Source organism: Agrobacterium larrymoorei, assembly GCF_005145045.1.
GTDB lineage: Bacteria > Pseudomonadota > Alphaproteobacteria > Rhizobiales > Rhizobiaceae > Agrobacterium > Agrobacterium larrymoorei.
Genome location: NZ_CP039691.1, coordinates 1647167 through 1703483, shown reverse-complemented (window position 1 = coordinate 1703483; position 56317 = coordinate 1647167). Strand labels below are relative to the sequence as shown.

Sequence of the window (56317 nt, the reverse complement as noted above, 5' to 3'; positions counted from 1 at the left end):
CGTTGATCCAAAACTCAATCCTTCAGATTCGAACCCACTCAGTCCGGGGCATTCTGTTCAAGTTCTGCCAAAGTCAGCTTTGCCTGGGCAATGGTTGCCGCCGAATTCGCTATTGTTGCAAGGCTGCCTTCAATGATGACGTTATGCCCCTCCAGCAAAGGAGCAATACGGCCAAGAGTGCTATCCAGATCACGATTGTAAGCCTCAAGCAGGTCGCCGCGCGTGCGGCTGACATCGAACTGCGAAGCGAAGATGTAGCTGACGTTACCGGATGAGGAGGTCAGTTTCGACATGAAGAGAAGGTTGACGAAGGGCTGCCCATCCTTGCGGAAATTGATGATGGGCGTGCGAACGGTCGAGATCGTCTTTCTCTCCAGAAACGCATGGATTTTCTGCCGCGCCTCCTGATTATCCGCCCGGATGCCCTTGCTGCTTCTCTGCAACATACGGCAATTCTGGTCGATCACATCCTCGTCCGAATATCCCGTCAGCTTTCGGAACTGGCCGTTGACGAGACGCAGATGATTATCGCCATGCGCATCCGCCAGAGCGAGCGCCACAGTTGCGTTATCGAAGAACTCCTGAAGAGGAGGAAGGGGAAATGATTGGGGCATCTGGCTCGGCAATTATGTGTTTCGAATATGATAGTTAAGTGGAAAAGGTGTCTTTGGCAAAGGCTGATACGTCAGAAACGGTGTTCAGGTGCCGAAAACATGTAATTCTCCCAAATAGATGGCAGGAAAATGCCAGGCACCGTGCCGTCTCGCACAGCGATCAACCTCATGACTTTGACGTGGTTATGACACTGGGGCCGATTTTCGACAGGAATATTCACCTGTGGGAATTGCGACTGCCATGGCGCTCAACTTGTAGCATACTCACCTCAATTGTCTTTCACGGAGGTCGATCATGGCAGCACGCAAGTCTTCGAAAGGAACCCGCCAATCGGCGAAAGGCCCTGATATGGAGGCGTTGCGGCGGCACATTCGCGCCAAGGGAACGGAATATCTCTCGGACCCGAACATTACCTCTGTCGGTATCGGTCACAAGAACGGGGACGGCCCGATCTGCATCCAGTTCACCGTCAGCGCCAAGGGTGACTCCGTTATCGAAAGTCTTCTGACCAAGCGCATCCCCGAAACGATCGAGGTGGAAGGTCAGGAATTTCCGACGGATGTAATTCAGCGAACTTTCCATCCATCTTACAAAATGGTGGAAACGGAGCAACTGGATGACAGGCGCAAGCGCGTGGACCCCATCCGCCCCGGTGTCAGCGTCTCGCATATTGCAGAAACGGCAGGCACGCTTGGCCTCGTTGTGTTCGACCGTACCACCGGCGTCGCCTGCATTCTTTCCAACTGGCATGTGCTGCATGGAAATAACGGTCGCATCGGCGATACCATCGTTCAGCCCGGGCCTTTCGATGACAACAATGTCGCGCTGAACACTGCGGGCACGCTGCTCAGAAGTCATCTCGGTGCTGCTGGCGATTGCGCCTTGGCGCGCATCAGGCAGCGGGATTTCGACCGTTCCGTCTATGGCCTCGATGTCGTGCCGAAGCGCATGGCGCAGGTGGAGCTTGGCGATGCGGTGGTAAAATCCGGGCGAACGACCGCCGTCACCTATGGCATCGTGCGTCGCGTGGATGTCATGTCGAAGATCGATTACGGCAATTCCGCTGGCGTACAAGCCATTGGCGGTTTCGAGATCGGTCCTGATCCAGACAGGCCCGCAGAGGATGAGGAAATCAGCAAAGGCGGAGATTCCGGCTCTGCCTGGCTGATTGCCGATGGTGACAAGCCGACCGATATTTTTGCCGGGCTGCATTTTGCCGGAGAGGCGGGTGCAAATACGGATGAACATGCGCTGGCCTGCTATCCCGCGTCGATCCAGAAGAAGCTCGATTTCGTGCTGGAGCCTTCGCCTTCGGTTGCCGATACATTGCTGCCGGAAACGAACGCGCCGCGAAAAGGGTACGACGCAAACTTCCTTGGCGTCGCCACGCCTGAACCAAAGCTATCGGCTGCACTGAAGCGCGATGCGGTGAATTTCGGCGATGAGCAGACCATTCCCTACACGCATTTTTCCGTCTGCCTCAGCCAGTCGCGCAAGATGGCGCGCTACGTCGCATGGAACATCGATGGCGCCAGGATCGTGAAACTGCCACGCGTGAATTTCGCGCTCGATCCGCGCATCGATGCGAAATACCAGACGGGCAACGAGGCCTACGCCGCCAACAAGCTGGATCGCGGCCATATCGCACGGCGGGCCGATCTCTGCTGGGGCCCGGTAGAGGAAGCGCGTCAGGCAAACCGCGACTCCTTCTACTACACCAACATCGCGCCCCAGCATGAACGCTATAACCAGTCGGCACGCAAAGGCCTCTGGGGTGAGCTTGAAAACCTGATTTTCGAACAGGCGGATGTGCAGGATATCAAGCTATCCGTGATGGGCGGCCCGATTTTCGCCGATGACGATCTTGCCTATCGGGATGTGCTGGTTCCGCGCGCTTTCTGGAAGCTCATCGCCTATCGTGGCTCGGATGACCGGCAAAGGTGCTCGGCCTTTATTCTGTCCCAGTCGGACTTTCTCAATGATCTGGAAAGCCTCGATCTCGATCCATTCCGGCTTTATCAGGTCGATCTGGCGACGCTGTCGCAGAAGACGGAGCTTGATTTCAGCGTGCTAAAGCCTGCCGATGTGGCGATGAAGCCTGATCTGGTGACACGGGAATCCGTGCCGGAAAGCCTGATTGCACCTCGCGAAGGGCTGACTGAAATCAACTCCAGCCGCGAGTTGCTGTTCTGATTGATAAGGCTTGCGGCGCTCACCGCAAGCCTTATCATCTCATGCAAGACGCTCGGCGTGCCACTTCAAATGATCGTCCATGAAGGTGGAGATGAAGTAGTAGGAGTGGTCGTAGCGTTCGTGCAGGCGCAGGGTCAGGTCGATATCCGTACCCTTGATGGCATTTTCGAACAGCCATGGGCGCAGACCGTTTTCCAGAAAATTGTCTGCCTTGCCCTGATCTATCAGGAATTCCGGGAAGCGCGCGCCATCTTCCACCAGCGCGCAGGCATCATATTGCCGCCAGGCGGATTGATCTTCGCCCAGATATTTCTCCAGCGCCGGGCGCGACCAATCTGCGGAGGAGGGCGCCACGATCGGGGCGAAGGCAGAGCAGCTCTTGAAACGGTCGGGGTGCTTCAGCGCAATCGTCATCGCGCCGTGGCCACCCATGGAATGGCCGAAGATGCCCTGACGGCTCATGTCTGCGCGGAAGTGCTGCGCGATAAAGGCGGGTAGCTCCTCCGTAATGTAGGTGTACATCTGGTAGTGCTCGGCCCAGGGCTTTTCCGTCGCATCCAGATAGAAGCCTGCGCCCTTGCCCATTTGCCAGTTCGTCAGCTCATCCGGCACATCATTGCCGCGTGGGCTGGTATCGGGGCAGACGATGATGAGACCGAGTTCCGCGGCAAGGCGGCGATACTCACCCTTTTCCATGACGTTGGCATGCGTGCAGGTCAGGCCCGAGAGATACCAGAGAACGGGGCAGGGTTCCTTGATTGCCTGGGGCGGCACGAAAACGGCGAATGTCATCTCGCATTTGCAGGCCTCTGAATCATGGGCAAAGACGCCCTGCATGCCTCCAAAAGCCGTGTTTTGTGAAATGACCTTCATATGCTTTTCCTTTTGTATGTGAACATCAGCCCGCCAGCGAAACGGCGGCATTGACCGCCGCAGCCACGAGTACGGTTTTGAAGAAGAACGACACGATGGAATGCACAAGCGTAACCTTGCGCATGGCCGTGGTGGTAACGGAAACGTCGGATGTTTGTGCCGTCATGCCGATGACGACGGAGAAATAGAGAAATTCATAGATGCCCGGCGCTTCCGTGTCCGGGAAATCCATTCCGCCTTTGGGCTCCTTCTTCGCGCCATTGGAGGAAGGACGCCAGAAAAGATGGGCATAATGAACGGCGGCCATGGCATGGATCGTCAGCCAGCCGAGAATGACCGAAGAGAAGGCGAGCCCAAGCGACAGCACGGTTTCTCCGGCGTGGTTCAGCGCCAGAAATAGCGAGACGACGGCAACGCCGACAGCCATTAACGTGATCGCGATGATGGCAATTGCGGGCAGGTCGTCACTATCGGCATGGGCCTTGAGATGTGCAGCCGTCAGGCGTGGCAGGCGGCTGCCTAATATTGAGAGATAAGTGAGGAAGAAGACGATTGCGCCCGCTTCGACCGCAAGCGACGGCACGACCACCAGCGCCGCGATGACTGTCACCACGCCGAGAATTGCTGCGATTAAAAACGGTTGGTGCCGCCGGTAGCGGCTGATTTTCGGCTGCTGCTGCGCTGTCTTCATTCCGCCCACCATCCGTGATTATTTCTTGGTTCGGCGACAAAGCCGCTCAAGCGTTTCCAGAAATTGAGATCGATCACGCGCAGAAAAGGCTGCGTTATAGCCCTTGCTCTCGCCTGTTTCGCGCAGGTGCGCACCGAGATCGCGCATGGCCGTCGCCATGCCGATATTGGTCTGGTCGAACACGCGTCCTGTCGGCCCCGTTACCATGGAGCCATTTGCCACGCAGCGCCCGGCCAGAGGAACATCCGCCGTGATGACGATATCGCCCTCGGACGCATGTTCTGCAATCCAGTCATCCGCCGCATCGAAGCCGTTCGAGACGATGACGTTCTTCACCATCGGATCACGCGATGGCCGCAGGCCGGAATTGGCAACGAAGGTCACTTCAAGGCCATGCCGTTCCGCGACTTTCAAAATTTCCGGCTTCACCGGGCAGGCATCTGCGTCGACATAGATCTGCGACATATTGAGACTTCGTCTTCTTTCGTTCGGGCAACTATATGTTTCGAAGTCACATTTGAGCTTTTTTCCTGCATGGCGCAACATGTTTGCGATGTTTCGCGTTTCGGATGGCCGATGTCCGCCGAAAATTTGCCAAGCGATTGATAAAGAGAGTGATTGCGCCCATGAACGAAACCGATCAGCCCCCGAAAATCAATCGACTGGTATTGCAGCAGGTAATCGCGGGGTTGAGCGACGGTCTCATTCTGGTGGAGCAGGATGGCAGCATTTCCTGGGCCAACAAATCCGCGCTAGATATGCACCGGGTGGAGACACTGGAAGAGCTTGGCGAAAACGTTGCGGCCTATCGCCAGAATTTCACGCTGCGCTACCGAAACAACCATTTGCTGGATGAGGGCCAGTATCCTCTCGAGCGCATTCTGACGGGCGAAGAGGTGGATGACGTCACGGTGGAGATTTCCCCTGCCTCTGATCTCGAGCAGACATGGGTGCACACCGTGCGCGGGCTTGTGCTCGAAGATGCCGGTGCAAAGCCAGATGTCACCGTTCTGATCATTCGCGATGAAACGCCGCTTTATGAGGCCGAAGCCCGCTTCGAGAGCGCGTTCAACGCCAACCCCGCGCCGGGCCTGATTTGCCGGCTGGATGACAAGCGCTTCATCCGCGTCAATCAGGGCTTTATGGAAATGACTGGCTTTACGCGAGAAGACGTCATCGGCTGCAGCGTCGAGGAGCTTGGGCTTTTTTCCAATTGCGAGACCGGTCAGGATGCATTGAACAAGCTGGATGAAGGCAGGGTCATCCGCCACCGCGAGGCGCTGATCCCCATACCCGACGGCGACCGGCTCGTTATCGTCGCAGGCGAGACGATTGCAGTGGGCGAGGAGCCCTGCATGCTCTTCACCTTTGCCGATCTGGATGGACGGAGAAAGGCACAGAATGCTCTTCGTCAGAGCGAGGAACGTTTCTTCAAATCCTTCCGCCTTTCGCCCGCCCCGACCGCGATTTCGCGTCTTGAGGATTTCGTATTCACCGAAGTCAACGACGCCTTTCTGGAACTGTGTGGCCGGAAAGAACAGGAAATTCTCGGCAAGACGGCTGCCGAACTCAAGCTCTGGGACGATGTGGAAACGCGCCGCGATGTGGAGCGCCGCCTGAAGGGCAACATCCCGATCCGGGAGGAATCGCTGCGTATGAACCTCAAGGCTGGCGGTCACGCGGAGTGCTCGGTCTCGGCAGAGCGCGTTGAGATCAACGATCAGCAATGCGTCATCTGGGCCATGCAGGATGTCACCGAACGCAGACGTTCCGAGGACGAGTTGATCGAGGCCATTGAAACCGTGATGGCCGATACATCATGGTTCAGCCGCACCGTGGTAGAGCGTCTTGCTGGGTTACGACAGACCTCCAGAGGAACCACACCGACTGCCTCGCTCAGCGATCTGACCGAGCGCGAAGAGGAAATTCTGGCGCTGATCTGCAACGGCAGCAGCGACAAGGAGATGAGCGAGACACTCAATCTCTCTAAGCACACGATCAGAAATCATATTGCCTCGCTCTATGGAAAGATCGGCGTAAACCGCCGCGCCGCCGCCGTGATCTGGGCACGCGAGCGTGGCTTCAGTGGCCGGAAATCGCGCAAGGGCTAATGGTTTCTATCTGATTTTATTGAAAAAAGGCCAGTTTGTACCAGATTGATTAGTAGTTTCTGCTCTGCAAGACGCCTAATCCCGGAGCTACCTTCCCATCATGCCGCCAATCACGGCGACATGTTCCGAATGAATGGAAGGAGTTCAAATATGGATAACAACCGGATTGAAGGAGCAGTCCGTCAGGCCAAGGGCTCGATCAAGGAAGCAGCTGGCAAGATTACGGGCAATGTGCAGATGCAGGCAGAGGGCCGCGCGGAGAAGATTGCGGGTCAGCTGCAAGGCAAATACGGCCAGACCAACGACGCCTTTTCCCGGTCTCTCAAGTAACCCCACGGGTTTAAGCCAGGAGTTGATTGAGATGATGATCCCATCCGACGAGTCGCTGACCATTTGCGCAAATCCCCAGGAAAGCAGCCTTTGCGCCGCGCTTCAGGCAATCATTGCTTATGCGGACGGACTGGAAGGCAGCCGCATCACCGTTTCCATGGAAAACGGCAGGGTGATGCTGACGGGGGAGGTGGAGACACTCGCATCCTTTGAATGCGCCGTATTTATCGCGGAATGCTTCGCGTCGCGTCCCATCATCGCCGATCTCTCCATCCGCCCCGCCACCTATTCCATCGCCAGAGGCAAGGCGCCTCGGCGAAACTTTTTCCTAAATGACAACAAGAGTGCAATATGAAGAAGTTCATCCTCGCAACCGCCATCGCCTCTCTCGCAATCGCCCCAATGGCGTCTGCAGAAACGAAGCGCCATCACAAGAAGATGGAAACCGCGCAGAAAGAACGCGTCGGCACTCTCGCCTGTGAAATCGAAGGCGGTATCGGTCTGGTGATCGGCTCCAGCAAGGCTGTCACCTGTGAGTTCCGCCAGCGCTCCGGTCAGGTCGAACGCTACACGGGTAAGATCGGTAAGATCGGTCTCGATGTCGGTATCACCGGCAAGCAGTATATGAGCTGGATCGTCTTCAACACAGCCGCATCCCGCGTGGGTGACGGTGCCCTTAGCGGCAACTACGTCGGCGCCTCCGCCGGAGCCTCTGTCGGTATCGGCCTCGGCGCAAACGCCCTCATCGGCGGCAACGCCAAAAACTTCGCCCTCCAGCCGCTTAGCGCGCAGGCAGGGACAGGCGTGAACGTTGCAGTGGGTGTGTCTCAGTTGCAGTTGAAGGCTGCTGGCTGATTTTAGGAGGCGGGGCGGTGGCAATCCATCGTCCTGCTTCCGCTTTAGCAAGGGTCAATGCTGCGGAAATCAGTTTACGAAGACACGAATTGGCGAGCCAGAAAAATGGCAGATGGGGTGGGATTCGAACCCACGGTACGCTCTCACGCACGCCGGTTTTCAAGACCGGTTCCTTAAACCACTCGGACACCCATCCGTGGTAGTTGCGGCTTTATAAACGTTTGCGCAGAGCCGTCAATCGTCTCAAAAGCCTTATTTGCCAGTTGGTCCAGGCGTTGCCTCATTAGTAATCCATTAACCACGTTGATTACAATTTTAGCCAATTCCACCGTGCTGTTCGCAATTTCGCCATGTTGCGGGCAAGATTAAGCGTTCGTTAGGTGCTTCGATTTTAGGGGCATGAGCATCGAGGCGTGAGAGGGGTCGAGGGAAATCCGGCCCAAAGCAGCACGGGGCATAGGATTTGAAGTCTACCGTTACGAAACTTGGCGTAAGCGTCAAATGGGTCGGCATTGCCGTACTTTGCGCCGCTACAGCATCCTGTTCGACGACGTCGGAAACAAAAACAAAGCCGAAGCGCAGCAAGGAGTATTTCTCCGAGTCGGAATATGGCGTGAAGGCAAGCCCGCGGATTGCGGATGGCGCGAACATCCCCAAGGGTGGTGGTCGTTTTCTCGTCGGCAATTCCTACACGGTCAAGGGCCGTCGCTATGTTCCGAAGGAAGATCCGGGCTACGATAAGACCGGTCTTGCTTCCTGGTACGGTTCCGCCTTTCACGGTCGCATGACCGCCAATGGCGAAGCCTACGACAAGGAACATCTTTCCGCTGCGCACCCCACGTTCCCTCTGCCAAGCTATGCTCGCGTCACCAATCTCGAAAACGGTTCGTCCGTGGTCGTTCGCGTCAATGATCGCGGGCCTTTCCATGAAGGTCGCCTGATCGACGTTTCCAGCAAGACTGCTGACATGCTGGATATGAAGGGCACGGGCACGGCAAACGTCCGCGTGCAATATGTCGGTCGCGCGCCGCTGGATGGTCACGACATGCCGTTCCTGATGGCATCCTATGTTCCAAAGGGCTCTCGCATTCCGGGCATCAATCCTGAAGGCCAGATCGCAAGCGGCGTGATGGTGGCTTCCGCTTCCCGCAATATTCCTATCCCGTCCAGCCCGGCCTATGGCGGCTCCACGCAGACGGCGCTGGTTGGCACGAAGAAGAACAATGCGCTTCAGGCCATGCCGCTCGTCAATGGCCCGGCTCCGGCGCAGATGTCCGCGCAGGGCGGTGTCGAGTTCATCGCGCTGCCTGAGATCGGTCCCTTCATCAACGAGCGTCCGGAGGAAGGCCACTTCCTGCGCGTGCCTGGTCCATCGCCGCGCTATGCGTCCGCTTACTCCGAGGCTGCGCCCGTTTCCAAGGCCGCATCCGCCTTCGACAGCGTTCTCGTCGATCGCAGCGAGCTGACGGAACAGTCGATCCTCAACTACGTGAAAAATAAGCAGGGCAGGGCTCTTTGAGCTTTGCCCTCTGATGCCGCCTCGCGCATAATTGTCTCATTATGAGACGATTCTGTGCGAATGATGCGTCTCGGCGTTCATCCTCGTTGACGCCAGCAATAGACGGGCAACTACAGGCGGCGGGCTGGCGTTTGATGCGCAAGACAATCAAGACATATCTCCGGCTTATCGGCTTCGCCTCACTGGCAATCGCTTGCAGTTTCTCATCCGCGAACGCCCAGTCTGCAGGTCTGGCCGTGAAGGCACAGCAGGCCTATATGATCGATGCCGAGACCGGCACGGTCCTGCTCTCGCTCAATGAAAATGCGTCCTTCCCGCCCGCATCGCTGGCCAAGCTGATGACGGTGGAAGTGATGATGGATGCGTTGAAGAACGGGCAGGTGACGCCCGAAACCAGCTACCCCGTTTCCGAATATGCCTGGCGAACCGGCGGCGCGCCGTCGCGAACATCCACCATGTTCGCCGCGCTCAAATCCTCCGTCAGCATCAATGATCTTTTGACTGGCATCATCGTCCAGAACGCCAATGACGGCTGCATCGTCGCGGCGGAAGGCATGGCCGGTTCGGACGCCGCATTCGCCAAAAAGATGAACGACCGCGCGAAGGAACTGGGGCTCACGGGCAGCGCTTTCGCCAACTCCACCGGCCTGCCGGATGCCGCCAACAAGACGACGGCGAAGGACATGGTGATGCTGGCAAAGCACATTCATGACAGCTATTCGGATCGCTACCCGCTGTTCACCAAGCCGGATTTCGAGTGGAACCGCATTTTCCAGCGCAACAAGAATTCGCTTCTTTCGCTGGGTAACGGCATCGATGGCTTGGGTCTCGGTTTTGCCGAAGGTCACGGATTTTCAGCCGTCATCTCGGCAGAGCGCGATGGTCGTCGCATCTATCTGACGCTTGCCGGTATGGAAGACGACAAGACCCGGCAGGATGAAGCGAAGCGCGTTGTCGATTGGGGGCTGACGGCGTTCCAGAAGCGCAATCTTTACCAGAAGGACGAAACGGTCGGCAGCATCAGCGTCTATGGCGGGGCGTCGTCTTCCATCGATCTGGCGGTGCATGAAACGATCAGCGTTCTGGTGCCGCTCAACAACCCGGATCGTCTCTCGGGCCGCATCGTCTATAACTGGCCGCTGAATGCGCCTCTGGAGGCAGGCTATAATGCCGCGACTCTGAAAATATTTTCCGGCGAGCGGCTGCTGCGCGAGGTTCCGCTTTATACGACTGCTGCGGTCAGCGAAGGCACGCTTAGCCAGAATGCGGCTGGAGCTTTGAAAGAGCTGCTGTTTTTCTGGCTCTGATGATGGTTTCGCAGGCTGACGATATCGGCTAATAAGATGCCACAGGCTACCGCATCGGCGCGAAAATCGGGATCGATTTTCGTAAAGCACGATGCGTAGATTTGAGGAGTTAGAGCGTCCTTTGTGCGTCCTACAGGACGCACGGCGCTCTAGAGGATCAGGAAGAGACATTGCCCGAAAAAGGATTGTTCATAAGCTTCGAAGGCGGCGAGGGCGCTGGGAAATCCACGCAGATCCGCATTCTTGCAGAAACATTGCGGAAACGGGGTCTTGATGTGGTGGTCACGCGGGAGCCGGGCGGTTCGCCGGGCGCCGAAGCGGTTCGCCATGTTCTTCTATCCGGTGCTGCCGAAGCTTTTGGCGTGCGCATGGAGGCTATGCTTTTTGCCGCAGCGCGCAACGATCATGTCGAGGAAGTCATTCGCCCGGCGCTGGAAAACGGCGCGGTCGTTCTGTGCGACCGCTTTCTGGATTCCTCGCGCGTCTATCAGGGCACGACGGGCAATCTTGAGCCGGATTTCATCGAAACGCTTCAGCGTATCGCCATCGATGGCACCATGCCGGAACTGACTTTGATCTTCGATATCGCTGCCGCTTCCGGCCTCGCACGCGCTCGCAAAAGGGCGGATGATGGTGCAACTCCTGATCGTTTCGAAAAGGAAGAGCTGGAGACGCATGAAAAGCGTCGCGAGGCCTATCTCGATATCGCGCTGAACGAACCACGCCGCTGCCGCATCGTCAACGCAGATCAGCCGCAGGAAAAGGTTACGGAAGACGTTCTTTCGCTGGTGGAACCGCTGCTGTCCCGCTTCGCCAACATCTCGGAAGTAGCCGAATGAGCGAGACGCCCGGCGTATTGGACGGCGCGATTGCTCCGCAGGAAAACACGCGCCTGTTTGGTCATGAAGAAGCCGAGCAGTTTCTGGCGCAATCCTATCGTTCAGGCAAAGGCCACCACGCCATTCTGATCGAAGGGCCGGAGGGCATTGGCAAGGCAACGCTGGCATTCCGCTACGCCAACCATGTGCTATCTCATCCCGACCCAACGCTTGCGCCGGAAATGATTGCCGATCCCGATCCGGCATCAATGGTCAGCCGCCAGATCACCTCCGGCGCATCGCACAATCTGCTGCATCTGACACGTCCTGTCGATGAAAAGACCGGGCGCGTAAAATCGGCCATCACCGTTGATGAGGTGAGGCGGGCAGGGCACTTTTTCTCGCAGACGTCCGGTACCGGCAACTGGCGGATCGTCATCATCGATCCCGCGGATGACCTGAACCGCAATGCCGCCAACGCCATCCTGAAAATACTGGAAGAGCCGCCAAAGCGCGCAATGTTCCTCGTGCTATCGCACGCACCCGGCAAACTGCTGCCAACCATCCGCTCCCGGTGCATGCCGCTGCGTCTCCAGCCTCTTGTAGAGCGAGATATGGAGCGCGCGCTCGATCATCTGGGCCTCAATATGCCCGCAGAAAAGCGCGCAGCCCTGCTAGATGCTTCCAAGGGCAGCGTTGCGCAGGCACTCAAGCTCATCAATTATGGCGGCTCAGATATCGTGGACGTGTTCAACGCCGTGATGAACGCCGAAGGACCATCCGCGCGCAAGCAGATGCACAAGCTGGCGGATGTTCTGGCGCAGAAGGATGGCGATATCATCCTCGGTTTCTTCATGGAGCACGCAACGGAAGAGTTGATGCACCGCGCAAAGGCCGCCGCAATGGCGGGCGATCTGAACGGCGCGGAGCGCCATGCGCGCCTGTCATCCTCGCTTTCCGAGCGCATAACGATTGCGCAGGCCTATAATCTCGACAAGAAACAGATGGTTCTTTCCATTCTGGAGGACATGCGGTCGGTTTGATGTCGCTTCTTTCGTTGTCAATGTAGAAAGTGTGCATATGGAGAAGGTTTGTCCTGTCGTTTTCCGTGCCGCGTCAAACGGTTTGGAAGTGCTTGCTTTTACTCATCCGTCCGCTGGCAAGCAGTTTGTTAAGGGGACGGTTGAAGATGATGAAAAATTGCAAGATGCGGCAAAGCGCGAGCTTTTCGAGGAAAGCGGTGTAGTTGCCGACTCGAGTTTGGTCTTTATGGGAACGTGCCCAATTGGAGTTGAGCGCGTTGCTTGGCATTTTTTTGCTTGCAGCAAAACTTCGCTGCCAAACTCTTGGGACCACGCCACTACTGATGACTACGGTCATACCTTCTCATTTTTCTGGCATCCGATTGAGCGGCCACTTAATAGTGACTGGCATTCAATCTTTCATGAAGCTTTCAATTTTTTCGTTCCTAAAATTCGTTTGTACTGATTTTCGGCAGTAGGGCCGAGAGTCGTCTCCACGTACGCTTTTTCTTTCGCTATTGCGAACAATAGGCTAAGAGCGGTCTATCATTGAAAACAGACCGTAAAGCCGATCGAGCGTCATGACAGACAAGACACCTTTTTACATCACCACCGCGATTTCTTATCCTAACGGCAAGCCGCATATCGGCCATGCCTATGAACTCATCGCGACGGATGCCATGGCGCGCTTTCAGCGTCTGGATGGACGGGACGTCTTCTTTCTGACAGGCACCGACGAACACGGCCAGAAGATGCAGCAGACGGCGCGCGCCGAGGGTATTTCGCCGGAAGAGCTGGCGCAGCGCAACTCCGATCAGTTCCGCGAAATGGGCAAGCTGCTCAATGCCTCTAACGACGATTTCATCCGCACGACGGAAGAGCGTCACCATGAGACATCGCGCAATATCTGGAACCTGATGGCGGATGCGGGCGACATCTATAAGGACAGCTATGCTGGCTGGTATTCCGTTCGTGACGAGGCTTATTACGCCGAGGATGAGACGGAAGTGCGTGCCGATGGCGTTCGCTATGGACCGCAGGGCACGCCTGTCGAGTGGGTGGAGGAAGAAAGCTACTTCTTCAAGCTCTCCGAATATCAGGACAAGCTGCTGAAGCTCTATGAAGAAAACCCGGATTTCATCGGCCCGGCGGAACGCCGCAATGAAATCATCTCCTTCGTAAAGTCTGGCCTGAAGGACCTTTCGGTTTCACGCACTACTTTCGATTGGGGCATCAAGGTTCCGAACGATCCCAAGCACGTCATGTATGTTTGGGTGGATGCGCTGACCAACTACATCACCGCGACGGGCTATATCGAAGACAAAAACGGTGAGCGCGCGAAATATTGGCCTGCCGACGTCCACATTATCGGTAAGGACATCATTCGCTTCCACGCCGTTTACTGGCCTGCCTTCCTGATGAGCGCCGGTTTGCCGCTGCCCAAGCGCGTTTATGCCCACGGCTTCCTGCTCAACAAGGGCGAGAAGATGTCGAAGTCGCTCGGCAATGTGGTCGATCCGGTCAATCTGGTGAACCATTTCGGTCTCGATCAGGTTCGCTATTTCTTCCTGCGTGAAGTCTCCTTCGGTCAGGATGGCAGCTACAGCGAAGAAGGTATCGGCGTTCGCATCAATGCCGATCTTGCCAACGGCATCGGCAACCTTGCCAGCCGCTCGCTCTCGATGATCGTCAAGAATTGCGATGGCCAAATTCCGACGCCCGGCGCCTTCACGGATGAAGACAAGGCGATGCTTTCCGCCGCTGACGATCTCATTGCCATCTGCCGCGAGGAGATGGGCAAGCAGATGATCCACAAGGCACTGGCTGCGATAATTGCCGTGGTCTCTGAGACCGACCGCTATTTCGCCGGTCAGGAGCCTTGGGCGCTGAAGAAGACCGATCCGGAACGCATGGGCACCGTGCTCTACGTGACGGCGGAAGTCGTGCGCCAGATCGGCATTCTGCTTCAGCCCTTCATGCCTCAATCCTGCGAAAAGCTGCTCGATCTCGTGGCCGCACCTGCCGACAAGCGCGATTTCACGGCACTTGGCGAGGCTGGCCGTCTGGTTCCCGGCACACCACTTGAAGCACCGAAGCCGGTCTTCCCGCGCTACGTGGCGCCAGAGGCTTGAAATAGCATGCTGATCGATACCCATTGCCATCTGGATTTTGCCGATTTCGATGCGGAGCGCGACGATATCATCGCCCGCGCTCACGCCTCCGGCGTGGCCCAAATGGTGACGATCTCCACCCGCGTTCGCCGTCTGCCCGAGTTGTTGAAAATTGCGGAGCAATATCCCTCCGTTTTCTGCTCCGTCGGCACGCACCCGAACAATGCGGATGAAGAGCTGGATATTACCACGGACGAACTCGTGCGGCTGGCAGACAGCCATGAGAAAATCGTGGCGATAGGTGAGGCGGGTCTGGATTATTTCTACGATACGCAGAAGCCGGAAGACCAGAAAACCGGCCTGCGACGTCACATCGAAGCGGCGCGCATCACCCAGCTACCGCTCGTCATCCACAGCCGCAGCGCTGATGACGACATGATTGCGATACTGCGCGAAGAAAGCGGGAAGGGCGCATTTCCCTTCATTCTGCACTGCTTTTCCGCCGGGCCCGAACTGGCGAAGGCGGGCGTCGAACTCGGCGGCTACGTCTCCTTTTCCGGTATCCTGACCTTTCCCAAGTCGCAGGATATCCGCGATATCGCCGCGACCGTGCCATTGGACAGGCTTCTGGTGGAAACCGACGCGCCTTATCTCGCGCCCAAGCGCTGGCGCGGGAAGCGCAACGAGCCGTCCTATGTCGTCAACACGGCAGAGGTTCTGGCCGAAGTCCACGGTTTGCCCTACGAGCGGATGGCGGAAATCACTACGGAAAATGCTTTCCGCTGCTTTTCGAAAATGACGAAAGTCTGAGCCTTGAAAACTTACCGGCGTCGTTTCACGATCCTCGGATGCGCCTCCTCTCCCGGTGTGCCTCGCATCAACGGAGATTGGGGCGCCTGCGACCCGGCCAACCCGAAAAACAGACGCACCCGCACCGCCTTTATGGCAGAGCAGATTGGACCGGATGGCGGCGTGACGACCGTCGTATTCGACACCGGCCCGGATTTTCGCGAACAGATGATTGCGGCCAACGTCCAGAACATCGATGCGGTGCTTTACACCCACCACCATGCCGACCATCTGCATGGCATCGATGACCTTCGCGGCTATTTCATCACGTCGAGGAAGCGTATTCCGATCTATGCGGAGCCGGATACGATGCGCCGTATCCATGAAGGCTTTCCCTATTGTCTCAAGACGCCGCCGGGCAGCAATTACCCGCCCATTGTCGAAGCGCATGTCGTAGACGATCTAGATCGTGACATCGTTATCGATGGGGCAGGAGGCCCGCTTCGGATCAAGCCGCATTTGCAGCAGCATGGGGACATCGTGTCCCTCGGCTTCCGCATCGGCGACGTCGCATATTGCACCGATGTCAGCGATTTCCCCTCAGAATCCATAAAAAAATTGCAAAATCTCGACACGATCATCATCGATACCTTGCAGTATAAATATCATCCCAGCCATCTCTCGCTTGAACAATCTCTCGGCTGGATCGAGAAATTCGGCGCAAAACATGCCATATTGACTCACATGCACACGCCGCTGGACTATGACACGGTGATGCGGGAAACGCCCGACCATATCGAACCGGCCTATGATCAGATGCGTTTCGAGGTGGAGATTGCAGAAGACCTTCTGTAGCCAGCTAAAGGGCTGACGCAGGGGCCGTAATGAGAGGAATGCGATGTCGACGAAGCCCTTTCGTGCCCCCACCATGGCGAGCTTTTTCGACAATCTGAGAAGCGGACGCCTCCGGGCGCTCTTCCGCCGTGGCGAACTCTCCCTCGTCATTCTCGCTATCTTCGTCGGCGCATCCGCCGGTCTTCTGGTCGCTCTCATCGGGGCAATGAGTACCGCCCTTCACGTCCTCATTTTCGGTATAGAGAGACTTAGCAGCAGCAATCTTTCGGGTTGGGTCGTGCTGCTTGGCCCGATTGCGGGCGGCATCGCACTCGGCATCATGCTCTTCGTGCTTTCCCGGACGCGCAAGAAGCCGATGGTCGACCCCATCGAAGCCAACGCGTTGCACGGCGGTCGTCTGTCGCTGACGGATAGCATCATCGTCTGCGCTCAAAACATCGTCTCCAACGGTTTCGGAGCCTCGGTTGGGCTGGAGGCCGGTTATACGCAGGTCGCCAGCGGCGTCGCATCGAAGCTCGGTCTCAAGCTGAAACTGCGGCGAGGGGACATGCGTATCCTCGTCGGCTGTGGCGCCGCAGGGGCAATCGCCGCCGCCTTCAATGCACCTTTGACCGGTGCGTTTTACGCCATAGAACTCATCATCGGCACCTACACCATCGTTACCCTCGCACCACTCGTCGTCTCGGCGCTGGTGGCGACCATCGTTGCGGGTCTGGTGTCCCATAATGGTCTCAGCATCGAAATCATCGGTTCCAGCGAGGTGACGCCGCCGGACTATGTACCAGCCATCTTCCTCGGAATGGTTTGCGCTGGCATTGGCATTGTGCTCATGCAGGCCGTTTCCTTCATCGAGGAAACCGCGCGCAAAAGCGCAATTCCGGTCTGGCTTCGCCCAACGCTTGGCGGCATCGTCGTCGGCGCTCTGGCGCTGATTTCTCCGCAAGTACTCTCCAGCGGCCATGGCGCTCTACACCTCAATCTGGATGCGGATATTACCTTATGGGGTCTGGCAGGGCTTTTCCTGTTAAAGGCGACAGCCAGCGCCGTCTCCATCGGCTCCAGCTTCCGCGGCGGCCTCTTCTTTGCGTCCCTGTTCATGGGCTCTCTGCTGGGAAAGATTTTTGCGCTCTGCGCGCCATACATCGGTTACGGCGCCACGCAGCCGATCGTCTATGCCGTCATCGGCATGAGCGCCTTCGCCGCTGCCATTATCGGCGGTCCGTTGACCATGACATTTCTGGCGCTGGAACTGACGGGCGATTTCCAGATAACTGCACTGGTGCTTGCAGCCGTCATAACCACATCGCTCGTCGTCAGAACAACATTCGGTTACTCCTTCGCCACCTGGCGCTTCCACCTGCGCGGAGAAAGCATCCGCAGCGCCCACGATATCGGCTGGATCCGCGATCTCACTGTTGGCAAAATGATGCGCGCCGATATCCGCAAAGCCAATCTCAGCATGGGGCTGGAGGCGTTCAAAGAAAAATTCCCTCTCGGCTCAACCCAGCGCGTCATCATGACCCACGACGATGGCCGTTATGCCGGTATCATCCTCGTGCCGGAGATCTACGCGGACCCGATGGAGCGGGACGCCTCGAAAATCGATCTGGAAACATATCTGCATTACAAAAACGACGTTCTGCTACCAACCATGAACGCCCGCCAGGCAGCAGCCGCATTCGATAGTACGGAAAGCGAAGCACTGGCAGTGGTCAACGACAAGGTCGAAAATCGGCCTGTCGGTCTGCTCACCGAGAGCCACACCTTGCGCCGCTATAGCGAAGAACTGGATATGAGGCGGCGTGAGGCATCTGGAGAAATTTGATCTGCGGATGAGAATAAGTCGAACCTGAACGTAAGATTTCGCCATACACTTTAAAGAGTGTTTTATGGATTTAATTATTATTGGTTGCGCAATGTAAGCGAATATAGCTGGCGGCCATGAGAACGAGATCAAAGATAAGCTTTACCAACAAGCTTCTGATATTTAATCGCTTTATTGGTATTTGGAAGACCGTATTCCTTGCATTCGTCGCTTGCCTGACCTTCACTCAATCCTATGCTGCGGATCAATCTTTTCCTCAGACGCTGAAGGTGGGCGTTTATACAAGCCCACCTTTCATACAGAAGGAAGGAACACGCTATTCAGGCATGGCCATCGACATCTGGGAGCATGCCGCAGGGAATCTGGGCTGGAAATATACGTATCAGGAATTCCCGAATTATGCGGAACTGGTGAATGCGGTGGCAGACGGCACGGTAAATGTTGCCGTGGCGGACCTGACGGTTACGGAAGACAGAGCGCGCAGGCTTGATTTTACCTATCCATGGTACGACGCAGGGCTGCGCATCATGATCAATTCCCACGCCAGTTCGGATTTCATGGAAGTCATCGAAGATCTGAGCCAGGCCGGACATCTCGAAAACTACCTGATGCTCTTCGGATTGATCCTTGTGGCGACGGCCATCGTGACATTGTTCGACAGGCGTTTCGATCCCGATTTTCCAAAGCGATGGCGTGATGGAACCGCGGAAAGCTTCTATCAAGTCATGTCCATGGCGACATCCGGAAAAAGTTCGCACAAAAACCTGTTCGGCTGGATTGGACGAATCTGGCAGGCTCTGTGGATGGCTGTCGGTGTCGCGATCATTGCTTACGTCACATCCTCGATTGCAAGCGTCATGACCGCATCGCACATCGAAAACTCCATCGAAAGCCTTAGCGATCTCCAGGGAAAGACCGTCGGCGTCAGAGCCGGCAGCGCCACGCAGGAATATCTGCAAAAAGCGCGTTTCGACGTCAAAGCATTCGACCATATCGAAGATGCATCCAGCGCCTTGGCCAATGGCGACGTCGCAGCGCTTGTGGGCGACGCGCCAGTCATGGAGTATTACGTCCATAACAATCCCAAAATGCCATTCGAAGTCGTCGGCAACATTTTCCGTCCCGACAAATACGGATTTGGCGTGACGTATGGAAGCCAGCTTGCCAACCCGCTATCACTCCAAATCATCCGTCTTCATGAGAGTGGACAGATTGAGGAATTCAAACAGAAATATTTCGGATTTACGCGGTAGTTGTATGATCGGACGCCAGGTACATGACCGTTTTAGTTCCATAATCTATCTTATGCGATCTTCATATGTAGCCGCAAAGTTAAAATGTCCTGTTTCTGCAAAGTTGAAATGTCACACTCTCCTCCTATGACGACGCTGGTTAATGTCAACGTTGGGAGCAAGGATGCGACGATGTTCAACATGACTCAGGTCAGGAGCATTCGGAGTTACCATGTCCTTTTTCGTGGAACGATCCGGAGGTGATTGCGAAACGACAGAAGGCTCTCGCTCTAATGGAGGAGGCTTACTAAAATCCCGTTATCGCCGACAATAGACGCTTCGACCCGAAGTAGCTCGTTGATGGGAGGTCGACCCTGCAGAGTGGACAAAATGATGTAAGTGGTGGTTAACTCACAACCGGTTTTCACGCTCGTAACGGTATCGATTGATCTATAGTCTCCCGTAAGCATTCATCCGTGGGACAAATGGCACATCTATTGGCGGATCGTATTTGGAGAGCCCAGTTGCAGAATTACAACCCTCCAACTTACCGTGTTACCGAAAAAGTCGCGATGCATCATAAAAGCTCTCCGGAGTGCCAGATGATCGCAACGGTTTATGTCATCGATGCCCGAGGCCTCTTGGTGACGCGAGGGCGGTCCGTGACACTCGTCCCATGGACTTCGCTTCGTTTCCTGCACCTTCATGTTACAAGTGGAGTCGGCACAACTGGATTTCCCGTATACAGCGCGCGTTTCCGCACGCGCTTCAGGTCAAGGGAGCTTTTCTCTGTGGACTGGCAGGAAGAGACAGGCCGCGACCGATCCACTGACTACGTTCCCTTCTTGGAAGAAGTGATTATAATTGCGGTCGCCCGCAATCCACGTCTCCGCCTTCGACACGGCGGCGACCCTTTGCTGGAGGCAGCGATCCCGATGGTGCTGAGCCTCTTGATCGTACCCTTTGCTCTCATCCCTATTTTGATCTTCAAACCGCTCGGGGCTCTTTTTGCCGGCTGGTCAAAGGCCTTTAGCAAGCCCCTCGCTGGGGCAATTACCATGATTTTTGGTGTCCTGATGAACATGATTCCCTGGTCCACCGGCAAACCGTTCAAGGCAGATAATTTGCCCTTTGCAGAGCTCCCCCCGAAATATCGGCGAGGTGGAAGTCTAAAGACAATGCGGCCTGCCTGCGACAAGCTCCCAGGTGAGACGAACGGGCCGCAGGCGTTGCATCTCTAATCAGCTTTGACATCATGTCTAGCCGGGTGGGTTCACGCTTGAAGTGCGAATTACAAATGAGACCAAAGGGTTATCAGCCAAAAGGACGATACAATGACCCGCTCCCACCCTCATATCGATCTCCGCAAACGCCACAGTCACATCCTGCGACAAAACGCACATTCCCTTAAGCGATCACATTGCTGTATGTGAATACCCACATTCAATATCAGTAAAGAAGCCGGTCAATCATGGGCGAATGGGTGAATTGGTTCCCTATAGTCATGCTGCCGCTCAAGATTCTCGTTCTGGGCTGGGGCATGTACTACGCGATCAAGTGGCATTACGATCAAGATAAGAAGAAGAAAGCTCAATCCGGCGCCGCTCAGCAGGATCGGGCTGAGTAGCGCGCTTCCGTCTCGGGATTGTAGCCAACGACCGATTCTTTCCTCTGGATAGCCAAACCTCGCTTTGATAGCCTTGTGCAAATCCGAGGAGCTTCGTCATGAGCGATGAGAAAAAACTGCACGATGCCGCTTGTCATTGTGGAACCGTCAAATTTCGGCTTCGGCTTGCGGATGAGTTCAACACGATACGGCGTTGCACGTGTTCCTATTGCCGCATGCGTGGCGCGATTGCTGTTTCGGCGGCGCTGAAGGATATCGAGTTTCTTCAGGGCGAAGATAATTTGACGCGCTATGAATTCAACACGCGCACTGCGAAGCATTATTTCTGCAAGACTTGCGGCATCTATACCCATCACCAGCGTCGTTCCAACCCTGGCCAGTTCGGCATCAACGTCGCCTGCATCGAAGTTTCGAGAAGCAGTAGAAAGACGCACAATTCTTGGTGTCCGGGATGAGATAGTCTAGTTTGCGACTCATACTCGACACTGGTTATTTCAGCTTTGATTTCATTCCGCGAACGTCTCGTCCTTTACGCCCTGCTGACCTCCCTCACCGCGCTCAGCGTCGATGCCCTTTTGCCGGGATTGCGGGCAATCGGGGCGGAGTTTGGCGAAGCGCCTCCGCTTTCTACCCATCACGTCATATCGCTTTTCATTTTCGGAATGGCCTTCGGTGAGTTGCTGCTGGGGCCGCTTTCCGATGCAATCGGGCGAAAGCGGGCGCTTCTCTCGGGGCTGGCGAGCTATCTGATCGGGACGATTATTGCCGCGATGGCGAATTCGCTGGAAGCGGTCATTCTTGGCCGGTTTTTGCAGGGCGTTGGCGTCTCAGGCCCGAAAATCGCAACCCGCGCGATGATCCGGGATCAGTTCTCCGGGGATGCGATGGCGCGGGTCATGTCCTTCATGTTCACGCTTTTCATTCTCGTGCCCATGCTGGCCCCCGCACTTGCTCAAGGACTAATCCTTGTTGCGGGGTGGCGCAGCGTTTTCGTGGCGTATCTCGTCATCGCCGTTACGCTCGGCCTGTGGCTGAGTATCAGGCACCCGGAAACATTGCCACAGGCGCGGCGGATTCCGCTTCGACCTCGCCTTCTCGCCCGTAACGCTGGCCGCATTCTTGCCAGCAAGCGCGTGTCGCTTCTGATTATCGTCAGCGGTTTGATTTTCGGTGCACAACTTCTCTATCTCAGCACCGCAGCAGATCTGTTTTACGATGCATATGGTGTGAAAGAGCTGTTGCCGCTTTATTTTGCCGGGCTTGCGCTCGGTGCAGGAAGTGCCTCTTTCACCAATGCGCGCCTTGTGCAGCGTTTCGGCATGATGAGGATGGCGCGTGCGGGCTTTGCAGGTTTGACAGCCATCTCATTCGTGATGCTGCTGGGAAGCTACCTTTGCGGCGGCACCCTGCCCTTGCCCGCACTGCTCGCGCTATTGTTCGCAGCCTTCTTTTCCATCGGCATTGTTTTCGGAAACCTCAATGCCATGGCAATGCAAACGCTGGGTCAGGTGGCGGGCGTCGGCGCATCCCTGATTGCGTCCGGGTCGAGCCTTGTCAGTACGCTTGTCGCCATCAGCTTCGGCGCGCTTTATGATGGCACAACGACGTATCTTGCGACTGGTTTCTTTTCAGCTGCAGTCTGCGCCACCGTGTTGGCTGAATTGGCAATGCGCAGAGATGAGACAGAAATCATCGCCGCGATTTAAGCGACTTAGAACCGCCCGGGAAAGAGCGCTGTTGCCAGTGTAGACGGCGCTGGGCGGTTGAGCCTGAATTCGGTTATGACCCTTTCAGCGATACCGTTGGCGAGATCCCGGTCGATTACTTCTTTATCGATACCGACCACAGTCGCTGTAAATTTGGCTTCGGCAATCACCTCGCCCGTCTGCACGGCGGCGGCCCGAACAACGACGCGCGCCGACGCCCGCTCACCCAGCAGAACAGAGCCCTTTGCGACGGAAACGAGCCTGATCGTCAGCACGACACGCGGTCGCGTCTGATCTCTCACCGTGTCCTTGATCGCATTGGAAATCTGGAAATGGATGGACTGCATCAGCTCCGGCGAAATATCCGGGCGTGCGGCAACGAAGGCGCCGCGGACGTCATAGAGCAGCTTATCGCCCTCGCCCGTCTCAGGCCCCAGCCGGAAAGACATGAGCGCCAGAGATGCCAGCAGGGTTATGCCGAGACGCTTCAGCAAGATGGACGCCTTCCGTCAGGTAACGTTCGGCGCTCATCTTCTTCTATCGTGGTTAAAAATGCGCTAAACCGCTCGCCATCCGCGTCACTTTGCTGCGGCCAGCACTCGCGCGGCTGCGCGCATTTCGGTGAAACGGGCGGCCCGGCGGCTCTGCGCCTCTTCGTCCTCGCCCCACTGCTCAGCCGTCCAGTCCTCGTCAAGATGCGCAAGGCCCCAGACTTCTTCCACGGTCCACTCAGCTTCTGCCAGCGCCACCGCAAGAATGGCAGAGCCGGTCAGGCTGGTGATGGTGTGGAGTGCAGCGAGTTCTATAGGACTGTCGAATTTGCGCAACGCAATGGCGAAGGCCGCGATGGCCTCACGCGGTTGCTCCTGATGCATGACGCCTTCAACGAGGATGAAACGCGCGCCCAGGGAGTTCGATGCCCAGTCCAGTACCGGGTCCCACTGCTGGGTCTGCCTCGCGACGAGTTCCTGCGGCTCACCGGCGCGATAGCACAGCAGGTCGCTGGACGAAAAACGCAGGATATCCTCGAACACGGCTTGCGGATCGCTGGCAATGCCATCGATGGCCGTATTGACGTGGCGGGAAATCGGCATGGTCGAAGGGTCGAGGACTTCGGTCTGCGCATCCCACTCGTCTCTCAGCAGTTGCGCAAGAGCCTGCGTCGGCACCTGAAGCGGCTGCTTCAAGGGGGTGCGAACGGCCTTGCCATCCAGCAGAACGGCGAAGGCGCCCTCCTCCGTTTGTTCAACGGTAACATCCTTGTAGAAGCGCTTCGGCAAGGGCTTCTGCATCTGAATCTGCGCCCGGCGGATCGGGTCTGGATGGCTCAGGCCTTCCGAAAGATCGTTCAGCAAGTCACGCATGGTGTTTCCTCATCAGTCCGAAATATGGCCTGGAATTTCGCTAGGATGGTTGACGATGGCGTCGGCGCCTGCCTTCCAGAGGTCTTCCACGGAGGCATAACCCCAAGCGACGCCGATTGCTTTTGCACCGGCAGCCTTGGCCATCTGCATATCATAGATCGCATCGCCGATGACGATAGTATCTGCCGGAACCATGCCTGTTTCATGGCAGCATTCGGTTACCATCGCGGGGTGCGGCTTCGATGGGCAGTCATCGGCGGTGCGCGAGACGATGAAGTGCGAGCGGAAACCATGCGTGTCCATGATGAGATTGAGGCCACGGCGAGACTTGCCCGTTACTGCGCCCATCAACAACTCATCACGCTCTGCAAGCTTTGCAATCATCGGCGCGATACCGTCGAACAGCGGTTCTTGGAAACCGGCCTCGGCGCGCGTTTCGGGAAAGATCGCCTTGTAGTGCGCCGTCATCGCGGTCGCTTCTTCATCCACATGCGGCTTGCCCTGCATGCGGGCAATTGCGATGTCGAGTGTGAGGCCGATGATGGATTTTGTCAGAGACACATCCGGTCTCGGATAGCCGAAATGCACGAAGGTCCGCGCCATGACCTCATGAATGAGGCCCACGCTATCGACCAGCGTGCCGTCACAATCGAACAGAACCAGCTTCATTCGTCACCCTTGTCGCCATCGGCTACATCCAGACCCAGCAGATTCCATGTCTGCACCATGTGCGGCGGCAGGGGTGCCGTAACGCGCAGACGCCCGCCGGATGGGTGCGGAATATCGATGTGGCGCGCGTGGAGATGCAGGCGCTTCTGAATGCCGCCGGGGAAATCCCAGTTCGGATCTTCGATGTAATATTTTGGATCGCCAATGATGGGATGACCGATATGCAGCGCATGGACGCGCAGCTGGTGCGTGCGCCCTGTATAGGGCTCCATTTCCAGCCATGCGAGGTTCTGCGCTGCCGTGTCGATCACGCGGTAATAGGAAATCGCGTGGTCTGCGCCCTCTTCGCCGTGCTTGGCAATGCGCATGCGGTCGCCATCCGGCGTCTGTTCTTTCACCAGCCAGCTGGAAATCTTGTCCTGATGCTTGCGCGGAACGCCTTTCACCAGAGACCAGTAGGTCTTCTTGGTGTCACGCTCACGAAACGCAGCGGTCAGCTTCTGCGCTGCGCCGCGCGTGCGGGCAACGACGAGCACGCCAGACGTATCGCGGTCCAGACGGTGAACGAGGCGAGGCTTTTCACCCTTCTGGCTCGTCCACGCCTCCAGAAGACCATCGATGTGGCGCGTGACGCCGGAGCCGCCCTGCACGGCAATGCCAGCGGGCTTGTTGAAGACGAAAACCTTGTCATCTTCATGCAACAACATGCGCTTGAGAAGATCGCCATCTTCCGAGTGCTTAAGGTCCTTGGCGCCAATCGGCCCGCTCTTGACCTTGGAGTCCACATCCAGCGGCGGCACGCGCACCATCTGTCCCGGCTGCACGCGGGCGTCGGTCTTCACACGACCGCCATCGACACGCACCTGGCCGGAGCGCATGAGCTTCTGAAGCTGGCCGAAGCCGAGGCCCGGATAATGAATCTTGAACCAGCGGTCGAGGCGCATTCCGGCCTCGTCGGCCTCTACCTTGATGTGCTCGATACCTGCCATGGCAATTCCAGTCTTTCTTTTCTGTTACGCCGCCTCATTACCGTGCGGCTTTTGTCGTTGCCTTTAGAACAAAGCGCGGCCTAAGGCCAGCCCGGCGAAGATGGCGACAAAAGAAACCAGCAGGCTTGCCATAATATAAAGTGCGGACATGCCCAGAGCGCCGCGCTCGAAAAGCACGACGGCATCCAGCGTAAAGGACGACCATGTGGTGAAACCGCCTATGATGCCGGTGACGATAAAGACACGCATTTCCGCTGAGGCATCGAAACGTCGTGCAATCATTTCCACCATCAGACCAATGAAAAACGCGCCCACGATATTCACCGTCAGCGTGCCCCATGGAAAATTCGGCCCTGCAAGTCGCGTTCCCCAAACACCTACGAGATACCGCCCGACAGAGCCAATGGCACCTCCCAAGGCAACGAGAAGGATATTCAACATGCAAGGAGCTCCGCTGCAGATAGGGAATGACTGACCGGCCATACCTGCTCTTTACGATAAACCGATGCAATTAGGAATGCGCGAGATGGCCGGGCGGTCATGAAATGACACCACAACCTGTAGATATTTATTAGAATTTTCTTTAAATTAGAGTTGCAGGTTTAGGCCAGCGTCAATTCACCGGTGATAAATTGCATCGATTATCGATAGAGGTAAGGCAATGTCGTCGCAAGTGTGGTCCGTTTCGGCAAATATCGCAGCTTATGCGTCAGAAGGCGCAAAGCAGGTGCAGCGCGCGCCGCGGAAGCTGGAAATAGAAAAGGCCGCCAAGGAACTGCAGCGCATCAGCTACCCGGATATCAACTCGCAGATCATGATGGCCGTTGCTGCCACGGCAGCCTCCGTTTCCCTCCTCACGTCCGACCGCCAGAACCCTCAGGCCACGCTGGAAGAGGCTCTCGAGGCTTATGAGGAAAATCTCGCCTCGACTGAATAATTCTTGATCGGACGCTAAAACATTCAGCTTCATGTCAGCAAAAGGGCCGACTTCTATCATACAACCAATGGAAGAAAGGCATGACATGAAATCCTTCCCGAAACTGGCACTGGCAGCCGTCGCTGCGCTCTCCATCGCAGCCCCGGCATTTGCTGCAACCACCACCATAAAGGTCAATGAGGGTGGCGAAGGCGGCCAGCCCATGACGCTCACCCTCGACAAGACGACCGTAAAGGCAGGCGAGGCAGTGTTCATGGTACACAACGACGCCATGACGGAAGAACATGAAATGGTTCTGGTAAAGCTGAAGTCTTCCGACGAGAAGATACCGCTCAATACGGCCACACATCGCGTCGATGAAAAGAAGCTCAAGAGCCTCGGTGAAGTTGCAGATTTGAAGCCCGGAAAAGAAGGTCAGCTAAAGGCCAGACTGACACCCGGCACATACCTTCTGTTCTGCAATATCAAGGGACACTACGAAGCCGGAATGCAGGCCAAGCTAACGGTAACGAAATAACAGGCCAGATGAGACCAGCTTGAAGGCTGCCGGGTTGTAATACGTCCCGGCAGCCTTTTTCTTTGACTTTGTTAGTTGTGATTATGCTCGGCTTTGCCGGCATTGGCGGGACCGACGGGCAACTCGATCTCAACCTTGCCCGCCTTCTCGAAAGTCAGCGTGACGGGCACCTTGTCTCCTTCCGCAAATGGCTTGGAGACATTGAAGAACATGAAATGCAGGCCACCCGGGGTCAGTTCTACTGTTTGCCCGGCAGGAACGGCGATACCCTCATTCAACTTGCGCATCTTCATCACGTCATTGACCATCGCCATTTCGTGAATCTCGGAGCGCCCCGCCAAAGGGGAAGCAACGGACACAAGCCTGTCGTCGGACTTGCCATTGTTCTTGATCGTCACGTATCCGCCGCCAACCGGCTGGCCGGGCAACATGGCTTTGGTCGAAGCAGCCGAAATCTCCAGATCGCCAGCCTTCACAACACCGCTTTCAGCCATGGCGCCGTGATCATGGTGCGCATGCCCCTCGCCCGCTGCCTCCTGCCTCGCGGTAATGCGGATAACAGGTGCCGGATTATCCAGCGAATGCGGATCCTGCCCGTCCTTCGCAATCTGGTCCCAGTTCGCCGTGCCCTTGTCTCCGCAGAGCTGCTTCACCTTGAATGGCAAGGCGGTGCCAGCGTCTACGCCGGAAATCTTGCCTTGAAAATTGAAGGTATCGTAGAAATCGTCGGAAAGATTGCCGCCCTTCCAGCGAATTTCCAGCGGACCGCTTTTCACGTCCTGCCCGTGGTTTTTGTAGGTGTTCTGATAATCGCCCTTGATGATTTCCAGTTCCCAACCTGGCTTCGGCTGCGGCTTGGCGGCAATGAAGCCTTCCGGCAGAACGACCTGAACTTCCGTCGTCGCCAGACCGCCATCGCAGCCATGCGGCACCTGAAGCGCTGCAACAATGGTGCTTTCCTGCTCTGCCGTGCCGTTGACGAAGCTGGTATGGGCAGAAGCCGATGTGGAGGAAACTGCTGCCGCGAAGGCGGCGCATGTTGCAAACTTGATTGCTTTCATCTTTCGATCCTTTGGCTGCTGCGCTCTCGCAGTCAGTCCTATAGTGCCGCCACGCGGCTTTGTTCGTTCGGGTTCGGTATGGATCAGAAAGCGAAGGCAGGCGGCCCTCGGGCATGGTTCGTTTGCAAGACGGAAAGCTTCGCAGCTTCGCGCTTTTTTGGCGGAGCATTTTCCAGCCATGCTGCACCCACGCGTAACCAAGCGCCATAATCCGGCGTCGGCAGCAATATCGAAGACGCCAGAAGGCAGGCTTCGCAAAAGAGGATGGCATCGCTCGAATGCTTCCGCTCCTCGTGCGACGACGGCTTGCCGGACAGATGCTCGGAACAAATCTCGGCAAAAGTCCCATCCGGTAGCCGATACGATTCATCCAGCGTGACGAGGGATGCTGCAAGAACAGGCTTATGAGCAAAACCGAGAGACAGCATCAACGCGGCGCATACAATGCGCAACACGCTGTCGACTCTCTTGGGTCCAGTGCTCATGCAAAACTTCATAGTCCAATCCGATATCGCGCTTTTTGTCGTAAATCAAAGAGCAACTGAGCCCTTTGAGGAACATCGAAACCCGTGCGGCGTTTTGCAGGAAGCAGCAACCATCCAGCGGAGGAACCGGAAATGCCTGCAAAATCGAAAGCCCAGCAAAAAGCCGCCGGTGCAGCACTTGCCGCAAAACGCGGCGATATGCCAAAATCCCGTTTACAAGGCGCTTCAAAAAGCATGGCTAAGTCTATGACGGAAAAAGAACTTGACGAAATGGCGTCCACCAAGCGCAAGAAGCTTCCGGAGAAAAAAGATAGCTGACAAGCAGCAACCGGATCCCCGTCTGTTCAGCGAGATCATAAATTAAGCAGTGACGCAGGTTGAACAAAAAACTGTTCAACTGCGGCATTTGGTCCTTGCCAAGCAGCAGGCTTCGAAGATAATGAGCGCCATCCCGCTGGGAGAAGCCGCTTCAATGCGGTGCCGAAGGAGCAACCGCCCCGGAAACTCTCAGGCAAAAGGACCAGCGGCGAGGATAGAACTCTGGAGAGAAGCCGCCTGCAAAGGATGGCTCGCCGAAGGGATAACAATCTCAGGCGCAAAGGACAGAGGGGGCTCTTGAACCCGACGCTCGCAGAGTGTCACGAACATGAGCCCGCGCGAAAACGCGCTACCCTGGAGGCGTCCTTGGCAGATACAGCCGAGTTAAAAGTCACCCCGCTCCATTCCTTACATCTGTCTCTTGGCGCGCGCATGGTGCCCTTCGCCGGTTACGATATGCCCGTGCAATATCCCGCGGGCGTTATGAAGGAGCATCTCCACACCCGCGCCTCTGCCGGTCTCTTCGATGTCTCCCACATGGGTCAGGTCATCGTGAAGGCGAAGTCGGGCAAGGTGGAAGACGCCGCTCTCGCGCTTGAAAAGCTCGTCCCTGTCGATATTCTCGCCCTCAAGCCGGGCCGCCAGCGCTACGGTTTCTTCACAGACGAAAACGGCGGCATTCTCGATGATCTCATGATCACCAATCTGGGTGAGCATCTCTTCGTCGTCGTCAACGCCTCCTGCAAAGATGCCGATCTGGCGCACATGAAGGCGCATCTGTCCGACACTTGCGACGTGACACTTCTGGAAGACCGCGCCCTGATCGCGCTTCAGGGCCCACGCGCAGAAGCCGTGCTTGCAGAACTCTGGGCTGGCGTCTCCGGCATGAAGTTCATGGATGTGCGCGAAATTCCGCTACATGATGTTCCCTGCATCGTCTCCCGCTCGGGTTACTCCGGTGAAGACGGTTTCGAGATTTCCGTTCCAGCCGACAAGGCCGAGGAAATCGCCAAGGCGCTGCTGGAGCATCCAGACTGCGAGCCAATCGGCCTCGGCGCACGCGACAGCCTTCGCCTCGAAGCCGGTCTCTGCCTCTATGGCAACGATATCGACACGACCACATCTCCTATCGAAGCCTCGCTCGAATGGGCCATCCAGAAGGCACGCCGCACCGGCGGTGACCGCGAAGGCGGCTTCCCCGGCGCTGACCGCGTTCTGAGCGAGCTTGGCAATGGCACCACCCGCCGCCGTGTTGGCCTGAAGCCGGAAGGCAAGGCTCCCGTTCGTGGTCACGCCAAGCTGTTTGCCGATGCCGAAGGCAGAGAAGAGATCGGCGAAGTCACCTCCGGCGGCTTTGGCCCAACGGCCGAAGGTCCAGTCGCCATGGGTTATGTGCCCACCGATTTCACCACACCCGGCACGGCGATTTTTGCCGAGGTGCGTGGCAAGTACCTGCCCGTCACCGTCGCTGCCCTGCCCTTCATTACACCGACTTACAAACGCTAATTCTGCGGAGAAACCCATGTTGAAATTTACTCAGGAACACGAGTGGCTGAAGATCGAAGGCGATGTCGCCACCGTCGGCATCACCACCCACGCCGCAGAACAGCTCGGCGATCTGGTCTTCGTTGAACTGCCGGAAGTCGGCGCGACCTTCGCAAAGGATGGCGATGCCGCAACCGTTGAAAGCGTGAAGGCTGCATCCGATGTTTATTGTCCGCTGGATGGCGAAGTGGTGGAAATCAATCAGGCCATCGTGGACGATCCGTCCCTCGTCAATTCCGATCCGCAGGGCGCTGGCTGGTTCTTCAAGCTGAAGCTTTCCAACGCCGCTGATGCCGATGCGCTTCTTGATGAAGCCGCCTACAAGGAGCTGGTAGCGTAATGACCACGCCCACCGAATTCCATTTCACCGACTATCAGCCCTATGACTTCGCCAACCGTCGTCATATTGGTCCGTCGCCGGTGGAAATGGAGGAGATGCTGAAGGTTGTTGGCTACAAGAGCCTCGACGCCCTGATCGACGCTACCGTGCCCTCCTCCATTCGCCAGAAGGTTCCTCTCACCTGGGGTGCCGCACTGACCGAACGCGAGGCACTGGACCGTCTTCGCGAAACCGCGAACCGGAACAAGGTTCTGACTTCGCTGATCGGTCAGGGATATTACGGCACCATCACGCCGCCAGTCATCCAGCGCAACATTCTGGAAAACCCGGCCTGGTACACGGCCTACACGCCCTACCAGCCGGAAATTTCTCAGGGCCGCCTTGAGGCGCTTCTGAACTTCCAGACGATGATTTCCGATCTGACCGGCCTCGATGTGGCAAACGCCTCGCTTCTCGATGAAGCGACCGCGGCTGCCGAAGCCATGTCCATGTGCCAGCGCGTTGCGAAGTCGAAGGCCAACGCCTTCTTCGTGGATGCCAACTGCCACCCGCAGACCATCGCGCTTATCGAAACCCGCGCAGCCCCGCTCGGCTGGAAGGTCATCGTCGGCAATCCGTTTACGGATCTCGATCCGGTGGATGTCTTCGGCGCTATCTTCCAGTATCCCGGCACACACGGCCACGTCAGCGATTTCTCTGGCCTCATTGCCCGCCTGCATCAGACCGGCGCTATCGCCGCCGTCGCGACCGACCTATTGGCACTGACGCTTCTGAAGTCCCCCGGCGAAATGGGCGCGGATATTGCCATCGGCTCCTCGCAGCGCTTCGGCGTTCCGGTTGGTTACGGCGGTCCGCATGCGGCCTTCATGTCCGTAAAGGATGCGCATAAGCGCTCCATGCCCGGCCGCCTTGTCGGCGTTTCCGTCGATGCACGCGGCAATCGCGCCTATCGTCTGTCGCTGCAGACTCGTGAACAACATATCCGTCGCGAGAAGGCCACGTCCAACATCTGCACCGCGCAGGTGCTGCTGGCCGTCATGGCGTCCATGTACGGCGTCTTCCACGGCCCGCAGGGCATCAAAGCCATCGCCCAGCAGACGCACCAGAAGGCTGTCCTGATGGCGAAGGGCTTGGAGAAACTCGGCTACACAATAGAGCCGGAAACCTTCTTCGACACGATCACCGTCGATGTTGGCCACATGCAGGCACTTATCCTGCGTGCAGCCGTGGCTGAGGGCGTCAACCTGCGTAAGGTCGGCTCCACCAAAATCGGCATGAGCCTTGACGAGCGCACCCGCCCGGCAACGCTGGAAGCCGTATGGCGCGCCTTTGGCGGCAACTTCTCGATTTCGGATTTCGACCCGGATTACCGACTGCCAAAAGATCTATTGCGTACAAGTGCTTACATGACGCATCCGATCTTCCACATGAACCGCGCCGAAAGCGAAATGACGCGCTATATCCGCCGTCTTTCGGACCGCGATCTGGCTCTCGATCGCTCCATGATCCCGCTCGGCTCCTGCACCATGAAGCTGAACGCCACGGCTGAAATGCTGCCGATCACTTGGCCTGAGTTCTCCGACATCCACCCCTTTGTCCCCGCCGATCAGGCACTGGGATACAAGGAAATGATCGACGATCTCTCGGCCAAGCTCTGCTCGGTCACCGGCTATGACGCATTCTCCATGCAGCCAAACTCCGGTGCGCAGGGTGAATATGCGGGCCTTCTGACGATCCGCAACTACCACCTCGCCCGTGGCGATGCGCATCGCGATGTCTGCCTCATCCCCACCTCGGCGCACGGCACCAATCCTGCCTCCGCCCAGATGGTCGGCATGAAGGTCGTGCCGGTCAAGGTGCGCGAGAACGGCGATATCGATATCGAGGATTTCCGTTCAAAAGCAGAGCAGTACGCGGAAAACCTATCGTGCTGCATGATCACCTATCCGTCCACGCATGGCGTCTTCGAAGAGACCGTTCGCGAGATCTGCGAGATCGTCCACCAACACGGTGGTCAGGTCTACTTGGACGGCGCGAACATGAACGCCATGGTCGGTCTTTCCCGTCCGGGCGATATCGGTTCTGACGTGTCGCACCTCAACCTGCACAAGACCTTCTGCATTCCGCATGGCGGCGGTGGTCCCGGCATGGGCCCGATTGGCGTCAAGGCGCATCTCGCACCTTACCTGCCCGGACACCCGGCAGGCGACGGTCGCCCAGGTGCTGTCTCCGCAGCCCCATTCGGTTCGCCATCGATCCTGCCCATTTCATGGAGCTACTGCCTCATGATGGGCGGCGAAGGGCTGACGCAGGCAACCAAGGTCGCCATCCTCAACGCCAACTACATCGCTGCCAGACTGAAGGGTGCGTATGACGTGCTCTACAAGTCCGAGGCCGGTCGCGTGGCGCATGAGTGCATCATCGACACCCGCCCGCTGAACGAAAGCTGCGGTGTGACGGTGGATGACGTGGCGAAGCGTCTAATGGATTGCGGCTTCCATGCCCCGACCATGAGCTGGCCGGTTGCCGGCACACTGATGATCGAGCCGACGGAATCCGAAACCAAGGCAGAACTCGACCGTTTCTGCGATGCCATGCTGGCCATCCGCGAGGAAGCCCGCGACATCGAGGAAGGCCGTTCGGACAAGCTCAACAACCCGTTGAAGAACGCCCCGCACACGGTGGAAGACCTCGTTGGCGAATGGGACCGCCCCTACAGCCGCGAAAAAGGCTGCTTCCCACCCGGTTCCTTCCGCGTGGACAAATACTGGTCCCCGGTCAACCGCATCGACAACGTCTATGGCGACCGAAACCTCATCTGCACCTGCCCGCCCATGAGCGAATATCAGGAAGCTGCTGAGTAAGGTTTGATCCTCTGAACAATAAAGGCCCGGAGCAATTCGGGCCTTTTCTTTTTAGGGGTTAGTGCGCCGATGTCATCATAATGAATGGGGGTCAGCGTTCTATTTTCACACCATGTGCAAAGCGCCACCAATCACCCTATAGTTGCTATAAAAAATACTATCATAGATATTTTCAAACCGAATAGAGAGATAAAAAGATGACGGAGAAGCCTATAACCGCACTTCTTCCAGAATTGGGCGGGCATCAGTTTCTAATGTATGGCGACTCGTGTTCTGGCGTTCCCGGCGCTCTTCACGAAAAAACCTTTTCTAGCGTAAACGCTATTGTGAAGCGCCTAACTCCTCAGCCTGAATTCATCTTGTTTCCCGGTGATGAGATAATTGGTTTGACCCCTGATCCATCTGCTCTACGTGAACAATGGAAACACTGGCTCAATGTGGAAATGGCTTGGCTTGACCGCCAAAATATCCCTATGTGGCACACGACCGGCAACCACACCGCATATGACAAGATGAGCGAAGACATTTTTCGCGAAGTTTTGAAGCTCCCCCACAATGGACCCGCAGATCAGAAAGGGCTTTCGTATTGGGTGCGTCGCGACGATTTATTGTTGGTTTTCATTCATACGCTTTGGACTGGCCTTGGTGGCGAAGGGCATGTGGAGACAGAGTGGCTACAGGCAACTCTACGGCAGCACTCCGACGCAAGATATAAAATTGTACTCGGCCACCATCCGGTGTTCCCCGTCAACGGCTTTTCCGGGTCTTATCAACGTGAAATAGGTCACGAGTATACTGATGAGTTCTGGAACATATTGGTTAAGGAGAAAGTCCTTGCCTATGTTTGCAGTCACATTCTCGCGTATGATGTTCAGGTGCATAAAGGCGTGCTTCAAATTTGCACAGCCGGAGCGGGTACGGCTCACAGAATGCCTGAGAATGTTGAATATCTTCATTGCATACAGGCTGCGCTTGATAAAAACGGGATAAGATATCAGGTATTGGACACGGACGGCCTTGCCCGGGAACATTTACGGTGGCCGCCAAAATCTTCAGGGCCATCTACTGGATGGCAATGTATCGGTAACGGAGAGTCCGACGCTCTCTTTACAGAGTTCATTTCCCCAGGAAACTTTGTAGAGTTTCGTTTTACCGGAACAACAGCTGAAGAGCTGTGCGCTCCAGCGCAAACGCTTTTCACGGCGTACTCTCCTGACATCATCGCACCAATCTGGTTCGGCACGCGAGGACCCACGCAAACACTGACGTTGATCGTGGGGCGGCAACAAGGGAGAAGTCCCTCCTACTGGTTTGGTCCAGATTTACCTGCTAACTCCAAGTTTGATTTTCATCTTGCATTTTATCCTGAAATGGGGCCGGGCGGAATTCTCTACCGACAACACGATGAAATTGTGTGGACCTCACTAAGAGCTGCAACAGCTACGGGAATCGAGAAGGTTAAATGGCCGGGTGCATGGAATACAGGGTATGGTCAGCATGGGTTGGTTGACTGTCCATTCCAAGGGCGGGATTTGACTGTGAATGTTTGCGAGTGGGGTCGCACGTCTTTTACCGGCAGACGCTAATCCAACTTTCACCTTGTCAACCGAATATCCGCCGTCACGACAGTCGGCCCGTTCGCGCCGTCCTTATCTGTCGTTCGCAACCTCAAGCCATTCGTGCCAACCTTGCTGATGGTCATACCGGCAACGCGGTCGCCGTTGATGTCCTTGTTCCAGCGCACCGTCAGATTGATCGCATCTCCACGGCGACTGCCGCTGAGTGCAGATGGTCTGCCGGAGGGGCCGACATAGTTGCCGGAGTAGCGGTTGCCGCGCGCCGAGAGATCGGCGGAAATCGCGCGACGGACGACGACGAAACCACGGCAGGTGCCGTTCATCTGAAGCGAGGGGCCGGAGGCGATAGACTGGAAGGTGCAGTTGACGTTCACCGGCTTGGAGCCGATGCGCGTGGTCACTGTGCCGCTGCCTTTCCAGCTGCCGGAGAGCGAAGAGAGAAATGCACTTTCATCTGCAAAGGCCGGGGCTGCGATGAGGGCAGCTGCAACAGCCATGATGGAGGTCATCTTGTAAGTCATTTCGCTTGTTCCTTATTTAAGGAAAGCGAACGTACTGACTGACCGAAGGTTCCTGCCATCGAATAGTTATAGCCTATAGCAACCAAACATTCCGCCGCGCGTTTGTCGCCAGCTTTACCTCTCATGCTGGAGCATCACGCATGACATCTATTGCTTCTTCATCTCCACAAACCGGTTCATACGGAAATGCTCCGCGCAGCGGCATTAGCGACAGAACGCTGTTTGCGCTTGCCGTCCTCAACTTCTTCCTGGCAGATGCGCGTGACGGGCTTGGTCCATTTCTCGACGCGTTTCTGGCAACCAACGGCTGGTCGCCCATGCAGCTTGGCATCATCGCGACGGTCGGCGGCCTTGTTGGTCTGGCCGTTACGCCAGTCTGCGGCGCGCTCGTCGATGGCTCCACCTGGAAGCGGGCTCTCATTGCCGGGCCTGTGGTTCTGGTGACCGCTGGCGCGCTGATCACGCTCATCTTCACCAACGAGGTCGTCGTCTGGTCAGGCCAGATCATGACCGCCGTCGTGGGCGCCGTTGTCGGGCCTGCGCTGGCGGGGCTGACCCTCGGTCTGGTCGGCGAGAGAATGTTCTCGCACCAGATATCGCGCAACGAATTCTGGAACCACGGCGGCAACTTCGCCTCGCTCTTTGCCACCTATGTCGCGGTGTCCTATTTCGGCGTCTCAGGCGTCATTGGGCTTATGGTCGTCACCGCCATCGGCACGTTGATCGCCATCGCCGCTATCGACCCGAACCGCATCGACCACGAGGTCGCGCGCGGGCTTGGGCATGATGAGGGCAAGCCGGGTCCGTCCGGTTTCGATGTTCTCTTTCACGAGCGCGGCCTCATTCTGCTGGCGATCATTCTCCTGATCTTCCACTTCGGCAACGCACCGATGGGCCGCCTGATTGCGCAGAATTTCGCGGTGGAACTGAACTCGCCCTTCAAGACCACCGCGATCATTACCGGCGTTGCGCAATTTGCCATGATCTTCGTAGCCGCCATAACACCTTGGCTCATCCGCCGTTTTGGCCTATCAACCGTTTTTCTGATCGGACTTGCCGCCCTGCCCCTGCGCGGCGTCCTTGCGGCATCCTTCCATGAATTCTGGGTGGTTTATCCGGTACAGTTGCTGGATGGCATCGGGGCTGGTTTGCTTGGCATCGTCACTCCCGTCGCAGTCGAGCGAATTCTGAAAGGCACGGGACGGTTCAATGTAGGTCTTGCCAGCGTGATGACGGTTCAGGGCATCGGCGCTTCGCTCAGCAATGGCGTAGCGGGCTGGCTGACCACCGAGGGCGGGTTTGGCCTGTCGCATATGGTTGGCGGCGGGATTGCGGCCATCGCCATCATTCTTTTCGTGATGTTCCGCAGAGACATCGTTCCGAAAGACGAGACCACAGAAGCTTGAAACAAAAAAGGAGGCCAATGGCCTCCTTTGAATTTTCATCTCTAAGATGCTCAGCCTACGAAAGCGCGCTCGATAACGAACTCGGCTGGCTTGTTGTTCGCACCTTCGGTCAGACCCGCCTTTTCCAGCAACTCTTTCGTGTCCTTCAGCATGGCCGAGGAACCGCAGATCATGCCGCGGTCGATTGCTGGATCGAGAGCTGGAACGCCGAGATCTGTGAACATCTTTCCGTTGGAAATCAGGTCGGTAATGCGACCCTTGAACGGATAGTCTTCACGCGTCACGGTGGCGTAGTGCTTCAGCTTGTCACCGACGATTTCGCTCAGGAATTCGTGGTTTCTGATTTCCTCGACCAGATCGAAGCCGTATTTCAGCTCAGCAACATCGCGGCACGTATGGGTGAGGATGACTTCCTCGAACTTCTCATAGGTGTCCGGGTCGCGAATAAGGCTCGCGAAAGGCGCGATGCCTGTGCCGGTGGAGAACATGTAGAGGCGTTTACCGGGCGTCAGCGCATCCAGAACCAGCGTGCCTGTCGGCTTCTTGCGCATCAGCACCGTGTCACCCGGCTTGATCGCTTGAAGGTGAGAGGTCAGCGGGCCTTCAGGAACCTTGATCGAGAAGAACTCCAGTTCCTCGTCCCAGGCCGGGCTTGCGATGGAGTAGGCACGGTAGATCGGCTTGTCACCAACCATCAGGCCGATCATGGCGAACTCGCCGGAGCGGAAGCGGAAGCCAGCCGGGCGCGTCATGCGGAAGCGGAACAGATGGTCAGTATAATGCTCGACAGAAAGCACCGTCTCGGCATAGACGCCATCAGGTATTTTGACCGCAAATTCTTCCGTTTTGGCTGGAGCGTTCATTCTCTTTCCGTTCATTTTCACAAAATGCCAGACATTCTTTGGCGCGGAAATACACTATTCAGCGCCTGTTTTGAAGGTACAGGAATGTCATTGTCGCTATGCAGATGGAAATATGTATCTAAAACTCATATTTCCACGCAATGTTTCATACTGCCGCACGCCTGCGCCAGCTGTAGCTTTCACCTTCCGCCGCCGGTTTCGCGGTCGGCTGGTAGTAGACATCGATACCGGGCAGACGATTCTCCGACAGACGGCGAAGGGCGGTCTCGTTGCTAACGGCAAAGCTGGTAAAGCCAGTCCGCAGCATCAGCGGAACCTGATCGATCAGAACATCACCGATGGCACGCAGTTCACCCTGATAATTCAGCCGTGAGCGCAGCAGCGATGCGTGGCTGAAACCGCGACCGTCATTGAAGGCCGGGAAGCTTACCGCGATAATTGCTATGCGGTCGATGAATGGCTCAAGCTTGGCAACGTCATCGGCTGGCGTGATCAGAACTCCGAGGCCGACATCATTGCTTTCCGCCGCCTTCGTCAGAAATGCATCCAACGGAAGAACAGCATTTTCGCCCTCGCCCGCCTTAACCTCATCGGTCTCAATGACCCAGTTATCGTTTTCGACGAAGCCGCCTTCGTTCCAGATTTTCGTCATCTCAATCTTCCTTACGCGGCTTCTGCGGCAGCAGGATACAAAGCGTCCTTGAAAGGCTGCGGTCCAACCCGGCGGTATGCTTCGAGGAAGGTTTCTTCCTTCGAAAGCCTCAAGCCCAGATAGGTGTCGACAATGGTCTCCACCGCATCCGTCACCTTCTCAGGCTCGAAACCGCGTCCGATGATTTCGCCGATGGAGGAGTTCTCATCACCCGAACCACCAAGCGTTATCTGGTAGAGTTCCGCGCCCTTCTTCTCCACGCCCAGCAAGCCGATGTGGCCCACATGGTGGTGGCCGCAGGCATTGATGCAGCCGGAAATCTTGATCTTCAATTCGCCGATTTCCGCCTGACGCTCCGGCGCACCGAAGCGCCTGGAAATTTCCTGCGAAACCGGAATGGAGCGAGCATTGGCAAGCGCGCAATAGTCGAGCCCAGGACAGGCAATGATATCGGTGATCAAACCGGCATTGGCGGTTGCGAGACCCGCACCCGCAAGCGCGCGATAAACCGGCTCCAAATCAGCCAGCGCCACGTGCGGCAGGATGATGTTCTGTTCGTGGCTGATGCGGATTTCATCGAAGGCATATTCGGCGGCGATATCCGCCACGATCTCCATCTGCTCATCCGTTGCATCGCCTGGAATGCCGCCAATTGGCTTCAGTGAAATCGTCACCATGCCATAGTCAGGGTGCTTGTGCGGCTGCACGTTCTGGTCCACCCAGCGGGCGAAATCCGCATCCGCCTTTTTCCAGCGCGCAAGGCTCTCCCAGCTCTCGGGGCGATCCTTCAACTGCGGCGGTTCGAAATAAGTGGTGATCGCAGCGATATCGGCGTCGGGCAGCTTCAACTCGCCGTTCTTCAGATGAACAAATTCGGTCTCGACCTGACGCGCCAGTTCTTCCGCACCCGTTTCATGAACCAGAATCTTGATGCGCGCCTTGTACTTGTTATCCCGGCGGCCATGCAGGTTATATACGCGCATGATTGCGGTCGTGTAGGACAGCAGGTCTTCTTCCGGCAGAAACTCGCGGATTTTCTTGGCGATCATCGGCGTTCTGCCCTGCCCGCCACCAACATAGACCGCAAAGCCGATTTCGCCCTTGTCGTTCTTTTTCAGGTGCAAGCCGATGTCGTGAACCTGAATGGCCGCACGGTCGCGCTCCGCACCCGTCACGGCAATCTTGAACTTGCGCGGCAGGAAGGAAAATTCCGGGTGGACGGAAGACCACTGGCGCAGAATTTCCGCATAAGGGCGCGGGTCGGCAACTTCGTCTGCCGCAGCACCGGCGAAGTGGTCTGCCGTTACGTTGCGAATGCAGTTACCGGAAGTTTGAAGCGCGTGCATCTCAACGCTTGCCAGTTCTTCCAGAATGTCTGGCGTATCGGCAAGGCGCGGCCAATTATACTGAATGTTCTGGCGCGTGGTGAAGTGGCCGTAGCCACGGTCGTATTTGCGGGCGATGTGGGCCAGCATCCGCATTTGCTTGGAGTTCAGCGTGCCGTAGGGAATGGCAACGCGCAGCATATAGGCATGCAGCTGAAGATAAACGCCGTTCATCAAACGCAAGGGCTTGAAGGCATCCTCGGCCAACTCACCGGAAAGGCGGCGCTCCACCTGATCGCGAAACTGCTCCACGCGACCTTTTACGAAGGCGTGGTCGAACTCGTCATAACGGTACATGGTATTCCTCAGACTGCGATAAATGCTGCGTCAGCAGGCTTGAAGCCCTTGGCGTAGTGCATGGTTGGGCCTGCCGCACGAATGCGTTCGCGCAAGCGCGTTGGCCAGAGCTGGCCGTTCTCTTCGGTCACGTCGACGACATTCACATCAACGACCTTGTTGGCGGAAAAATCGCGCTTGCCGATTTCCTCGAGCGACGAAACGGCTTCCGCGTGGCGCGCGACCAGAGCCGATTGAAGGTTTTCCGTCCACTCGCCATTCGCATCCAGCCACACGGCAATGCCGTCGCTCAGGCGGTTGGCCGTCAGTACCTTGTCAACCATTTGCATACTCCTGTTCCAGATCCGCGCGCAGTGGGGAGACTGCAAGCGCCTCGGATCTTTCAAAATTCGCACCGGCAACCGCGTCGCCGATGATGACCATGACCGGACCGGTCAACTCGTCGCGATGCTCCAGATCCGGCAGATCCTTGAGCGTGCCATGCATGAGCCGGCGATAGCTGCGGCTGGCATTTTCAATGACGGCAACCGTCGTATCCGCGTTAAGACCAGCGCTCATCAGGCGCGTTGCAACGGATGCAGCGACGGAACGACCCATGTAAACGGCAATGGTCGCACCAGAGACCGCAAGCCGCGCCCAATCGGGAAGCACATCGCCAGCCAGATCATGGCCGGTCGTGAAGATGAGCGACGACGCGACGCCTCTCAGTGTCAGCGGCAGTTCGAAATCAGCCGCCGCCGCAAAAGCAGACGTGATACCGGGCACGATCTCGTAGCCGATACCAGCCTCGCGAAGCGCTGCCATTTCCTCGGCTGCACGGCCATAAACCAGCGGATCACCTGATTTCAGACGGACCACGCGCTTGCCTTCCAGCCCAAGAGACACCAGCAGCTTGTTAATGTCTTCCTGCGACTTGGAGTGACAGCCTTTGCGCTTGCCGACCGAAAGCCGATCCGCATCACGGCGGCCCATATTGACGATTTCCTGCGGCACAAGGGCGTCATAAACGATGACGTCTGCCTGCATCAGAACGCGCTGGGCACGCAGCGTCAGCAGATCTTCCGCACCGGGGCCAGCGCCGACGAGCCAGACATAGCCTTCGGGGCTTTCCGGAGATTGAAGCAGATTTTCAGCGGCGCGTTTCGCGGCATCCATATCGCCCAGCGCCACAGCATCGGCCACGTGACCGGAGAAGAAACGGCGCCAGAAATTGCGGCGCAATGCGCCCTTGGCAATCGTGCGTTCAGCTGCATCGCGATAATCGACGGCCAGACGCGCAAGGCGTCCGAGCGAAGGTGCGAGCATCTGATCGATGCGGGCGCGCACGATCTGGCCCAGAACCGGCCCTGCCCCTTCGGTGCAGATTGCGACGGAAAGCGGGGCACGCGCAACGAGCCCTGGCGTATAGAAATCGCAATAGCCGGGCTGATCGACCGCATTGGCCGGTATCGATTTGGCACGAGCCGCGTCGACGATCTGGCGATCCAGCGCTTCGTCGCCCGTTGCGGCAAAGACAAGGGTCATGCCCTCAACCTGTTCAGGCGAGAAGCGTTGCGCGGTGACACTGACCTGCTCCTTGCTCAGGAAGGCCGCGTAATCAACCTCGGGCTCGTCAGCGAAAGCCACGATGTGAGCGTTCGTATTCGACAGCAGACGGACCTTCGCATAGGCCTCATCGCCATTTCCGAATACGGCAACACGCTTGCCCTCCACCTTGAAAAAGGCGGGAAAGGTCGTCAGGCGCTCATCAGCGTGGGAAGCAGGTGTTTCAGACATGGTCACAATATCGCCGATCGCTGTTTGAGGTTGAAGGTACGAAAATTCCTTCGACATAATGCAGTAGATTTTTATTTCTCGGCAAGCCATGTTTTAGAGGAAAACCAACCGATGCGACCAATTCGCCACGGCTTATGTAAATCACCGAATTTTCTATAAGAATCCTATATTTCTCCGCCACTTTCTGGTCTAAATCATGGCGAAAAAATCTGCTGCATATTGATAGGGCCATACCTTGACCGAGCAATCCATAGCCTCCCGTCTCCTCGATGTTATCGAACACGATATCCTGCCGCTGACCGCCCGCGGCGTGTCGCTGGGCAACAAGGTCTTCGGAGCAGCCATATTGCGGAAGTCGGATCTGTCCCTCGTGCTGGCCGAGACCAATAACGAGCTGGAGAACCCGCTCTGGCATGGCGAGGTCCACACATTGAAGCGGTTTTATGAGCTTGGCGAGAAGCCGAATACGAAAGACCTCATCTTCCTTTCCACCCACGAACCGTGCACCATGTGCATGTCGGCAATCACTTGGGCGGGCTTCGATAATTTCTACTCCTTCTTCAGTCATGAAGATTCACGCGATGCTTTCGCCATCCCGCACGATCTGAAAATTCTGAAGGAAGTCTTCGGGCTGGAGCCCGGCGGGTATCGCCGCCAGAATGCGTTCTGGAACTCCTACTTCATTGCGGATCTGGTGGAGAGCGAAGATGAGCCGTTGAAAACCCGGCTGCGGGAGCAGACGGCGCGCATCAAAGCCATTTATAACGATCTCTCGACCAGTTATCAGTCGTCCAAGACCGACAACAACATTCCTTTGAACTGACCCCGCAGGAAAGCCGCCATGGAAGCCTCGAAAGATATTTCCCGTCTCATCGAGATCATGGAGGCATTGCGCCAGCCAGAAACCGGGTGCCCGTGGGATGTCGTGCAAACCTTCGAGACCATAAAGCCCTACACCATAGAGGAAGCCTACGAGGTAGCGGATGCTATTGAGCGCAAGGATATGGACGATCTTTGCGAGGAACTGGGAGACCTGCTACTACAGGTCGTCTTTCATTCCCGCATAGCGCAAGAGATGGGCGAGTTTTCCTTCGGCGATGTGGTGCAGGCTGTCACCTCCAAGATGATCCGCAGGCATCCGCATGTTTTTGCTGTTTCTGCTGCAGACACGCCGGAATCGGTCAAGCTGCAATGGGATCAGATCAAGGCTGCGGAAAAGCGCGAGCGCGCCGAACGTCGGGCAAGCCGCGGCATTACCGAGGATTTCAAGGCGGGATTTCTCGGGTCGATCCAGCGCACGCAGCCCGCCTTGACCGAGGCCCTGAAGCTACAGGAACAGGCCGCCCGCGTCGGCTTCGACTGGTCCGCGCCGGAACCGATCCTCGACAAGATCGAAGAGGAAATCGGCGAACTGCGCCAGGCATTGGCTGAGGGCAATCCTGCCAAGGTGACGGACGAACTCGGCGACCTGATCTTCGCTCTGGTGAATATTGGCCGTCACGTCAAAACCGATCCGGAAAATGCGCTTCGCGGCACGAACACCAAGTTCCGCAGGCGCTTCAACCACATCGAAACATCGCTGAACGCTTCAGGCTCCAGTTTGGAAAGTGCTACGCTGGAACAGATGGAAGAACTTTGGCAGGCGGCGAAAGCTATCGAACGTCAACTCGATACGAGCCGGAACGGTTGAACAGGAGCATCGACGCCCTGCCCTTCACCTTGACCTGAAGGTGGTAGCAGAGCCGCAATCAGCTCGCCTGTCGAATGCCTTCCAGCGGTGCCGCGCTTTCGAAATCCTCTGCCCGGTAAAGCGTAAGCTGATCACGACCGCTTGCCTTGGAGGCATAAAGCGCCATATCCGCTTTCTTGATCAGCGCGAGCGGCGCGCTCATTTTGTCCTCGCAGATGGCAAGGCCCATGCTGAGCGTGGCGGAAACCCTCTGCTCATCGATATTGTGCTTGATCGTACTCACGATCTGCCGGGTGCTATCGGCGAAAGCCAGCGCTTCCTCCATGCCAATTCCGGGCTGATACAGAATGAATTCTTCTCCGCCGAAACGAGCGAAGCTGTCCATCGGGCGCACCCTGCTCGAAAGCTCGCGGGCCACCCGCGCCAAAACTTCATCGCCAGCCAGATGCCCGAAACCGTCATTGATGCGCTTGAAATAGTCGATATCGATCATCACGATCGCATCGCCCTGCCGCATTACATCCGGCAAGCGGGAACTGAAGGAATGCCGGTTCGGAACGCCTGTCAGAACATCGAGCTCCGCAAGCCTGCGCAATCTCTCTTCCGCACGCTCCTTCACCAAGGCCATGACGAAAAACGCGATAGCGAAATGGCAAACGATAGAGACAAAGAACGAGTTTCGCGACAGGCCGACCGAGGTTTCAGGCAGGATGTTTCCGACGACCACAAGAAGCGTCAACACCGCCGATGCAATGATGGCAATAGACAGGGCCTTGCGAACTGGCAGTGGTTCAATCAGCCTGTCGGACAACACGACATATGCCGAAGCGAAGAGCAGCGAAGCTGCCGTCAGTTGAAATGAAATCGTTCTTGCGACTGGTATCGTGTAAAGGCCCGTCGCGAGCAACAACGAGCATGCACCTAATGGCAAAAGCAGTACCAGCCATTCTTTCTGCCGGATGCGCTGGCTGCTGATGCGGCACATGCCGATCCAGAATGTTGTGTAACCGGCCAGACCCGCAAAATTGCCGGTCAATGCAAATTCATGCTCGCAACCTTCAACCAGTTTCCCGATGCCTGAAAGGGTCGAAGCCGTTGCTATCAGGAAAAAACCCGCAGCAAGGTGCCCTAGCCCGACACTCTCTTTGGACTGGGAACGCACATACATGAAGCACAGCGCGCCGATGAAAAAAGAGAGTTTATGAAGCAGGAGAACAGTAGGAAGATCTAAAGGTTGCAACATCAATTATAGCTCGCATCAATTGCGAGACAATATCATACGGCCGCCCTTACGAAACCCTAACAACCCAATGATTATTGTTTGCTATAGTAAATAATCGACGGGCAGATTCGGGACTGCGTCGCGTCCCGTTATCATACTGAAAAGATTATCGTTCCCAGTCTTCAGGCTCGGCTTTCGCCGAAATTCCAAGGCGGCGTTCAAGCTCTGCTCCCTGCATCTCAGACAGACGCACATCGAGCGCCACGGAACCATCTTCACGGTCCTCGCGCCCGTCCACTATGGCATTGTCGTAGACCCATGAAAGAAGCGGCAACTGATCTACATTCAGAAAGATTGTCGTCTCCGTCAGAACGCCGGAAAGGCGCTTGGAAATCTCTTCCATCAGCGCATCCACGCCCTCGCCGGTAATGGCTGAGACGGCGCGGATATTGGCCTTGCCTTCCGCTCTCTGCATGATGGCGTCGTGCGCTTCGGGTTCCAGCCTGTCGACCTTGTTCCAAACCTCGATGATGCGCTCTTCGGCAACCTTTTCATCGATTCCAAGGTCACTGAGGATGCGAAGAACGTCTCCTGCCTGTGCTGCATTGTCTGGGTCGGACATGTCCCGAACATGCAGGACGAGATCGGCTTCCAGCACTTCTTCAAGCGTCGCGCGGAAGGCTGCGACGAGATGCGTCGGCAGGTCCGAGATGAAGCCGACGGTATCGGACAGGATAACCGTGCGGCCATGCGGCAGCTTCATGCGGCGAAGCGTCGGATCGAGCGTGGCAAAGAGCATGTCTTCCGCCAGAACCCCCGCACCGGTGATGCGATTGAAAAGCGTCGATTTCCCGGCGTTGGTATAGCCTACCAGCGCAACGATGGGATGCGGCACCTTGCGGCGCTTGGCACGGTGAAGCTGGCGGGTCCGCACCACCTGCTCCAACTCGCGTTCCAGGCGAACGATGCGTTCCTGCAGCAAACGACGGTCGGCTTCAATCTGGGTTTCACCGGGACCACCCATGAAGCCCGCACCACCGCGCTGGCGCTCAAGGTGGGTCCAGCTGCGAACCAGTCGGCCCTTCTGGTAGTTCAGGTGGGCGAGATCGACCTGTAACGTGCCTTCCTTGGTCGAAGCCCGGCGACCGAAGATTTCCAGGATCAGACCGGTGCGATCGATGACCTTGGAGTTCCACTGTTTTTCGAGATTGCGCTGCTGAACGGGTGTCAGCGGATGATCGACAATGACGAGACCCGCATCCGTCTCATCCAGCAGATGGCCGATTTCCTCGATCTTGCCAGTGCCGAACAGGGTAGCCGGGCGCGGCTGGCTTACCGGCACGATGAGCCCCTGCGTCACCGTCAGATCGATGGCAAGCGCCAGACCTTTCGCCTTCTCAAGCTTCGCTTCCGTGGAGCGCGTCGGCGTCGTGACGGTTGCCTCACGGGCATCGCGCTGCTGCTTCAGAAGCGGAACGAGAACCACCGCGCGCATGTCGTCGCGGCGCTTTTCCAGTTCCGGGATGATGGATTCGTTCGAGGTATCACGCGTAGAAATTTGAAGGTCCTTTTCGGTTCTCGTCAGGCGGCACTAGAAAAACACACAAGCGTCTACGAGGCAAAACAACGGAGCTGCTCAAGGAGTTCCGTTGCTTGGCTTTAACCGGCAGATTGCCTTCGCATATGCGCGGATGGATCAGGCCGCGCCTTCTTCCGTCTCGAACATCTGCATCGGCTGGCCCGGCATGATGGTGGAGATCGCGTGCTTGTAGACAAGCTGGGAGTGTCCGTCACGGCGCAGAAGAACGCAGAAATTATCAAAGGACGTAACGACGCCCGTCAGCTTCACGCCGTTGATGAGGAAGATCGTCAACGAGATCTTTTGCTTGCGAACAGTGTTGAGGAAGAGATCTTGCAGGTTTTGAGAACGTTCCGCCATGGCGCCGCTTCTTTCTTTTTGTGCCCGGATGGGAGACCGGGAAATAAACAATCAATTATATATCCGGTTCGCCCTGTCCCCCTGCCAACCGGTGGAACTCTGGTATCAAATCACGGTCCCTTCCGCAATGTCGAAAAAATCACTCGGCTTTTTCGAGGGAAACCACGTAAAGCCCTAAATCACGCCTGATTAGAAGTACTGGATCGATACGCGGAAAAGCTGTTCCACATCGCGCACCGACTCAGCCGATGCAAACAGGATCACGCGGTCCTTCGCCTTGATCTTCATGTTCCCATCAGGCCGCAAAACCTTCTTGTCACGATAGACCGCGCCGATGCGAATGCCGTCCGGCAGATCGATTTCACGCAGCGCCTGCCCCACCAGCGGAGAGGTTTCCAGCGCTTCCGCCTCGATGATTTCGCCATTGCCGCGCTGTACCGCGTAGACAGAGCGGATGCGCCCTTTTCGCACATGCTGAAGCACGCGTGAAATGGTGACGGCGCGCGGATTGATGTAGGCATCCAGCGCCAGCGATTTCGCGACGTCGTGGAATGACGGGCCATTCAGCAGAGCCAAGTTCGACTTGCATCCAAGCTGCTTGGCCATCACTGCGCCCAGAATATTGGTCTGGTCGTTATTGGTCAGCGTCACGATGAGATCCGCGTCCTGAATATCTGCCTGATGCAAAATTTTCTGGTCGAGAACTGAACCGTGCAGGACGATTGTCGAGCTGAGCTTTTCGGATGCCGCAATCGCCTTTTCGCGGTCGAACTCGATTATTTTCACCCGTGTCTTCGGCTGCAGTTCCTCGATGGAACGCGCAACATACTGTCCGATATTGCCGCCGCCTGCGATCACGATGCGGCTCGCTTCCTTCTCTTCATGACCGAAGAGCCCCAGCGTGCGGCGCGCGTGCTGCCGCTGGCAGATGACGTACGCAAGGTCTCCCGTCTTCAACTGCTCGGAGGAATCGACAGCCTTGAGATGCCCGTTGCGAAACACGCCGACGACCGTTGCGATGAGGTCAGGAAAAAGCTGGCTGAGCTGCTGCAACGGCGTGTTCACTACCGGGCAGTTTTCCATGCACTCGATGGCCAACATCGACACATTGTCATCGGCAAAGCGCACCACGTCCGTCGCACCCGGAAAGGCGATGCGGCGCAGAACCATCTTGCCGACTTCGATTTCCGGCGAGATCGTCACATCGATGGACATGTTCTCGCGGCTGAAGAGATCGCCATATTCCGGCGCAAGATAGCTCTGGTCGCGAATACGGGCGATCTTGGTCGGGACGCTGAACAGCGCATGCGCCACTTCGCAGGCAACGATATTGATTTCGTCATAGAGCGTGACGGCGATGATCATGTCGGCCTGATCTGCTCCGGCCTTCGCCAGCACATCCGGGTGCGAGCCGTGTCCGACATAACCGCGAACATCCAGCGTTTCGGTAATTGCCGTAATCAGCGCCGCCGAGGTATCGATGACCGAGACCTCGTTATCTTCTCGCGACAATTGTTCGGCAATGCCGTAACCCACCTGCCCCGCGCCACAAATAATGACTTTCATATGCTCTCTCTGAGGCTAGGTGCAGAACCGGTTTTTATTTGAAGTCAGACGCCGAGCGACTTCAGTTTGCGGTGAAGAGCGGAGCGCTCCATGCCGACAAACTCTGCCGTGCGGGAAATATTACCGCCGAACCGGTTGATCTGCGCCACGAGATAATCCCGCTCGAACATTTCGCGTGCCTCGCGCAGAGGCAGGGTCATGATGTGCTGATCGCCCTGGGCTGCAATCTTGGGCAGCATGTCGCCAATATCGGAGGGAAGCATGTCGGCGGTGATGGACGAATCCCCGCCTTCCGGGCGGGCAAGGATCATCAGACGCTCGATATTATTGCGCAACTGGCGAATATTGCCGGGCCAGTCATGCGTCTGCAGCACTGCCATGGCGTCGTCACCGATCTTGCGCGGGCGGATGCCGGCCTGCTCGGAAATCTGGCGGATGAACATATCCACCAGAAACGGAATATCCTCACGACGCTCCGAAAGCGCTGGAACCTTGACCGGAACGACCGCCAGACGGTGATACAGATCCTCGCGGAACAGACCTTCCGAAATCAGATTTTCGAGGTTGAGAGCGGTAGACGAAATAATACGCACATCCACCTTCACCCGCTTGCCGCCGCCGACGCGTTCGAACTGCTGGTCGACAAGAACGCGCAGGATTTTGTTCTGCGTTTCGCGTGGCATTTCGCCGACTTCGTCCAGATAGAGCACACCGCGATGTGCTTCTTCCAGCGCGCCGACCTTGCGCGGCTGGCCGGGCAAACCTTCGGTGCCGAAAAGCGCGATTTCCATCCGCTCCGGCGTAATCGTCGCAGCATTTAGCGCCACGAATGGGCCGCTTGCGCGTGAAGACTTCTTATGAATCATCCGCGCCACAAGCTCCTTGCCGGAACCGGACGGTCCGAGGATCATGATGCGGCTGTTGGTCGGCGAAACGCGGTCGATTGTCTGGCGAAGCTGGGAGACGGCAAGAGATGCGCCGATCAATTCAACAGCGTCGCCCGTGCGCTTTTTTAGCTCCTGCACCTCGCGTTTCAGCTTGGAGTTTTCCAGAGCCCGCTCGGCAATCAGGATCAGCCGATCTGCCTTGAATGGCTTCTCGATGAAGTCGAAAGCGCCGCGCTTGATGGCATTGACCGCTGTTTCGATATTGCCGTGGCCGGAGATCATCACCACCGGAAGATCGGGATGGCGGCTCTTGATCTCATCCAGAAGCGCCAGACCATCCAGCTTGCTGCCCTGCATCCAGATATCGAGGAAAATCAGCCGTGGCACGCGCTCGGAAATGGCGGCAAGCGCGCTGTCGCTATCATGCGCCATGCGGGTTTCGTGACCTTCGTCAGACAAAATGCCTGCAACGATTTCACGGATATCGGCCTCGTCATCGACAACCAGAATATCAGACGCCATATGCAACTTCCTTGTCATTTTCGCTGCCAACCACCTCAACATGGGGGAGCAGCACCCTGATCATGGCGCCATGGCCATGATCGAAATCGGCAGGCGCATCGTGCAATTCCAGATGCCCGCCGTGTTCTTCAATGATCTTCTTCACGATGGCGAGGCCGAGGCCCGTGCCCTTGTCGCGCATCGTCATGTATGGCTCGAGAATGCGATGTCGGTTCTCGACCGGCAGACCGCGGCCATTGTCGATCACGTCAACCACGAACTGGTTGTTCGTCCTGTCGAACGCCGCCTTCACGAGAATCTTGCCCTCGCGGGCCTCTGCCGGATCGATCGCCTCGATGGCTTCGGTCGCATTCTTGATGAGGTTGCCGAAGGCCTGACCGAGCATCCGCGCATCGAACATGCCCTGCAGCGGTTCGTCGCCGAGATCGGTTTCGAACTTCACGTGGCTGGCGCCCATTTCCCGCAGGAATGCGGCATCCTTGAGGACCGGGCGAAGATCGGACATTTCCTTCGTTGGCTTCGGCATGCGCGCAAAGGCCGAGAATTCGTCCACCATCCGCCCGATGTCACCCACCTGACGCACGATCGTATCCGTGCACTGGTCGAAAATAGCCCGGTCGCTATCATCGATCTGCTTGCCGAAACGGCGCTTGATGCGTTCCGCCGAAAGCTGGATCGGGGTCAATGGATTTTTGATTTCATGGGCGATGCGCCGCGCCACATCGGACCATGCCGTAGAACGCTGGGCGATGACGAGGTCGGTGATGTCGTCCAGCGTGATGACGTAGGATTCGCGACCGTCTCGCGCATCCTCTCGCGTCACCTGAACATTCAGCGTCCGCTCCTTGCCGCGCCGCATGATGTTGATCTGCTGGCGGAAATCGATGCGGCCGGAAGCCGAAGCCTCGGACAGCACATGCTCAATCTCAGGTGCGGCCACCGAAAGCGGCGCGCCGATCAGTTCCGAAGATGGCAGCGCCAGAAACTCTTCCGCAGACGGATTGACGATGGTGACGACCCGGTTCTCATCCACGCCGATGACAGCTGCGGTCACCCCCGAAAGCACCGCCTCGATAAAGCGGCGACGATTGTCGATATCGTCCTTCGCCTCAATGATTTCTCCCTGCTGGCTGCGGATTTCCGAGATCATCTTGTTGAATGTGCGCGACAATCGCCCGACGTCACCATCCACGGCACGCACCGGCACCAGCACATGCAGATTGCCGGTCGCCACGCTGTCGGCTGCGCTGATGAGCAGGCGTATGGGCCGCACGATGCGGTCGGCAACCGCAATAGCGGTCCATATTGCCGCCAGAAGAACGATCAGGGCAAAGCCGAGATAGAGGATCGCAAAGGCCATTTGCAACGGCGCGCGGCCCGCCTCCATCGCCTTGTATTCGGCCCGGTTTTCCTCCATCAGCCGCATGGCCGACATGACCTTGGGGTCAACCGCGCGAACCGTATAAAGGAACGTACCGCCGATGCCTTCGAGCTTTATGATGGCGCCGACGAGGTTCGTCACGCCCGGCGGAATGAGTGTCGGCTGTCCCGCTGCTGCCTTTTCCAGCGCATCCGTTGGAATTGCCGGAAGTGGCCTTTCGGTCTGGATATCCGCCTGCACCACGGCATCGCCATCCGACTGAACGAGGAACGCGCCCAGCATACCGCGACCCCTCGCCTGACGCGTCATCAGTTCAACGAAACCGGTGCGGTCGAGGTAGAAGAGAGCGCGGTTGCGGTCGAGGTCTGTCGCCATGGACAGCGTCTGGCCCTGAAGATAGCCGGCATTTTCCAGCATATAGGCCTGCGCGATATTGCTGGAAGAATCCACGATGGCCTGGGTGCGGATCGCAAACCAGCGATCCAGCCCGACATTCAGCGTCAAACTGGCAAAAATCGCCACCAGAACGGCAGGTGTAATCGCTACGATGGAGAACAGCACAACAATGCGAACATGCAGCCGCGCCGCTGCCCTGCCCTTGCGCCGTGCTTTCAGTAGACGGCTGATTTCGCGCCCGATCAGATACATCAGGCCGATGACGAAAATCGAATTGATGATGACCGAGGCGATGACGACGTTGGAGGTTGGCGCAATCGGTGTCAGGCCAAGTAGAACGAAGAGCGTAAGAATGGCGCAGATCAGCGCCAGGCCCGCCATCACCAGTCCGGGAAGCGCAAAGGACATCCGGCGATCGGCTATCACCATTCCCGCCGACGCTTCGTCGGCACTCCTATCGGCGACAGGTTTGCGCATCGATTATATTCCCAAAGCCGCCTGAAGCAGCAGCATCGCCATAGCCACACATCACCGACCGCCCAACAGCGAATCTATGATACCCCAGTGTTTTTCAAGCAACACTTTGTGGCGAAAATGCAACGACTGTCGTCACATTGTCAATATGATCAGGCGGTCCGGGAACTGCGATACACGGAAACTCCGAGCTCGCGAATCTTTTTACGTAACGTGTTACGGTTGAGACCAAGAAGATCGGCTGCTTTGATCTGGTTACCGCGCGTGGCAGTCAGAGCGGCGAGAATGAGCGGATACTCCATCTCGTGCAGAACGCGGTCATATAGTCCGGGCGGCGGCAGGTTCTCTCCGAAGCTGGAGAAATATTCCCGCATGTTCTCTTCCACAGCCTGCGAAATGGTCAGGTTGCCATTGCGAACCGCCGTTCTGTCTATCGGGCTGTCCGGAACATCGGATTGCAGTTCCTGTTCGATGATTTCGCGGGTGATGACCTCTTGCGGATAAAGCGCCATCAGGCGGCGAATGAGGTTTTCCAGCTCGCGGACGTTGCCCGGCCAGGCATAGGCCTTCATCAGCTCCAGCGCTTCACCTTCGAAACGCTTGCCCTCAAGCCCCTCTTTTTCACCCGTCTGGATGAAGTGGCGAACGAGGTCGGGAATATCTTCCGCCCGATCACGAAGCGGCGGCAGGCGCAGCGGTACGACGTTGAGGCGATAATAAAGGTCTTCGCGGAACAGGCCCTGATTGATGGACTGCTTCAAATCCTTGTTGGTGGCGGCAACGATGCGGACATCGGTACGGATCGGCGTGCGTCCGCCAACCGTGGTGTATTCGCCCTGCTGCAAAACGCGCAATAGACGCGTCTGCGCATCCATCGGCATATCGCCGATTTCATCCAGAAACAGCGTGCCGCCTTCCGCCTGTTCGAAGCGACCTGTGGAGCGGTTCTGCGCGCCGGTAAAAGCGCCCTTCTCATGGCCGAAAAGCTCCGACTCGATCAGGTCACGCGGGATGGCCGCCATGTTGATCGCCACGAAAGGACCATTACGACGCTTGCCGTAATCATGCAGCGCACGCGCCACCAGTTCCTTGCCGGTACCCGACTCACCGGTGATCATCAGCGTCAGATCGGTCTGCATCAGGCGCGCCAGAACGCGGTAGATTTCCTGCATCGCGGCGGAACGCCCCACCAGCGGCATGCCGTCCTGCATATCGTCATCCAGCTTGGCAGGCTTGCGCTTCGGCTCAGACAGGGCGCGCCCGATGATGGCGATCAGTTCCGTCAGGTCGAAAGGCTTCGGCAGATAGTCATATGCACCTTTCTCGGACGCCTTGATCGCCGTCATGAAGGTGTTCTGCGCGCTCATGACCAGAACCGGTAGCTCAGGGCGCGCCTTCTTGATGCGCGGCAGAAGGTCGAAAGCGTTCTCATCCGGCATGACCACGTCCGTCACGACGAGATCACCCTCACCCGCCGAGACCCAGCGCCACAGCGTGGCGGCATTGGATGTGATGCGCACATCGTAACCGGCGCGGCTCAGCGCCTGGTTCAGAACGGTGCGGATAGCCGCATCATCATCGGCCACGAGAATCGTTGCTGTCATGGATTGGATCCTGTCGTGTTCGGAAGAATGCTGTCGTCAGGCGCCACTTCGGGGGAGACGGGCATCAATACGCGGAAAGTCGTGCGGTGATTCTGGCTGTCGCATTCCACAATGCCGCCATGGGCACCGATGAGCTTGGCCACAAGCGCCAGTCCAAGGCCGGAGCCATTGGTCTTGGTGGTGATGAAGGGATCGAAAAGATGAGGCAGCAGGTCTGCGGGTACGCCCGGACCATTATCAACCACACAAAACTCAAGAGGCAGCGAAATGCGCTCGCGGCTACCGGCAACCGAAAGGCGGATGCCCGGGCGGTAAGCCGTCGTCAGAATGATCTCTCCATCCTGCTGGTTACCCACGGCTTCAGCGGCATTTTTCACCAGATTGAGGAAGACCTGCACCAGCTGGTCGCGGTTCGCATAAACCGGCGGCAGCGAGGGGTCGTAATTTTCGATGATCTTGATGTTGCGTGCAAAGCCCGCCTTTGCAACGGCTTTGACGTGATCCAGCACCGAGTGAATATTGACCGGCATGCGATCCACCGGACGCTCGTCCGAAAAAATCTCCATGCGGTCCACCAGCGAGACGATGCGGTCGGTCTCGTCGCAGATCAGCCGCGTCAAAGCCCGATCCTCGTCCTCCACCGAGGTTTCAAGCAGCTGCGCGGCACCTCTGATACCGGAAAGCGGGTTCTTGATTTCATGCGCCAGCATGGAGGCAAGCCCGGTTACGGAGCGCGCCGCTGCCCGGTGCGTCAACTGGCGGTCGATCTTGTCCGCCATGGAGCGCTCCTGAAAGACGACGACGACCGATCCTGGCTCACTGACGACTGGGGCCACATAGAGATCCACAAGCTTGTCCTGCCCCAAGCGTGGCGAAGACAGATCCACCCGATATTCATTGACCGGCGCACGGCGCTCCCGCACCTGATCGATCAGCGCCAGAAGCGGGCTGCCGAAGGGAATGAAAGTGGAAATACGATAGCGCAAAAGATGCGTGGCGCTTGCACCGAAGAAGGCTTCCGCCTCCCAATTGGCAAAGGCCACGAAGCCCTCGGGATCCACGAGGATGACCGGGTTTTGAACGGCATTGAGAACCGCCATGGCCAGAGCATTGCTGGTGGATACGGATGGAGTTTCGGCGCTCATGCGGCCTTCCTTGCAGCGGCACGTTCGGCGCTGCTTTCCAGAGCGGATCGGAGAATTGCGATCACTTCGCTCGTATTTTTCGATGTCATGATCAGCCCCTTGTCGCCCGGCTGCATCTCCGGCGCGAACCGGTCCAGATACCAGCCGAGATGTTTGCGCGCATGGCGAAGCCCGGCCTCTACACCATAAAATTCCAGCATCATCTCATAATGTTCCACGGCGATGTCCGCGATGGCTTCGCGCGCTGGTGCATCGTGCCCCGCCAGAACCGCTGGCAGCCACGGCTGGCCCTGCGCACCGCGCCCCACCATCACCGCATCGGCGCCGGAGCGGCGCAGTATCTCGCTTACATCATGCGCCGTTTCGACATCGCCATTGGCAATCAGCGGCACGGAGATGACGTCGCAGACAGCGCGGATGGCGTCCCAATCCGCCCTGCCCTCATAAAACTGCATGCGCGTGCGGCCATGAATGGTGATGAGCTGCGCACCCGCCGCCTCCGCGCGGGACGCGATTTCCGGGGCATTGAGGGAGTTTTCGTCCCAGCCGAGACGCATTTTGACCGTCACGGGCACATCGACCGCCTTCACCGTCGCCTCGATCATGCCGAGCGCATGGTCCGGATCTCGCATAAGGGCGGAGCCGGAATAACCGCCCGTCACCTTCTTGGCCGGACAACCCATATTGATATCGATAATATCCGCACCGTTATCCGCCGCGATCTTCGCGGCCTCGGCCATCCAGTGCGCCTCGCGCCCGGCAAGCTGCACCATATGCGGCGTCATGCCCGCATTTTTCAATCGCGCCCAGGATTCACCCTTGTTCGCAACAAGCTCACGGCTGGCCACCATTTCGGTCACGACCAAACCGGCGCCGAAGCGCCAGGCAAGTTGACGAAATGGCAGATCGGTGACGCCCGACATGGGCGCAAGCACCGCTCTGTTACGTATAGCGACAGAGCCAATCTGGAACGGGTCTGACAGCGCCGGAAGAGGCAATTGGTGATCTTTCATGCAGATTATAATGTTGCATTATTTTTAGACAGCGTTTTCACACTTGCCAAGCACCCACGGCAATATTTTTGCGTGTTTTTTGATGAATGCGCACGTCTTTGGCAAAGGATTGAGCCGCTGTGGGGGGCAAAGAGCACCCCCATGCTGGGCTGAAGCGGCGTTTCAGGCTGGTCAACCGGTTTTTGAAACGTTAGAGCAGCAGTGTCAACCTTAGTAGATATGCAGGAATGGCATAGGCTCGATGCAAAAAACCAACGTGAAAATCGGTGTCGTCGTCGTGGCCGCAGGGCGCGGAGAGCGTGCGGGCTCCCCCGAAGAAGGGCCAAAGCAATATCGCCTGATCGGCGGCAGGCCGGTCATCGAGCATACGCTGAAGACGTTTCTGGAATGGCCGCAAGACACTGCAATTGTAGTTGTCATTCACCCCGACGAC

At 57.0% G+C, this 56317-nt stretch carries 57 protein-coding genes, 1 tRNA gene and 1 riboswitch (2 of these 59 cut by a window edge); of the genes, 30 read left to right on the top strand and 28 right to left on the bottom strand.

Annotated features, from left to right (window positions below; translation table 11 throughout):
• Together CFBP5473_RS08130 and CFBP5473_RS08125 are read right to left on the bottom strand one after the other, a co-directional pair.
• On the bottom strand, window positions 1-11 hold the 5' end (the start) of the coding sequence (locus CFBP5473_RS08130) for a chemotaxis protein CheB (RefSeq protein ID WP_027673173.1). Its footprint begins 3418 nt before the window's first position; the window shows 11 of its 3429 coding nt (coding positions 1-11); its start codon is at window positions 9-11; the stop codon falls past the left edge of the window.
• A 27-nt stretch (window positions 12-38) separates the two neighbouring features.
• Window positions 39-614 carry a PAS domain-containing protein gene (locus CFBP5473_RS08125; RefSeq protein ID WP_027673174.1) on the bottom strand — a complete coding sequence of 192 codons (576 nt, stop codon included), beginning with the start codon at window positions 612-614 and terminating at the stop codon, window positions 39-41.
• A 295-nt stretch (window positions 615-909) separates the two neighbouring features.
• Here CFBP5473_RS08125 and CFBP5473_RS08120 point away from each other — a divergent pair, with 295 nt between their 5' ends.
• Window positions 910-2808: a DNA/RNA non-specific endonuclease gene (locus tag CFBP5473_RS08120; protein WP_027673175.1), complete on the top strand. Its 1899-nt coding sequence runs from the start codon at window positions 910-912 to the stop codon at window positions 2806-2808.
• A 39-nt stretch (window positions 2809-2847) separates the two neighbouring features.
• On the opposite strand, the gene fghA is transcribed toward CFBP5473_RS08120, so the two are convergent.
• From fghA to CFBP5473_RS08105, 3 genes are read right to left on the bottom strand one after another with little or no spacing between them, the layout of a single operon-like run.
• Window positions 2848-3681, bottom strand: coding sequence for an S-formylglutathione hydrolase (fghA, locus tag CFBP5473_RS08115; RefSeq protein WP_027673176.1), 834 nt, complete (start codon window positions 3679-3681; stop codon window positions 2848-2850).
• Window positions 3682-3706: 25 nt separating this feature from the next.
• Entirely contained in the window at window positions 3707-4372 is a 666-nt protein-coding gene (locus CFBP5473_RS08110) for a DUF1345 domain-containing protein (protein ID WP_037170624.1), read from the bottom strand.
• 18 nt (window positions 4373-4390) lie between these two features.
• Window positions 4391-4837 (bottom strand): YaiI/YqxD family protein, encoded by a 447-nt coding sequence (locus CFBP5473_RS08105; protein ID WP_027673178.1) that lies wholly within the window; start codon window positions 4835-4837, stop codon window positions 4391-4393.
• 161 nt (window positions 4838-4998) lie between these two features.
• Here CFBP5473_RS08105 and CFBP5473_RS08100 point away from each other — a divergent pair, with 161 nt between their 5' ends.
• The 4 genes from CFBP5473_RS08100 to CFBP5473_RS08085 all read left to right on the top strand — a co-directional run bounded on the left by CFBP5473_RS08100 (window position 4999) and on the right by CFBP5473_RS08085 (window position 7668).
• Window positions 4999-6483: a helix-turn-helix transcriptional regulator gene (locus tag CFBP5473_RS08100; protein WP_027673179.1), complete on the top strand. Its 1485-nt coding sequence runs from the start codon at window positions 4999-5001 to the stop codon at window positions 6481-6483.
• Between the two features lie 150 nt (window positions 6484-6633).
• On the top strand, window positions 6634-6813 hold the full coding sequence (locus CFBP5473_RS08095) for a CsbD family protein (protein ID WP_027673180.1): 180 nt from the start codon (window positions 6634-6636) through the stop codon (window positions 6811-6813).
• A gap of 31 nt (window positions 6814-6844) precedes the next feature.
• Window positions 6845-7168, top strand: a complete 324-nt coding sequence (locus tag CFBP5473_RS08090; RefSeq protein WP_051441100.1) for a BON domain-containing protein — start codon at window positions 6845-6847, stop codon at window positions 7166-7168.
• Entirely contained in the window at window positions 7165-7668 is a 504-nt protein-coding gene (locus CFBP5473_RS08085) for a DUF992 domain-containing protein (protein WP_027673182.1), read from the top strand. Before CFBP5473_RS08090 ends, CFBP5473_RS08085 begins: the two co-directional genes overlap by 4 nt.
• Before the next feature lie 106 nt (window positions 7669-7774).
• Here the strand turns inward: CFBP5473_RS08085 and CFBP5473_RS08080 are convergent.
• A tRNA-Ser gene (locus CFBP5473_RS08080) sits at window positions 7775-7864 on the bottom strand.
• A 267-nt stretch (window positions 7865-8131) separates the two neighbouring features.
• Here CFBP5473_RS08080 and CFBP5473_RS08075 point away from each other — a divergent pair.
• From CFBP5473_RS08075 to CFBP5473_RS08015, 14 genes are all read left to right on the top strand, one after another.
• On the top strand, window positions 8132-9187 hold the full coding sequence (locus tag CFBP5473_RS08075; protein WP_027673183.1) for a septal ring lytic transglycosylase RlpA family protein: 1056 nt from the start codon (window positions 8132-8134) through the stop codon (window positions 9185-9187).
• 134 nt (window positions 9188-9321) lie between these two features.
• Window positions 9322-10494: a D-alanyl-D-alanine carboxypeptidase family protein gene (locus CFBP5473_RS08070; protein ID WP_027673184.1), complete on the top strand. Its 1173-nt coding sequence runs from the start codon at window positions 9322-9324 to the stop codon at window positions 10492-10494.
• A 170-nt stretch (window positions 10495-10664) separates the two neighbouring features.
• Entirely contained in the window at window positions 10665-11333 is a 669-nt protein-coding gene (tmk, locus tag CFBP5473_RS08065) for a dTMP kinase (protein WP_027673185.1), read from the top strand.
• On the top strand, window positions 11330-12355 hold the full coding sequence (locus tag CFBP5473_RS08060) for a DNA polymerase III subunit delta' (protein ID WP_027673186.1): 1026 nt from the start codon (window positions 11330-11332) through the stop codon (window positions 12353-12355). Before tmk ends, CFBP5473_RS08060 begins: the two co-directional genes overlap by 4 nt.
• A gap of 37 nt (window positions 12356-12392) precedes the next feature.
• Window positions 12393-12800, top strand: a complete 408-nt coding sequence (locus tag CFBP5473_RS08055) for an NUDIX hydrolase (RefSeq protein ID WP_084631357.1) — start codon at window positions 12393-12395, stop codon at window positions 12798-12800.
• A 115-nt stretch (window positions 12801-12915) separates the two neighbouring features.
• Complete coding sequence (gene metG / locus CFBP5473_RS08050; protein WP_027673188.1) at window positions 12916-14466, top strand: methionine--tRNA ligase; 1551 nt, start codon at window positions 12916-12918, stop codon at window positions 14464-14466.
• Window positions 14467-14472: 6 nt separating this feature from the next.
• Window positions 14473-15255 (top strand): TatD family hydrolase, encoded by a 783-nt coding sequence (locus tag CFBP5473_RS08045; protein ID WP_027673189.1) that lies wholly within the window; start codon window positions 14473-14475, stop codon window positions 15253-15255.
• 3 nt (window positions 15256-15258) lie between these two features.
• A complete protein-coding gene (locus tag CFBP5473_RS08040; protein ID WP_037170592.1) occupies window positions 15259-16089 on the top strand; it encodes an MBL fold metallo-hydrolase in 831 nt (276 codons plus the stop codon).
• 43 nt (window positions 16090-16132) lie between these two features.
• On the top strand, window positions 16133-17914 hold the full coding sequence (locus CFBP5473_RS08035) for a chloride channel protein (RefSeq protein ID WP_027673191.1): 1782 nt from the start codon (window positions 16133-16135) through the stop codon (window positions 17912-17914).
• A 116-nt stretch (window positions 17915-18030) separates the two neighbouring features.
• Window positions 18031-19167 carry a transporter substrate-binding domain-containing protein gene (locus tag CFBP5473_RS08030; RefSeq protein WP_084631360.1) on the top strand — a complete coding sequence of 379 codons (1137 nt, stop codon included), beginning with the start codon at window positions 18031-18033 and terminating at the stop codon, window positions 19165-19167.
• Between the two features lie 770 nt (window positions 19168-19937).
• Window positions 19938-20387, top strand: coding sequence for a hypothetical protein (locus CFBP5473_RS08025; protein ID WP_234881739.1), 450 nt, complete (start codon window positions 19938-19940; stop codon window positions 20385-20387).
• Between the two features lie 230 nt (window positions 20388-20617).
• Window positions 20618-20773: a hypothetical protein gene (locus CFBP5473_RS25030; protein WP_169696881.1), complete on the top strand. Its 156-nt coding sequence runs from the start codon at window positions 20618-20620 to the stop codon at window positions 20771-20773.
• A 98-nt stretch (window positions 20774-20871) separates the two neighbouring features.
• Window positions 20872-21228, top strand: coding sequence for a GFA family protein (locus CFBP5473_RS08020; RefSeq protein ID WP_084631363.1), 357 nt, complete (start codon window positions 20872-20874; stop codon window positions 21226-21228).
• Window positions 21229-21273: 45 nt separating this feature from the next.
• Window positions 21274-22479, top strand: a complete 1206-nt coding sequence (locus CFBP5473_RS08015; protein ID WP_027673193.1) for an MFS transporter — start codon at window positions 21274-21276, stop codon at window positions 22477-22479.
• Window positions 22480-22484: 5 nt separating this feature from the next.
• On the opposite strand, the gene CFBP5473_RS08010 is transcribed toward CFBP5473_RS08015, so the two are convergent.
• The 5 genes from CFBP5473_RS08010 to crcB form a co-directional block, all read right to left on the bottom strand.
• Complete coding sequence (locus CFBP5473_RS08010; protein WP_051441123.1) at window positions 22485-22928, bottom strand: hypothetical protein; 444 nt, start codon at window positions 22926-22928, stop codon at window positions 22485-22487.
• A gap of 129 nt (window positions 22929-23057) precedes the next feature.
• Window positions 23058-23843, bottom strand: a complete 786-nt coding sequence (locus tag CFBP5473_RS08005; RefSeq protein WP_027673195.1) for an ATP12 family chaperone protein — start codon at window positions 23841-23843, stop codon at window positions 23058-23060.
• Window positions 23844-23855: 12 nt separating this feature from the next.
• Entirely contained in the window at window positions 23856-24512 is a 657-nt protein-coding gene (locus tag CFBP5473_RS08000) for an HAD-IA family hydrolase (RefSeq protein ID WP_027673196.1), read from the bottom strand.
• Window positions 24509-25501 (bottom strand): RluA family pseudouridine synthase, encoded by a 993-nt coding sequence (locus CFBP5473_RS07995; protein WP_027673197.1) that lies wholly within the window; start codon window positions 25499-25501, stop codon window positions 24509-24511. The genes CFBP5473_RS08000 and CFBP5473_RS07995 overlap by 4 nt, the downstream gene beginning before the upstream one ends.
• A 63-nt stretch (window positions 25502-25564) precedes the next feature.
• The gene (gene crcB, locus CFBP5473_RS07990; RefSeq protein ID WP_027673198.1) at window positions 25565-25942 is read right to left on the bottom strand and encodes a fluoride efflux transporter CrcB; all 378 of its coding nucleotides are present in this window, start codon (window positions 25940-25942) and stop codon (window positions 25565-25567) included.
• A 220-nt stretch (window positions 25943-26162) separates the two neighbouring features.
• On the opposite strand from crcB, the gene CFBP5473_RS07985 reads away from it, so the two are divergent.
• Together CFBP5473_RS07985 and CFBP5473_RS07980 are read left to right on the top strand one after the other, a co-directional pair.
• Window positions 26163-26438: a hypothetical protein gene (locus CFBP5473_RS07985; protein WP_037170594.1), complete on the top strand. Its 276-nt coding sequence runs from the start codon at window positions 26163-26165 to the stop codon at window positions 26436-26438.
• Window positions 26439-26523: 85 nt separating this feature from the next.
• A complete protein-coding gene (locus CFBP5473_RS07980) occupies window positions 26524-26955 on the top strand; it encodes a plastocyanin/azurin family copper-binding protein (protein ID WP_027673200.1) in 432 nt (143 codons plus the stop codon).
• 71 nt (window positions 26956-27026) lie between these two features.
• Here CFBP5473_RS07980 and CFBP5473_RS07975 read toward each other — a convergent pair whose 3' ends face one another.
• Together CFBP5473_RS07975 and CFBP5473_RS07970 are read right to left on the bottom strand one after the other, a co-directional pair.
• Window positions 27027-28016 carry a copper chaperone PCu(A)C domain-containing protein gene (locus CFBP5473_RS07975; protein ID WP_027673201.1) on the bottom strand — a complete coding sequence of 330 codons (990 nt, stop codon included), beginning with the start codon at window positions 28014-28016 and terminating at the stop codon, window positions 27027-27029.
• Window positions 28017-28099: 83 nt separating this feature from the next.
• Window positions 28100-28471, bottom strand: a complete 372-nt coding sequence (locus tag CFBP5473_RS07970) for a hypothetical protein (RefSeq protein ID WP_084631387.1) — start codon at window positions 28469-28471, stop codon at window positions 28100-28102.
• Between the two features lie 162 nt (window positions 28472-28633).
• Here CFBP5473_RS07970 and CFBP5473_RS07965 point away from each other — a divergent pair, with 162 nt between their 5' ends.
• The 5 genes from CFBP5473_RS07965 (at window position 28634) to CFBP5473_RS07945 (ending at window position 35154) form a co-directional block, all read left to right on the top strand.
• Window positions 28634-28819, top strand: a complete 186-nt coding sequence (locus CFBP5473_RS07965) for a DUF3008 family protein (RefSeq protein ID WP_027673203.1) — start codon at window positions 28634-28636, stop codon at window positions 28817-28819.
• Window positions 28820-28946: 127 nt separating this feature from the next.
• Window positions 28947-29034, top strand: a riboswitch (glycine riboswitch).
• A 151-nt stretch (window positions 29035-29185) separates the two neighbouring features.
• Entirely contained in the window at window positions 29186-30325 is a 1140-nt protein-coding gene (gcvT, locus tag CFBP5473_RS07960; RefSeq protein WP_027673204.1) for a glycine cleavage system aminomethyltransferase GcvT, read from the top strand.
• Between the two features lie 16 nt (window positions 30326-30341).
• The gene (gene gcvH / locus CFBP5473_RS07955) at window positions 30342-30704 is read left to right on the top strand and encodes a glycine cleavage system protein GcvH (protein ID WP_027673205.1); all 363 of its coding nucleotides are present in this window, start codon (window positions 30342-30344) and stop codon (window positions 30702-30704) included.
• Window positions 30704-33568 carry an aminomethyl-transferring glycine dehydrogenase gene (gcvP, locus tag CFBP5473_RS07950; RefSeq protein WP_027673206.1) on the top strand — a complete coding sequence of 955 codons (2865 nt, stop codon included), beginning with the start codon at window positions 30704-30706 and terminating at the stop codon, window positions 33566-33568. Before gcvH ends, gcvP begins: the two co-directional genes overlap by 1 nt.
• 197 nt (window positions 33569-33765) lie before the next feature.
• The gene (locus CFBP5473_RS07945; RefSeq protein ID WP_051441102.1) at window positions 33766-35154 is read left to right on the top strand and encodes a metallophosphoesterase family protein; all 1389 of its coding nucleotides are present in this window, start codon (window positions 33766-33768) and stop codon (window positions 35152-35154) included.
• Between the two features lie 8 nt (window positions 35155-35162).
• Here the strand turns inward: CFBP5473_RS07945 and CFBP5473_RS07940 are convergent, their stop codons facing one another.
• Window positions 35163-35666, bottom strand: a complete 504-nt coding sequence (locus tag CFBP5473_RS07940; protein WP_027673207.1) for a hypothetical protein — start codon at window positions 35664-35666, stop codon at window positions 35163-35165.
• Window positions 35667-35806: 140 nt separating this feature from the next.
• Here CFBP5473_RS07940 and CFBP5473_RS07935 point away from each other — a divergent pair, with 140 nt between their 5' ends.
• The gene (locus CFBP5473_RS07935) at window positions 35807-37072 is read left to right on the top strand and encodes an MFS transporter (protein WP_037170595.1); all 1266 of its coding nucleotides are present in this window, start codon (window positions 35807-35809) and stop codon (window positions 37070-37072) included.
• Window positions 37073-37122: 50 nt separating this feature from the next.
• Here CFBP5473_RS07935 and CFBP5473_RS07930 read toward each other — a convergent pair whose 3' ends face one another.
• The 5 genes from CFBP5473_RS07930 to cysG all read right to left on the bottom strand — a co-directional run bounded on the left by CFBP5473_RS07930 (window position 37123) and on the right by cysG (window position 42045).
• A complete protein-coding gene (locus CFBP5473_RS07930) occupies window positions 37123-37935 on the bottom strand; it encodes a ferredoxin--NADP reductase (RefSeq protein ID WP_027673208.1) in 813 nt (270 codons plus the stop codon).
• A gap of 145 nt (window positions 37936-38080) precedes the next feature.
• Window positions 38081-38587, bottom strand: a complete 507-nt coding sequence (locus CFBP5473_RS07925) for a DUF934 domain-containing protein (protein ID WP_027673209.1) — start codon at window positions 38585-38587, stop codon at window positions 38081-38083.
• An 11-nt stretch (window positions 38588-38598) separates the two neighbouring features.
• On the bottom strand, window positions 38599-40269 hold the full coding sequence (locus tag CFBP5473_RS07920) for a nitrite/sulfite reductase (RefSeq protein WP_027673210.1): 1671 nt from the start codon (window positions 40267-40269) through the stop codon (window positions 38599-38601).
• Window positions 40270-40277: 8 nt separating this feature from the next.
• Window positions 40278-40592, bottom strand: a complete 315-nt coding sequence (locus CFBP5473_RS07915) for a DUF2849 domain-containing protein (RefSeq protein WP_027673211.1) — start codon at window positions 40590-40592, stop codon at window positions 40278-40280.
• The gene (cysG, locus tag CFBP5473_RS07910) at window positions 40585-42045 is read right to left on the bottom strand and encodes a siroheme synthase CysG (RefSeq protein WP_027673212.1); all 1461 of its coding nucleotides are present in this window, start codon (window positions 42043-42045) and stop codon (window positions 40585-40587) included. The genes CFBP5473_RS07915 and cysG overlap by 8 nt, the downstream gene beginning before the upstream one ends.
• Before the next feature lie 235 nt (window positions 42046-42280).
• Here cysG and CFBP5473_RS07905 point away from each other — a divergent pair, with 235 nt between their 5' ends.
• Window positions 42281-42868: a deaminase gene (locus tag CFBP5473_RS07905; RefSeq protein WP_027673213.1), complete on the top strand. Its 588-nt coding sequence runs from the start codon at window positions 42281-42283 to the stop codon at window positions 42866-42868.
• Between the two features lie 18 nt (window positions 42869-42886).
• A complete protein-coding gene (mazG, locus tag CFBP5473_RS07900) occupies window positions 42887-43735 on the top strand; it encodes a nucleoside triphosphate pyrophosphohydrolase (RefSeq protein ID WP_027673214.1) in 849 nt (282 codons plus the stop codon).
• Window positions 43736-43793: 58 nt separating this feature from the next.
• Here mazG and CFBP5473_RS07895 read toward each other — a convergent pair whose 3' ends face one another.
• From CFBP5473_RS07895 to dusB, 9 genes are all read right to left on the bottom strand, one after another.
• A complete protein-coding gene (locus tag CFBP5473_RS07895) occupies window positions 43794-44903 on the bottom strand; it encodes a GGDEF domain-containing protein (RefSeq protein ID WP_051441104.1) in 1110 nt (369 codons plus the stop codon).
• Window positions 44904-45123: 220 nt separating this feature from the next.
• The gene (gene hflX / locus CFBP5473_RS07890) at window positions 45124-46452 is read right to left on the bottom strand and encodes a GTPase HflX (RefSeq protein WP_027673216.1); all 1329 of its coding nucleotides are present in this window, start codon (window positions 46450-46452) and stop codon (window positions 45124-45126) included.
• A 201-nt stretch (window positions 46453-46653) separates the two neighbouring features.
• Window positions 46654-46896 (bottom strand): RNA chaperone Hfq, encoded by a 243-nt coding sequence (gene hfq, locus CFBP5473_RS07885; RefSeq protein ID WP_027673217.1) that lies wholly within the window; start codon window positions 46894-46896, stop codon window positions 46654-46656.
• Window positions 46897-47085: 189 nt separating this feature from the next.
• Window positions 47086-48462: a Trk system potassium transporter TrkA gene (trkA, locus tag CFBP5473_RS07880; RefSeq protein WP_027673219.1), complete on the bottom strand. Its 1377-nt coding sequence runs from the start codon at window positions 48460-48462 to the stop codon at window positions 47086-47088.
• 44 nt (window positions 48463-48506) lie between these two features.
• Window positions 48507-49871, bottom strand: a complete 1365-nt coding sequence (gene ntrX / locus CFBP5473_RS07875) for a nitrogen assimilation response regulator NtrX (RefSeq protein WP_027673220.1) — start codon at window positions 49869-49871, stop codon at window positions 48507-48509.
• Complete coding sequence (locus CFBP5473_RS07870) at window positions 49861-52125, bottom strand: sensor histidine kinase NtrY-like (RefSeq protein ID WP_027673221.1); 2265 nt, start codon at window positions 52123-52125, stop codon at window positions 49861-49863. The genes ntrX and CFBP5473_RS07870 overlap by 11 nt, the downstream gene beginning before the upstream one ends.
• Window positions 52126-52274: 149 nt before the next feature.
• Window positions 52275-53726 (bottom strand): nitrogen regulation protein NR(I), encoded by a 1452-nt coding sequence (gene ntrC, locus CFBP5473_RS07865; RefSeq protein WP_027673222.1) that lies wholly within the window; start codon window positions 53724-53726, stop codon window positions 52275-52277.
• On the bottom strand, window positions 53723-54871 hold the full coding sequence (locus tag CFBP5473_RS07860; RefSeq protein WP_027673223.1) for a two-component system sensor histidine kinase NtrB: 1149 nt from the start codon (window positions 54869-54871) through the stop codon (window positions 53723-53725). The genes ntrC and CFBP5473_RS07860 overlap by 4 nt, the downstream gene beginning before the upstream one ends.
• Window positions 54868-55884 carry a tRNA dihydrouridine synthase DusB gene (gene dusB, locus CFBP5473_RS07855; protein ID WP_084631366.1) on the bottom strand — a complete coding sequence of 339 codons (1017 nt, stop codon included), beginning with the start codon at window positions 55882-55884 and terminating at the stop codon, window positions 54868-54870. Before dusB ends, CFBP5473_RS07860 begins: the two co-directional genes overlap by 4 nt.
• Window positions 55885-56140: 256 nt before the next feature.
• On the opposite strand from dusB, the gene CFBP5473_RS07850 reads away from it, so the two are divergent.
• On the top strand, window positions 56141-56317 hold the 5' end (the start) of the coding sequence (locus CFBP5473_RS07850; RefSeq protein ID WP_027673225.1) for a bifunctional 2-C-methyl-D-erythritol 4-phosphate cytidylyltransferase/2-C-methyl-D-erythritol 2,4-cyclodiphosphate synthase. The gene runs 1011 nt beyond the window's last position; 177 of the gene's 1188 nt are visible here — the first part of the coding sequence; its start codon is at window positions 56141-56143; its stop codon lies beyond the right edge, outside the window.

Excerpts from the sequence above, each read along its gene's own strand:
- CFBP5473_RS08110 (WP_037170624.1), bottom strand. The coding sequence starts at position 4,372 with ATGAAGACAGCGCAGCAGCAGCCGAAAATCAGCCGCTACCGGCGGCAC.
- mazG (WP_027673214.1), top strand. The coding sequence starts at position 42,887 with ATGGAAGCCTCGAAAGATATTTCCCGTCTCATCGAGATCATGGAGGCA.
- CFBP5473_RS07915 (WP_027673211.1), bottom strand. The coding sequence starts at position 40,592 with ATGGTTGACAAGGTACTGACGGCCAACCGCCTGAGCGACGGCATTGCC.
- CFBP5473_RS08055 (WP_084631357.1), top strand. The coding sequence starts at position 12,393 with ATGGAGAAGGTTTGTCCTGTCGTTTTCCGTGCCGCGTCAAACGGTTTG.
- gcvP (WP_027673206.1), top strand. The coding sequence starts at position 30,704 with ATGACCACGCCCACCGAATTCCATTTCACCGACTATCAGCCCTATGAC.
- gcvH (WP_027673205.1), top strand. The coding sequence starts at position 30,342 with ATGTTGAAATTTACTCAGGAACACGAGTGGCTGAAGATCGAAGGCGAT.
- CFBP5473_RS08085 (WP_027673182.1), top strand. The coding sequence starts at position 7,165 with ATGAAGAAGTTCATCCTCGCAACCGCCATCGCCTCTCTCGCAATCGCC.
- CFBP5473_RS07930 (WP_027673208.1), bottom strand. The coding sequence starts at position 37,935 with ATGAACGCTCCAGCCAAAACGGAAGAATTTGCGGTCAAAATACCTGAT.
- CFBP5473_RS08070 (WP_027673184.1), top strand. The coding sequence starts at position 9,322 with ATGCGCAAGACAATCAAGACATATCTCCGGCTTATCGGCTTCGCCTCA.
- CFBP5473_RS08000 (WP_027673196.1), bottom strand. The coding sequence starts at position 24,512 with ATGAAGCTGGTTCTGTTCGATTGTGACGGCACGCTGGTCGATAGCGTG.
- CFBP5473_RS08035 (WP_027673191.1), top strand. The coding sequence starts at position 16,133 with ATGTCGACGAAGCCCTTTCGTGCCCCCACCATGGCGAGCTTTTTCGAC.
- CFBP5473_RS07945 (WP_051441102.1), top strand. The coding sequence starts at position 33,766 with ATGACGGAGAAGCCTATAACCGCACTTCTTCCAGAATTGGGCGGGCAT.
- CFBP5473_RS07920 (WP_027673210.1), bottom strand. The coding sequence starts at position 40,269 with ATGTACCGTTATGACGAGTTCGACCACGCCTTCGTAAAAGGTCGCGTG.
- CFBP5473_RS08045 (WP_027673189.1), top strand. The coding sequence starts at position 14,473 with ATGCTGATCGATACCCATTGCCATCTGGATTTTGCCGATTTCGATGCG.
- CFBP5473_RS08125 (WP_027673174.1), bottom strand. The coding sequence starts at position 614 with ATGCCCCAATCATTTCCCCTTCCTCCTCTTCAGGAGTTCTTCGATAAC.
- CFBP5473_RS08060 (WP_027673186.1), top strand. The coding sequence starts at position 11,330 with ATGAGCGAGACGCCCGGCGTATTGGACGGCGCGATTGCTCCGCAGGAA.
- CFBP5473_RS07975 (WP_027673201.1), bottom strand. The coding sequence starts at position 28,016 with ATGAAAGCAATCAAGTTTGCAACATGCGCCGCCTTCGCGGCAGCAGTT.
- CFBP5473_RS07980 (WP_027673200.1), top strand. The coding sequence starts at position 26,524 with ATGAAATCCTTCCCGAAACTGGCACTGGCAGCCGTCGCTGCGCTCTCC.
- dusB (WP_084631366.1), bottom strand. The coding sequence starts at position 55,884 with ATGAAAGATCACCAATTGCCTCTTCCGGCGCTGTCAGACCCGTTCCAG.
- hfq (WP_027673217.1), bottom strand. The coding sequence starts at position 46,896 with ATGGCGGAACGTTCTCAAAACCTGCAAGATCTCTTCCTCAACACTGTT.
- CFBP5473_RS07925 (WP_027673209.1), bottom strand. The coding sequence starts at position 38,587 with ATGACGAAAATCTGGAACGAAGGCGGCTTCGTCGAAAACGATAACTGG.
- CFBP5473_RS08005 (WP_027673195.1), bottom strand. The coding sequence starts at position 23,843 with ATGCGTGACTTGCTGAACGATCTTTCGGAAGGCCTGAGCCATCCAGAC.
- CFBP5473_RS08100 (WP_027673179.1), top strand. The coding sequence starts at position 4,999 with ATGAACGAAACCGATCAGCCCCCGAAAATCAATCGACTGGTATTGCAG.
- cysG (WP_027673212.1), bottom strand. The coding sequence starts at position 42,045 with ATGTCTGAAACACCTGCTTCCCACGCTGATGAGCGCCTGACGACCTTT.
- trkA (WP_027673219.1), bottom strand. The coding sequence starts at position 48,462 with ATGAAAGTCATTATTTGTGGCGCGGGGCAGGTGGGTTACGGCATTGCC.
- metG (WP_027673188.1), top strand. The coding sequence starts at position 12,916 with ATGACAGACAAGACACCTTTTTACATCACCACCGCGATTTCTTATCCT.
- crcB (WP_027673198.1), bottom strand. The coding sequence starts at position 25,942 with ATGTTGAATATCCTTCTCGTTGCCTTGGGAGGTGCCATTGGCTCTGTC.
- CFBP5473_RS08120 (WP_027673175.1), top strand. The coding sequence starts at position 910 with ATGGCAGCACGCAAGTCTTCGAAAGGAACCCGCCAATCGGCGAAAGGC.
- CFBP5473_RS07940 (WP_027673207.1), bottom strand. The coding sequence starts at position 35,666 with ATGACTTACAAGATGACCTCCATCATGGCTGTTGCAGCTGCCCTCATC.
- CFBP5473_RS07935 (WP_037170595.1), top strand. The coding sequence starts at position 35,807 with ATGACATCTATTGCTTCTTCATCTCCACAAACCGGTTCATACGGAAAT.
- CFBP5473_RS07985 (WP_037170594.1), top strand. The coding sequence starts at position 26,163 with ATGTCGTCGCAAGTGTGGTCCGTTTCGGCAAATATCGCAGCTTATGCG.
- CFBP5473_RS08020 (WP_084631363.1), top strand. The coding sequence starts at position 20,872 with ATGAGCGATGAGAAAAAACTGCACGATGCCGCTTGTCATTGTGGAACC.
- CFBP5473_RS25030 (WP_169696881.1), top strand. The coding sequence starts at position 20,618 with ATGGGCGAATGGGTGAATTGGTTCCCTATAGTCATGCTGCCGCTCAAG.
- CFBP5473_RS07895 (WP_051441104.1), bottom strand. The coding sequence starts at position 44,903 with ATGTATGTGCGTTCCCAGTCCAAAGAGAGTGTCGGGCTAGGGCACCTT.
- CFBP5473_RS07860 (WP_027673223.1), bottom strand. The coding sequence starts at position 54,871 with ATGAGCGCCGAAACTCCATCCGTATCCACCAGCAATGCTCTGGCCATG.
- CFBP5473_RS08010 (WP_051441123.1), bottom strand. The coding sequence starts at position 22,928 with ATGTCTTTCCGGCTGGGGCCTGAGACGGGCGAGGGCGATAAGCTGCTC.
- CFBP5473_RS07995 (WP_027673197.1), bottom strand. The coding sequence starts at position 25,501 with ATGGCAGGTATCGAGCACATCAAGGTAGAGGCCGACGAGGCCGGAATG.
- hflX (WP_027673216.1), bottom strand. The coding sequence starts at position 46,452 with ATGCGCGCGGTGGTTCTCGTTCCGCTTCTGAAGCAGCAGCGCGATGCC.
- ntrC (WP_027673222.1), bottom strand. The coding sequence starts at position 53,726 with ATGACAGCAACGATTCTCGTGGCCGATGATGATGCGGCTATCCGCACC.
- fghA (WP_027673176.1), bottom strand. The coding sequence starts at position 3,681 with ATGAAGGTCATTTCACAAAACACGGCTTTTGGAGGCATGCAGGGCGTC.
- CFBP5473_RS08090 (WP_051441100.1), top strand. The coding sequence starts at position 6,845 with ATGATGATCCCATCCGACGAGTCGCTGACCATTTGCGCAAATCCCCAG.
- CFBP5473_RS08095 (WP_027673180.1), top strand. The coding sequence starts at position 6,634 with ATGGATAACAACCGGATTGAAGGAGCAGTCCGTCAGGCCAAGGGCTCG.
- CFBP5473_RS07965 (WP_027673203.1), top strand. The coding sequence starts at position 28,634 with ATGCCTGCAAAATCGAAAGCCCAGCAAAAAGCCGCCGGTGCAGCACTT.
- CFBP5473_RS07870 (WP_027673221.1), bottom strand. The coding sequence starts at position 52,125 with ATGCGCAAACCTGTCGCCGATAGGAGTGCCGACGAAGCGTCGGCGGGA.
- CFBP5473_RS08030 (WP_084631360.1), top strand. The coding sequence starts at position 18,031 with ATGAGAACGAGATCAAAGATAAGCTTTACCAACAAGCTTCTGATATTT.
- CFBP5473_RS08105 (WP_027673178.1), bottom strand. The coding sequence starts at position 4,837 with ATGTCGCAGATCTATGTCGACGCAGATGCCTGCCCGGTGAAGCCGGAA.
- ntrX (WP_027673220.1), bottom strand. The coding sequence starts at position 49,871 with ATGGCGTCTGATATTCTGGTTGTCGATGACGAGGCCGATATCCGTGAA.